Below are 57671 nucleotides of genomic sequence, written 5' to 3'. Positions count from 1 at the left end.
CGGGCCATCAGCTCGTGGCCGGGGGCGAGTTCGCGGGCCCGTTCCAGGACGAGGCGGGCGGTGGTGGGGCCGTCGGTGTTGAGGTCGACGAGGAGGGCGGGGGGCGGTCCGGCGAAGGCGGCGGCGAGTTCCTCGTGGGCGCGGAGCACCTCGCGGGCGTGGGGCAGCAGGCGCATCCCGTCGGCGGTGAGTTCGACGGCCCGGGTGGTGCGGGTGAACAGGGCCACGCCGAGGGCCTGTTCGAGGCGGCGGACGTCGCGGCTGAGGGCCTGCTGGGCCACGTAGAGGCGGGCGGCGGCGCGGGTGAAGTGCAGCTCCTCGGCGACGGCGAGGAAGCCGCGCAGCAGCCGGGGGTCCACGTCGGGGGAGGTCACCGCAGAAGATTAACAACGGGAGGGCGTGAATGGGCCCCGAACAGGTGTTGGACCGCCGTCGGGGCCGGGCGGCAGGCTCGGGGCATGCCGCAAGAGACCCCGCTCATGACCGTGACGGGCGCCACCCTGGTCCTGGCCTCGCCCGCCCCGGCCCGCGCCGCACGGCCCGTCCCCGTCCCCGCACCCGTCCCCGCACCCGCCCCCGTCCCCGTCCGCCGTTCCCCCGCCGCCCGCCTCCTGGGCCCGTACGCCCGCCTGTTCGCCGTCCCGGGGGCACGCGGGTTCACCGCCGGGAACCTGCTCGCCCGGCTGCCCATGGGCATGTTCGGGATCAGCGCGGTGATGATGATCGCCGGCCAGCGCGGCTCGTACGCCCTCGCCGGCGCCGTCACCGCGACCGGGATGGCCGCCACCGCCGTCGTCGCCCCGTGGACGGCCCGCCTCGTCGACCGGTACGGGCAGGCCCGGGCCGCCGTACCGGCCACGGTGATCGCCGTCCTCGGCTCGCTCTGCCTCGTCCTGTGCGTCCGTACGCAGGCCCCGGCCTGGACCCTGTTCGCCTCCTACGCGGCCACCGCCACCACCCCCAACATCGGCGGCCTGTCCCGGGCCCGCTGGACCCACCTGCTGCCCCGGTCCGCGCACCACACCGCGATGTCCTTCGAACAGGCCGCCGACGAGCTGTGCTTCATGCTCGGCCCGGTCCTCGCCGCCTTCCTGTGCACCGCCGTCTTCCCGGAGGCCGGCACCCTCACGGGGGCGGCGCTGCTGCTGACCGGCATGCTGGTGTTCACCGCCCACCGCGCCACCGAGCCCCCGCCCGGCGGGGCGCCCCGGACCACGGGGGGCCGTTCCCCGCTGCGTGCGCTGGCGCCGCTGCTCGGCCTGTTCCTCGCCACGGGCCTGGTCTTCGGCTCGATGGAGGTCACCTCGGTGGCCCACCTCTCCGCCCTGGGCCTGGGCGGCGCGTCCGGCCCGGTCCTCGCGCTCCAGGCGGCGGGGTCCTGCGTGGCCGGCCTGCTGTACGGGGCCCGTTGCCCGAGGAGCCTGCGGACCTGCCTGCTCGCGCTGGCCGGGGCGATGGCCCTGCCGTGGGCGGCGGCCGCCACGGGCTCCCTCGCGCCGCTGGCCGCGGCCCTGCTGCTGGCGGGCATGGCGACGGCGCCGGTGATGGTCACCGCGATGGGGCTGGTCCAGTCCCGCACCCCCGAGGGCCGTCTCAACGAGGGGATGACACTGGCCGTCACCGCCATCCTCGCGGGGATCGCGGGAGGTTCGGCGACGGCGGGCCTGGCCGTGGACCGGCTCGGCACGGGGACGGCCTATCTCCTGCCGGCGGCCGCGGCCCTGGCCGCACTGATTGTCGGATCTGCGACTCCACGGCCCGCCCGTTGATCGGGATTTCATCCGGCTGCCGGGTGACGTCACCGCGTGGGTCGCACCCTTCCAGGCCGCAATCCGCCATAACTGGGGAGGCTTTCCCCCAAACCCTTCCCTTCGCGGAGGAACTCCCCTTGCCTGCTTCGCGCTCCGTCTCGTCGGCCCTGATCGTCGCAGCCGTCACCGCGTCCTGTCTGATGCCGGCCGTGCCCGCCCTGGCGGACTCCTCGCACGTCCGTTTCTCCCAGCCGTACGTCCCCTCCATCGCCCCCGGGAAGACGGGCCGCGTCGTCATCGCGGCCCTGAACGGGGCGGACCCGGCGCACAGCGGCACCTTCCGGATCACCGCCCCGGAGCGGACCACCTTCCCGGAGGCCCGGTTCTACTGGAACGGCCAGCGGGCCGGCGGCTCGTGCAACCGCTCCAAGGACGCGCGCCTGCTGACCTGCAACGCCGGGACCCGCGCCGGCTTCGCCTTCCCGGCCAACACGCAGACCCGGCTGGCGGTTTCCCTGAAGGTGGACGCGAACGCCCCCGAGGGCACCACGCTGGACGGCGGCGAGTGGTCGGACGGCAAGGACGCGCCGGCCCTCTTCGCCGTGGCCACCCCGGTCCGGGGCCCGAAGGGCGACGACGGCCCGCCCGGGGAACACGGACACGACGGCCACGACGGCAAGCCCGGCCACCACGGCAGGCCCGGCCGTCCGGGCCCCAAGGGCGACAAGGGAGACAAGGGCGACACCGGCGAGCGGGGCCCCAAGGGCGACCGCGGTGACACCGGCGACCGGGGCCCGAAGGGCGACCGGGGCGACACCGGCCCGCAGGGCCCCAAGGGCGACACCGGCCCGGCCGGAGGCCCGCAGGGCCCCAAGGGCGACAAGGGGGACACGGGCGAGCGCGGCCCCAAGGGCGACCGGGGCGACACCGGCGAGCGCGGCCCCAAGGGTCACACCGGCGAGCGCGGCCCGAAGGGCGACAAGGGCGACCGCGGCCCGGCCGGCCCCCAGGGCCCCGAGGGCCCGCGCGGTCCCAAGGGCGACCAGGGACCGAAGGGCGACACCGGCCCGGCGGGCGGCCCGCAGGGACCGAAGGGCGACAAGGGCGACAAGGGCGACCGCGGCCCGCAGGGTCCCGAGGGCCCGCGCGGCCCGAAGGGCTACCCGGGCGAGCAGGGCCCGAAGGGCGACCGCGGCCCCAAGGGTGACAAGGGAGACAAGGGCAAGCCCGGCGACTGCAAGTGCGGCAGCCACCACGGCGGCAAGGACGACCACGGCAAGGGCCACGGCAAGGGCGACCACCACGGCAAGGGCGACAAGGGCGACCACGGCAAGGGCGGCCCGAAGGCCCGCATCGTCACCTCAGGCCAGGGCCTCGGCATCCGCTCCGGCCCCGGCACGGGCTACGCCAAGACCGGCAAGGTCGCGAACGACTCCGTCGTAGCGCTCCAGTGCAAGGTCGACGGCGAACAGGTCGGCGACAACGCGATCTGGTACAAGCTCGCCGACGGCCGCGGCTGGATCGCCGCACGCTACGCCCTGAACCTCAACAAGGTCCCGTACTGCTCGTGACCCCGCTACCCCCGCCGTCACCGCCGCCCGCACCAGCGGCGGGGACGGCGGGCCGCACCCGACGAAGGCCCCGCGGCCGGCAGACCGCGGGGCCTTCGCCCGTACCGCACCTCACGCGGGCTTGACCCACTCCTCGCGCAGCATCCCGAAGAGCACGCGGTCGTAGCGCTCCCCCGCCACCAGCACGGCCGCCCGCAGGCGCCCCTCCTCGCGGAAGCCGAGCCGCGAGAAGGCCCGTACGGCACGCTCGTTGCCGCTCCAGGTGTCCAGCTCCAGCCGGTGCAGCCCGTACGCGCCGAACAGGTGGTCCACCATCAGCCGTACCGCTTCGCTGCCGTGGCCACGGCCCCAGAACTCCCGTTCACCGATGGTGATGCCCAGGGTGGCCACTCCGGCGTAGGGGTCGAGGTCGCGGTAGTCGGCCATGCCGATGACCCGCCCGCTCTCCAGGTCCTCGACCGTGAACACGGCCGCCTCCCTCGGCACCAGCCGCAGCTTCCCCTCGAACGCGATCGCGATCGCCTCCGCCGTGACCGGCCCGAAGAGGGGATCGCCGGCCGCGGCCAGCCGCACCACCTCCGGGTCGTTGCGCCACCGCAGATGGTGTTCGGCGTCTTCGGCGCGCAGCGCGCGCAGTCTCACCAGATTTCCTTCGAACATCGCGCCACCCTAAACGATCACAGTGCCGTACGAGTACGAGTTTCCGGTACCAGTCTCGTACCATGGACCGGTACAGGTCCGAGAGGAGACGACGATGTCCATAAGCGCCAGCGAAGCCCGGGCGGGCCTTTTCCCGCTGATCGAGCGGGTCAACACCGACCACACACCCGTGCGCATCACCTCGCGCAACGGCGATGCCGTCCTGATGTCCGCCGACGACTACGACTCCTGGCAGGAGACCGTCTACCTGCTGCGCTCGCCCGCCAACGCGCAGCGGCTGATGGAGGCCGTCGCCCGCGACCGGGAGGGCGCGGCCACCGTCGCCAAGAGCATGGACGAGTTGCGGGAGTTGACCGGGGGCGAGGAGTGAGGAGCGTCCACTTCGACCCGGCAGCCTGGGAGGACTTCCTGTTCTGGCTCGCCTCCGACCGGAAAACGGCCCGCAGGATCACCCGGCTCATCGGCGAGGTCCAGCGTGATCCGTTCGCCGGGATCGGCAAACCGGAGCCGCTGAAGGGAGACCTGTCCGGCTACTGGTCCCGCCGCATCGACGACGAGCACCGCCTCGTGTACCGGGCGGACGAGAAGGAAGTGAAGATCCTCAAGGCCCGGTACCACTACTGAACCGGCGCCGCGGGCACGCCCCGGAACATGACGAAGGCCCCGCAACCAGACGGCTGCGGGGCCTTCGCCCACATGGGATGAGTGGAGATGGCGGGAATCGAACCCGCGTCCAACGGTGCAGAAGCAGGGCTTCTCCGAGCGCAGTCCGCTGCGCTTTTCTCGGCCCCGGAGATCACACGGACAAGTCTCCGACGGGCTCAGTCACTGTTTGGTTTCCCTCCAACCCCCGTGACCGGGGCTAGAGGTTTAGATCCCTTGTTGACGCCAGGATCCGGACCGGGACCACTTCCGGGCTGACGCTCCTCACAGAGGCTTCAGCTCACTGTTATTAGGCAGCGAGGGTGAAGCGGGAGTTATCGCTCTTGGAGTTGGCGATTATTTTTTGCGACATGTGGTTAGCGAGATCATTGCCGCTTCCTCGGCTCGCTTCCCCTGCATCGACATCCGCTGTCGAAACCGATCATCCCCATGTTCTGTTTACAAGCTGCGCCGACCCCGGAGGGGCGGTGCTGACGCCATGGTACGCGAAGTGGACCACCGCGTGCCAGGAGATTAAACCGTGCCCCGCTGCTTGCGGCGGATCGCGGAGATCGTCCGCTGGGTCTCGCGGGTGTCCTGCTTCTCGCGCAGGGTCTGGCGCTTGTCGTACTCCTTCTTGCCCTTCGCCAGCGCGATCTCGACCTTCGCGCGGCCGTCCTTGAAGTACAGGGACAGCGGCACGACCGTGTGGCCCGACTCGTCCGCCTTGCGCTCCAGCTTGTCGATCTCCTCGCGGTGCATGAGGAGCTTGCGCTTGCGGCGGGCACTGTGGTTGGTCCAGGTGCCCTGGCTGTACTCGGGGACGTGGACGTTGTACATCCACACCTCGCCGCTCTCGACCGACACGAAGCCGTCGACCAGGGAGGCCCGGCCCTGGCGCAGGGACTTGACCTCGGTACCCGTGAGCACGATGCCGCACTCGTAGGTGTCGATGATCGCGTAGTCGTGCCGCGCCTTCTTGTTCTGGGCGATCAGCTTGCGCCCTTTTTCCTTAGCCATAGTGCGGTCATTTTCGCACTACGACCCCACCCCGAGGCCACCCAATACCGTCCGCGCCCGCTCCTCGGCCCCGTCGCCGGCGGCCAGGTCCGGGGTGATGCCCCCGCCGTCGAGGCTGCGGCCCGCCGGGGTGCGGTACGTGCCCACCGTCAGCTCCGCCACCGCGCCGCCCGGCAGCGGGGTGGGCATCTGCACGGAGCCCTTGCCGAAGGTGCGGGTGCCCACCGTCACCGCACGGCCGCGGTCCTGGAGGGCGCCGGTGACCAGTTCGGCCGCGCTCATCGTGCCGCCGTCCACGAGGGCCACCAGGGGGCGGCCGGTGTCCCCGCCGGGGGCCGCGTACAGGGCGCGCTCGGCGCCGCGTACGTCGTAGGTCGCCACGAGCCCGCCGTCCAGGAAGGCGGAGGCCGCCGTGACGGCCTCGGTGACCAGGCCGCCCGGGTTGCCGCGCAGGTCCAGCATCACCCCGGCGCCCGGCGGGGCCTGCCGCACGGCCTCCTTGACGCGCTCCCCGGAACCCCGGGTGAAGGAGGCCACCTTGATCACGGTGGTGCCGTCCGCGAGGCGGCGTACGGTCACCGGGTCGGCGCGCAGCCGCTCGCGCCGGACGGTCTCGCGGAGCGGGACGCCGTCCCGGCTGAGGCCGAGCACCACCGGGGTGCCTGCCTCGCCGCGCAGCCGGGCCACCACGTCGGCGACGGGCAGGCCGCTGACCTCGTGCCCGTCGACGCTCAGCAGCCGGTCGCCGGCGCGCAGGCCGGCCCGGGCGGCGGGGCTGTCGGGCTGGACCCGCTCGACCTCGATGCGGCCGTCGCCGCGGCGCCCGGTCCAGAGCCCGACGCCGGTCCAGTGGCCGTCGAGGTCCTCGGCGAAGGCGGCGTACTCGCCCTGGTCGTAGACGGTGCCCCAGCGGTCGCCGCTGCGGCTGACCACCTCCTGGGCGGCCTTCTTGCCGGACTTCCCCTCGGCGACGGCCTCGGCGGCGGCCCGCTCGACGGCCTCCCGGTCGGCGGTCCCGGGCGCGGGGCCCGGCTCCGGCTCCCCGGCGCTCGTGAGGGCGGCGACGGGCCCGCCCTCGGGCCCGCCCCAGCACCCGGTGGCCGCCGCGGTGCCCACGGATACGGCGAACAGCAGCGTTAAGAAGGCCCCGCGACGCAGGTCACGGGGCCGGAGACAGAGAGCGGGCAGACCCGGCATGCGGCCGAGTCTAGGACAAGCCCCGCTGCCGCAAGCGGCGTTGGCCGCAGACGGCAGGAGGCGATCGTCATACCTTGAGGTACTTGCGGAGCGCCACGAACGCCGCCAGGGAGGGCATCAGGAGGCCGATGACCAGGACCAGCGGGAGTTTGGTGAGGACCGCGTCCCAGCCGATGAAGTTGATCAGCTGGAGTTTGTCGCGGAGGCCGATGCCGTGGTCGATCACGAAGTACTGGCCGGCGCCGAGCATCCCGCAGGCGAAGGCGGCGCCGATGAGGCCGGCGACGGCCGCCTCCATGATGAACGGCACCTGGATGTAGAAGCCGGAGGCGCCGACCAGGCGCATGATGCCGGTCTCCCGCCGACGGCTGAACGCCGAGACGCGCACGGTGTTGACGATCAGCAGCAGCGCCACGATCAGCATGATCATCATGATGCCGAGGGCGGCCCAGTTGAGGGTGCCCAGCAGGGCGAAGAGGTTGTCGAGCTCGGTGGACTGGTCGGCCACCGACTGGACCCCGTCGCGGCCCGCGAAGGCGGAGGTGATGACCTCGTACTTCTCCGGGTTCTTCAGCTTGACCCGGAAGGAGTCCGGCATCTGGTCGGGGGTGACGACCGAGGCCAGGGCGGTGTGCCCGAAGCGTTCCTTGTAGTGCTTGTACGCCTCGTCCGAGGACTCGTACATGACCGTCTGGACGAGGTCCATCTTCTTGAGCTCGCGCTCGATGCCCTGCTTCTGCTCGGGCGTGACGGCCCCCTTGGAGCAGGGCTTGCCGTTGCCGGCTGCGGGTGCGGCGGCGGCGCCCGGCGCTCCGGCCGCCGCCGGGGCGTTGCCGGCGGCCGCGTCGAGGGCGTCGTTCTTGGTGCAGAGGTAGACGGTGACGTTGACCTTGTCGTACCAGTACCCCTTCATGGCGCTGACCTGGTCCCGCATGAGCAGGGAGCCCCCGAAGAGGGCCAGCGACAGGGCCACGGAGATGATGACCGCGAAGGTCATGGTGAGATTGCGGCGGAGGCCGACGCCGATCTCCGACATGACGAACTGGGCGCGCATGGCGTCTCAGAGACCTTTCAGTGCTGGTAGCCGTAGACGCCGCGCGACTGGTCGCGTACGAGTCGGCCCTGTTCGAGTTCGATGACGCGCTTGCGCATCTGGTCCACGATCTGCTGATCGTGCGTGGCCATGATGACGGTGGTGCCGGTCCGGTTGATCCGGTCCAGCAGCTTCATGATCCCGACGGAGGTCTGCGGGTCGAGGTTGCCCGTGGGCTCGTCGGCGATCAGCAGGGCGGGGCGGTTGACGAAGGCGCGGGCGATGGCCACGCGCTGCTGCTCACCGCCGGAGAGCTCGCCCGGCATCCGCCCCTCCTTGCCGCCGAGGCCGACCAGCTCCAGCACCTGCGGGACGGCCTTGCGGATCTCGCCGCGCGGTTTGCCGATGACCTCCTGGGCGAAGGCGACGTTCTCGGCCACCGTCTTGTTGGGCAGGAGCCGGAAGTCCTGGAAGACGGTCCCCAGCTGGCGCCGCATGTGCGGGACCTTCCAGTTGGAGAGCTTGGCGAGGTCCTTGCCCAGGACGTGCACCTGCCCGTGGCTCGCCCGTTCCTCGCGCAGGACCAGCCGCAGGAAGGTGGACTTGCCGGAGCCGGAGGAGCCGACCAGGAAGACGAACTCGCCCTTGGCGATGTCGAGGGAGACATCTCTGAGTGCGGGCCGGGTTTGCTTCGGGTAGGACTTGGAGACGTTGTCGAATCGGATCACGGGTGCACCACGGTCGCCGGGAGTAGGTGTGCGTGACCATACGCGAACGGGCGCGGGGTGGGGACCCGGCATTCGGAGTTGCCCGATTTATCCCCGGCTCCCGGGGGAGCCGGACCGCTCTTGTCCGGACGGGCCGCGCCGAATGCCGAAGGAGCTGGCACAGTGGGAGAGGGGAACGGACTCGGTCCCCTTGCCGTTAAGCGTCATGAGGGGACGAGAGGAGGAGCGCATGACATATGACCGGCTCGTGTGCGCGAACTGCGCCGCGCCCGTCAGCCAGGGCCGCTGCCCGGTGTGCCGGGCGAACCGGGAGCGCCTCCAGCAGGAGGGCCCCTTCGCAGGGCTGAATCCGATGGCGCTCATCGCGCTCATGGTGGTGCTGGTGGCCGCCCTGGCACTGGTGGCCCGGACCGCGTAGGCCGCGCCGCGTCCCGATCAGAGGCCAAGAGAAGGGCCCGGACACCGTGGGTGTCCGGGCCCTTCCTCGCTGTGTGCGACGCCGTGTGCCGCGCCGCGTGGGGCGCTCAGGCGCTCTGCTGCTCCTGCTGCTTGCGCCAGCGGATCCCGGCCTCCAGGAAGCCATCGATCTCACCGTCGAGGACCGCCTGCGGGTTGCCGACCTCGAACTCCGTGCGCAGGTCCTTGACCATCTGGTACGGGTGCAGGACGTAGGAGCGCATCTGGTTGCCCCAGGAGCTGCCGCCGTCCTTGAGGGCGTCCATCCTGGCCTGCTCCTCCTGGCGGCGCCGCTCCAGCAGCTTGGCCTGGAGGACGTTCATGGCGCTGGCCTTGTTCTGGATCTGCGAGCGCTCGTTCTGGCAGGAGACCACGATGCCGGTCGGGATGTGCGTGATGCGCACGGCCGAGTCGGTCGTGTTGACGCCCTGGCCGCCGGGGCCGGAGGCGCGGTACACGTCCACGCGCAGCTCGGACTCGTCGATCTCGACGTGGTCGCTGGTCTCGACGACCGGGAGCACCTCCACGCCCGCGAAGGAGGTCTGGCGGCGGCCCTGGTTGTCGAAGGGCGAGATGCGCACGAGGCGGTGGGTGCCCTGCTCGACGGAGAGGGTGCCGTAGGCGTACGGGGCCTTGACGACGAAGGTGGTCGACTTGATGCCGGCCTCTTCCGCGTACGAGGTCTCGTAGATCTCCGTCGGGTAGCCGTGGCGCTCGGCCCAGCGCAGGTACATGCGCTGGAGGCGCTCGGCGAAGTCGGAGGCGTCGACGCCGCCGGCCTCGGCACGGATGTTGACCAGGGCCTCGCGCTCGGCGTACTCGCCGGAGAGCAGGGTCCGGACCTCCATCTCGTCCAGCGCCTTGCGGACGGAGACCAGCTCGGCCTCGGCCTCGGCGAGGGTGTCCGCGTCGTCCATCTCCTGGGCGAGGTCGAACAGCACCCCGAGGTCGTCGATGCGGCCGCGCAGGGTCTCGGTCTTGCGGACCTCCGCCTGGAGGTGCGAAAGCTTGCTCGTGATCTTCTGGGCGGCGTCCGGGTCGTCCCACAGGGACGGCGCGGCGGCCTGCTCCTCGAGCACGGCGATTTCTGCCCTCAGCTTGTCGAGGTCCAGGACGGCCTCGATCGACCCCATGGTCGAGGAGAGGGACTTCAGCTCTTCGGAAACATCGACGACTGCCACGGGTCCAGCGTAGCCGGTCCTCGGACGGCCATCTCCGGCCAGGCCGGATCAACGGGTTCGGAGGAGGGCGGGTACGGGCGTACGCTCACCGTATGACCGTTCTACTCGTGAAGCGCCGACATGTGGACCACATGCGTGTCACCACCACGAGCTGTCTGCCGCCGGACCTCGCACAAGCCTGATCAACCCCGATCCGACTTCGGTCCTGTAGGCGGTCACGTCCGCCCGGCACCATCCCTGCCGGCGGCCCGTTCCACGCTGCCCGTCGCCCCGCCATCTCTGGGGCACAGGACCCCGTGACATCCGAAACGGAGCCGTCATGCCGTCCGCGCACCCCTCCTCCTCGTCCTCCTCGCCCGCGTCGTCCTCCCCGTCCACGTCGTCCTCCCCGTCCCTCGCGGTGATCGACCTCTCCCGGGCCGACGACCCCGCCGAGCGGGACGACTTCCTCAAGCAGCTGCACGCCGCCGCCCGCGACACCGGCTTCCTGTACCTCACCGGGCACGGGATAACCGAGGCCGAGACCGCCCGCATCCTGGAGCTGACCAGGGCCTTCTTCGCGCTCCCGGAGGCCGACCGGCTGTCCGTGAGCAATCTGAACTCCCCGCACTTCCGCGGCTACACCCGCATCGGGCACGAGCTGACCGGCGGGGCCTCGGACTGGCGGGACCAGCTGGACGTGGGCGCGGAGCGGCCCGCTCCGCAGGTGGGGCCGGGCGACCCGGCGTATCTGTGGCTGGAGGGCCCGAACCAGTGGCCGGCGTCGCTGCCGGAGCTGCGGGAGGCGGTGCTGGGGTGGCAGGAGCGGCTGGCGGCGGTGGCGCACCGGCTGCTGCGGGAGCTGCTGACGGCGATCGGCGCCCCGCCGGACTTCTTCGACGCGGCCTTCGCGGACCGGCCCCACCTGCACACGAAGCTGATCCGCTACCCCGGGTCGGCGCCGTCGGGCGCGGACCAGGGGGTCGGCGCGCACAAGGACTACGGCTTCCTGACGTTGCTGCTCCAGGACGGGGTGGGCGGGCTCCAGGTCGTCCGGGACGGCGGGTTCGTGGACATCCCGCCGATGCCGGGGGCGTTCGTGGTGAACCTGGGTGAGCTGCTGGAGATCGCCACGGAGGGGTACCTGGTGGCCACCGACCACCGGGTGGTCAGCCCGCCGGGGGCGGTGGAGCGGTTCTCGGTGCCGTTCTTCTACAACCCCCGGCTGGACGCGGTGATCGACACCGTGCCCGGGGAGTACCTGCGGTCCGCGCCGGGGGTCGCGCACGACGCGTCGAACCCGCTGCACGCGGAGTACGGCCGCAACGAGCTGAAGGGCTGGGTCCGCGCCCACCCCGCCGTGGCCCGGCGCTGGCACCCGTCGCTGGTCTGACCCCGCCCCGCCCTTCTCCGTTTCCGCCTCGAACGCCGGCGGGGCCGTCTGCGGCCCGCGCGGCGTTCGAGCACACCGGCACCGCCCCCGTCAGGGGTGGACCGGAGACGAGTGCTTCGTGTCGCGCGGCCGCGGGGCCTCGTCCTCCCCCGAGGTGGCCAGCCAGCTGCCGACCCCCACCGCGGCGGCCAGCGCCAGCGCCGAGGCCGAGAGCACCAGCCGCCGCTTGCGCACCGCCTCCGCCCGGTGCCGGGCGGCGCCCGGCCGGTGGCCGCCGGCCGGGCGCGGGACGCGCGCGGTGCCCAGCGCCCCGCCCGCGAGCTCGTCCGGCGTCGGTACCCGCATGGACGTGTGCGTGTCGCGGTTGGAGTCCGTCGCGGACCCCGGGACCAGCGGCACCACCCCCCGCCGCCGCACCGGGTCCACGGCCGCCGACTCGTCCGGGGCGGCCGGGTCCTCCTGGTCCTGCGCCTCCGCGTCGTCCGGCTCGTCCACGTCCAGCGGCGGCATCCCGGCCAGCAGCGGCAGCAGCTCCCGCAGTCGTACCGACAGCTCCGAGGCCCGCAGCCGCGACGCCGGCGCCTTCGCCAGGCACTGGACGATCAGCTGCCACAGCTCTTCGGGGATCCCCGGCAGCGGGACCACGGTCTCGGTCACGTGCCGGCGCAGCACCGCCCCGGGGTGTCCCCCGCCGAAGGGGGTGAACCCGGCCAGCAGCTCGTAGAGCACCGTGGCCAGGGCGTATATGTCGACGGCCGCCCTCGGGGGCAGGCCCTCCACTATCTCGGGGGCCAGGTAGTCGGGCGTCCCGATGATCCGCGTCGCGGGCGCCGCCGTCCGCGCCCCGGGCGGCGCGGGGGCGCGGCGGGGGTGGTCGATGAGCTTGGCCACGCCGAAGTCGGTCAGCAGCGCGGGGTGCGCGCCGCCGGGGCCGAGGGGGCCCTGCATGTCGAGCAGGACGTTCTCGGGCTTCACGTCCCGGTGCACGACGCCCGCCGCGTGCGCGGCGGCGAGCGCGTCCGCGACGTCCGCGACGATGGCCACGGCCGCCTCGGGGGCGAGCCGTCGTTCGCGGTCGAGGCGGGTGCGCAGGTCCGTGCCCCGGACGAGGTCCATGACGAGGGCGAGGTCGTTGCCGTCCACGACCAGGTCGCGGACGGTGACGATGTGCGGGTGTTCCAGGCCGAGCAGCGCGCTGCGCTCCTGGACGAAGCGTCCGACCAGCTCCTGGTCGGAGGCGAGGTCCTCGCGCAGCAGCTTGACGGCGACGGGCCCGTCCGGCCCCTCGCCCAGCCACACCGTGCCCGCGCTGCCGCGCCCCAGGATCTGGTGCGCTGTGTACCGGCTGCCGATCTTCCGTGCCACGACTGCTCCCTCAGCGGCTGGCGTAACGTGCCAAAGCTACGCGGCCGAACGGGGGCCCGGCGCTCCGGATCGCGGTGACCTTCACTTCTGCGGGCGAAATCACGCCCTGGATGTCGACAAATCAACGAAGTCGGCGCTACGGAGGGCCGAAAAGGCTCTCCGTAGCGCCGACTTCGGGTGCCGGCAGGGCTGCCGGGGGGGCTGCCGGGGGGCTGCCGGGGCGTCAGGAACCGGCGCCGCCGCTCTTCGTCTTGTCGCCGATCGAGCCGACGAAGTCGGCGATGTCGCTGCCCCAGCTCCACACCTGGTCCCACCAGCCCTTGCCGGTGCCGATCCACTCCTGGAGCGGGGTCAGTTCCCAGATCAGCCAGCCGCCCACGAAGAGCAGCAGGATCAGCACGAGGCAGCCCTTGAGGCAGCCGAGGCCGGGGATGCGGACCGGGTTGGCGCTGCGGCGGCGCGGCTCGCGCGGCGGACGGGGCTCGCGCGGGGGCTGCTGCCGGGGCGGTCGCTGCTGCGGCTGCGGCTGCACGGGCGGCTGCGGCTGCGGCCGGTAGGGCTGCTGCTGCGGGGGCGGCGGGGGCTGGTACGCCTGCGGCTGCTGGTACGGCTGGGGCTGCGGGGCGTACTGGGGCGGCTGCTGGTACTGCTGCGGCGGCGGGGCCGGGCGGTACTGCGGCTGCTGGTGCTGCTGCTGCGGCTGGTGCTGCGGGGGCGGCGGGGCCTGGCGCTGGGGGCGCCGGCGCAGGGGGTCCTCGCTCGGGTCGAGGTAGTGCATCTGCGTCTGCTCGTTGCGGTCCCGCGCGGCCGCCATCTGCGACTGCCACGGGTGCGGGGCGTCGGGCCGCTGCACCGGGGGCATGACGGAGGTCGGGTCGGGGGCGCCGCCCTGCCCGCCGGCGACGGGCGGCAGCACGGTGGTGGCGTCGGCCCCGTCGACCGGGGGCAGCACGCTGGTCATCGCGTTCGGGTCGTAGTCCCCGGCCGCGCCCAGGGGCGTCTCCCGGGTCGGCTCGGTGCTCCCGGGGAACTGCGGGGCGGCGGCCGGGACCGGCGCCGGGGAGGGGTCGGGGGCGAGCAGCGCGCCGACGCCGAGCGCGGCCTCGACCTCGTCGGGCGAGGAGTGCACGCGGATGCCGGCGGCGACCACGCGCAGGCCGCGCGCCAGGCTCTCGGCGCTCGGGCGCTCGTCGGGCTCCTTGCGCAGGCAGCGCTCGATGACGATCCACAGCGCCTCGGGCACGGACGAGGGCCGCTGCGGGTCCTCGCTGAGGTGGCGGTGGAGCACTTCGAGCGCGGTGCCGCCGGCGAAGGGCGGGCGGCCGGTGAGCAGCTCGTACAGCAGGATGCCGGCGCCGTAGATGTCGACGGCGGAGGTCTGCGGGCGGCCCTCGGCGGACTCGGGGGCGACGTAGGCGGGGGTGCCGACGAACTCGTGGGTGCGGGTGAGGCCCGGGGAGTCGGCGAGGCGGGCGATGCCGAAGTCGGTGAGCATCGGCTTCATCTGCCCGTGGCTCTCGTCGAGCAGGACGTTGGCCGGCTTCAGGTCGCGGTGGACGACGCCGTCGGCGTGGCTGGCGGCGAGGGCGTCGGCGATCTGGGCGGTCAGCAGGGCCGCGGCGACGGGACTGAAGGGCCCGTTCTGCCGGATGTACTTGTGCAGGTCCGGGCCGTCGATCAGATCCATGACGAGGGCGAGGAGGTCGCCCTCGACCACGAGGTCGCGGGTGCGGACGATGTTGGGGTGCGTCAGGCGCAGCAGGACGGAGCGCTCGCGCAGGAAGCGCATGACGATGTCCGCGTCCTGGGCCAGCTCCTCCTTGAGGACCTTGATGGCCACGGTCTCGCCGGGCTGGCCGGCGACGGCGGCCTCCGCGCCGGCGGTCTCCCTCTGGCGGGCACGCCAGACGGTGCCCGTGGCGCCGCGTCCGAGCGGCTCCTCGAGCAGGTACTTGCTGCCGACTGGCCGCACGTCTCGCGCTCCCTGCTGTCGTCCTGCTGTCGATTTCCGGCTGATTCCGCCGAGTGGGTTTCCGGAGGGGATCCGGAGGGTTTTCCGGCCCAACTCTAGGGGGTGTCTCCGTGGAGGACGCGGGCCGAGGGAGGTTGGTTGCCGCATATTTGTACGAAGAGTGAGTTTTGAGGCGTATGCCGGAGGCCCTTTTCCCCGAAATTGCCGCGACATTCGCCCGACCGGGTGGCCGGATCCGTACGGTGAACGGAGGGCGCCTCCGGCAATCAAGATCGTTTACCACCGGGTGCCGGGCGTGTCGCGGGCGACAGGTGCGAGGATGCACCCGTACGGAACGGCCGGGACGGGAGCCCTGCCTTCCGGCTGACCTGAACGGACGAACCGTCCGTGCCGGGCGGGGGGTTGACCGGGCAGACATGTCCCGCCGCTCCCCCGCCGGGCGCCCCGCACCGCGCACTGCGCTCCGCGCAGAAGGGACCGCTGACGGCGATGCAGATCCGGCTGACCGTCCTCGGGTCGCGCGGCGGCCACCAGGCCGCCGCCGCGCCCGCCGGCTGTGACGTGCTCGTCACCGCGCCCGTCGGGACCGCGCTGGCCGCCGTGGCCTCCGGGCTCGCGGCGACCGTCGGCGGACCCGACACCGGTGGCACGGTGGTGCTGTACGCCGGGTCGCGGCGGCTCGACCTCCAGCGCACGGTGCTGGGCGAGCCCCCGCTGGTCGACGGCGCGGTGCTGACCCTGCACGTCCCGGCCCCGGACGCGGACGCGCCCGGCGACGACGGGCTCGGCGCCCCGCAGCTGCACGTGGTGTCGGGGCCCGACGCGGGCGGGGTGCACCTGCTGCACCCGGGGTCGGTGCGGATCGGGCGCTCGGCGGACGCGGACGTCCCGCTGGACGACCCGGACGTGTCGCGGCTGCACTGCACGGTGACCGTGATGCCGGACGGGCGGGTGGCGGTGGCCGACCTCGGCTCGACGAACGGCACGACGCTGGACGGCGTGGACGTCGGCGTCCGGGCCGTCCCGCTGGCGCCGGGGGCGCTACTGCGGATCGGCGAATCGACGCTCCGCCTGGCCCGGGGGCTCGGCGGGCGCCTGCCCACCACCCCGGACCTGGAGGGCCACCTCGCCCTCCCGGCGACCGGGGCGGGCGCCGCCGGCGGCGGTACGGGTCCGGGCGGGGCGGCCTCCCCCGGGGATACCGGCCGGCCGGCCGGTGGCTCCGGCGGGGCGCGGTCCTTCTCCCACCCCGCCCCTTCCCCCGGTCCCGACCTGCGGCTCCCCCTCGCGGGGGGCTCCGCCCCCGACCCCGTCACGGGGCTCCGCCCCGGTACCCAGGACCCCTACGGCGCCCCCGGCGAGGCACCGCACCCCGGCGCCCCGGGCACGCCCGCACACGGCACGCCCGCACCCGGCACGGCGGCACACCCCGCCCCCGGGGCGCCGGGCCACCCGGTGACGCCCGGCGGGACCCCCGGCGCCTCCGGCGCCACACCCGCACCCGCACCCGGCACGGGAGCACACCCCGCGCCCGCGCCCGACGAGGTCCCCCGCCGTCGCCTCGGCGGGATCGGGGCCTGGGCGCGGAAGTGGGTGCGCGGGGAGGAGGACGAGGTGGCCGCGGGCGAGGTCGTCGAGGTGGCGGAGCCGCCCGTCGTCGCGCCCGATGCCGACGATCCCGCCGTACTGCTGCTCGCCGCGCTCGGGCCCACCGGGCGGCTGTGGTCCCGGGACGCCGGGCACCCCGGGTACCTGGAGGTGGGGCTCGGCGCCGGGAGCCGGGTGGGGCTGCGCGCGAGCGGGTCGCTCGGGGTCGCCGGGCCCCGGGCCCGGCTGATGGGCGTCGCCCGGTCCGTCGTCGCACAGCTCGCCGGCCTGCACTCCCCCGCCCGCCTGGAGATCGTGCTGCTGGCCGCCGACCGCGTCCGGCCCCTCCAGGAGCGCCGCCGCGACTGGGCCTGGCTCGGCTGGCTGCCCCACGTACGCCCCGCGCACGGCCAGGACTGCCGGCTGCTCCTCGCGTACGACCGCGACCAGGCGGCCGCCCGCGTCGCCGAGCTCACCCGCCGGCTGGACGACGGCCCGCTCGGCAGCGGCTGGGCGAGCGCCGGCCCCGAGGCCGTGCGCCGTGCCGCGGACGCCTACGACGGCCCCCGCACCCTCGTGGTCCTCGACGGCGACCCCGACACGGCCGCCCTGCGCGACCTGACCGGCCGGCTGGCCTCCAGCGGCCCCGCCGCCGGCATCCACGTCCTGGCGCTCGCCGAGGCCCCGGCGGCCACCCCCGCCTCCCCGGTGGCCCAGACGTACGAGAGCGCCTGCGCGAGCACCCCCGCCTTCCGGGACTGCGGCGCCGTCGCCCTGCTCAGCGGGGACGTCGCCACCGCCGTACGGACCTTCGCCGTCAGCGGCGGCAGGCCCGTCCCGCCCGGCGCCACCGCCGTCGCGGACGGGGTCTCCGCCGCCTGGGCGGAGCGGTTCGCCCGCGCCCTGGCCCCGCTGCGCGCGGACGCGCCCCCGGCGGACCGGCACGGCGCCCACCGCCCCGCCGCCAGCCTGCCCGCCGCCGCCCGGCTCCTCGACGAGCTGGGGCTGGCCCGCGCCACCCCGGCCTCCCTGATGGCCCGCTGGGCCACCGCCGCCGACCAGGGCCGGGCCGTCGGCGGCCTGGCCGACGTCGTCCTCGGGGCGGGCCGGCGCGGGCCGGTCGGCGCGGAGCTGGTCCACGAGGGCCCGCACCTGCTCGTCGAGGGCCCCGCGGGCAGTGGCCGCACCGAGCTGCTGCGCTCCCTCGCGGCCTCCCTGGCGGCCGGGTCCCGCCCCGACCACCTGGGCCTGCTGCTCCTCGACGGGGCCGGCGGGGAGCGCGGCGAGGGCCTGCTGCCCTGTACGGAGCTCCCGCACGTGTCGGCCCACCTCGTGGCCTCGGACCCGCTGCGGATGCGGGAGTTCGCGCAGGCCCTGGCCACCGAACTCAAGCGCCGGCACGAGCTGCTGGACGGCGTCCCGTTCGCCGACTGGCACGGCCGGCGCGGCCTGTCGGACCGGATGGTCTCGCCCCGCGACCCCGGCCCGGGCGAGCACCGCGGCGACCTCGACCCCCAGCGCACCGGCACCCTGCGGCTGCGGGCCTCCGCGCCGCGCACCGACCCGGCCGCCGGGCCGAGCCCGCTGCCCCGGCTGGTGCTGCTGGTGGACGACTTCGACGCGCTCGTCGCGCCGGCGCTGGGCAGCCCGGGCCGGCCCGCCGCGGGTTCCCTCGTCCGGATCCTGGAGGGCGTGGCCCGTGAGGGCGCCCGGCTCGGGGTGCACCTCGTCACCGCCACCGCCCGCCCGGAGCGCACCGCGGAGACCGAGCCGGCCCGGCGGGCGGCGCTGCGGGTGGAGCTGGACGCCCCGGACCGGCCGGGCCCCGGCCGCGGCCGGCTGCTGTACGCCGACGGGCGGGCCGTCCCGTTCCAGGCGGGCCGGGTCACCGGTCGTATCCCGCGCACCGCGACCCTGAGGCCCACCGTGGTCCCGGTGGAGTGGGAGCGGATGGGCGATCCGCCGGCCCGCCGCCCGGTGCGCGAGCTCGGCAACGGCCCGACCGACCTCGCCCTCCTGGCCAGCGCCCTCGACCGGGCCTCACACCTGGTCTCGGCCACACCGGTGCTCTTCCCCGCGGCACCCTGACGCCGCGCCGCTCCCCCGCGACGCGGTATTGCGGGGGTGCGCGGCGCGGCGTAGACCTGGTGGCACGGAGCACACCACGGTCACTCGGCATCGGGGGCGCCAGCATGCGCGGACGGTACGGACGGCAGGGATCGAGCCAGACGAGAGCGCGGACGGGAGCGCGGACGAGAGCGCGGACGAGGACCCGGGCCTGGGCGGCCCTCATCGCGGCGGGCGCGCTCGCGCTGACCGCCTGCGGCGGTGACGGCGACGCCACCCGGGGCGGCCCGTCCACGGGTCCGGAGCAGAAGGGCCCCACGGTCCAGTTACCGAAGCTCCCCGGCGAGAAGCTGGAGGTCTCGGCGGTCTGGACGGGCCCCGAGCAGGCCAACTTCGCCAAGGTGCTGAAGGAGTTCGAGAAGCGGACGGGCGCGACGGTGGCCTTCGTCCCGGCCCAGGACCCCATCGTCACCTTCCTCGGAACGAAGATCGCGGGCGGTCAGCCGCCGGACGTGGCGCTGCTCCCGCAGGTCGGGGCGCTGGTGGCGGCGGTACGGAACAAGTGGGCGCAGCCGGCGGGCCCGGAGGCCACGGCGCAGCTGGAGGCGAACTACTCGCCGGGCTGGCGGCAGCTGGGGGCGGTCGAGGGGACCCAGTACGGCGTCTACTACAAGGCGGCCAACAAGTCGCTGGTCTGGTACAACGCGAAGGCCTTCGAGGCGGCGGGGGTCAAGCCGCCGAAGACCTGGAAGGAGCTCATCGCCGCGGCGGACACCCTCTCGGCCTCCGGTACCCCGGCGGTGTCGGTGGCGGGCGCGGACGGCTGGACGCTGACGGACTGGTTCGAGAACGTCTACCTCTCGCAGGCGGGTCCGGAGAAGTACGACCGGCTGGCGAAGCACGAGATCAAGTGGACGGACGACAGCGTGAAGGAGGCGCTGACCACCCTGGGCGAGCTGTTCGGCCGCAAGGACTTCCTGGCGGGCGGCACCAGTGGGGCGCTGGCCACGGAGTTCCCGAAGTCGGTGACGCAGACGTTCACCGGGGGCGAGCGGCCGGCGGCGGCGATGGTCTTCGAGGGCGACTTCGTGGGGGTGAACATCGCACAGACGGAGGCGAAGGTCGGCGAGGACGCCCTGGTCTTCCCCTTCCCGGCGGTCGGCGCGAAGGCGCCGGTGGTGTCGGGCGGTGACGTGGCGGTGGCGCTGAAGCCGTCGAAGGGGGCGCAGGCCCTGCTGACGTTCCTGGCGTCGGCGGACGCGGCGCGGATCCAGGCCGGGCAGGGCGGTTTCGTCTCCCCGAACAAGGCGGTGGACCTCGCCGCGTATCCGAACGACATCCAGCGGGGCATCGCGAAGGCGCTGATCGCGGCGGGGGACGACTTCCGCTTCGACATGTCGGACCAGGCGCCGGCGGCGTTCGGGGCGACTCCGGGGACGGGTGAGTGGAAGGCGCTCCAGGACTTCCTGGCGAACCCGTCGGACGTGGCGGGGACGCAGGCGAGGCTGGAGGCGGACGCGGCCAAGGCGTTCGGGAACTAGCGGTGACCTCGACGAGAGGGGCGGGCCGGGGCACCCCGGCCCGCCGGGCGGCCGCGCGGCGGCGGCTGGTCGCGGCGGCGTTCCTGCTGCCGGCGCTGGTCCTGCTGGGGGCGCTGGTGGTGCAGCCCATCGGGTTCTCCCTCTACCGCAGCCTCTTCGACCGTTCCGGGGACGCGTTCGTCGGCGCCGCCAACTACGAGGCGATCGTGCGCGATCCGGCGATCCGCACGGCCCTGCGCAACACGGCGGTGTGGGTGGCGGTGGCCCCGGCCGTGGCGACCGCCCTGGGCCTGGTCTTCGCGGTGCTGACGGAACGGGTGCGCTGGGGGACGGCGTTCAAGCTGCTGGTCTTCATGCCGATGGCGATCTCGATGCTGGCGGCGGGGATCATCTTCCGGCTGGTGTACGACCACGATCCGCAGCGGGGCGTGGCCAACGCGGTGGCGGTGGGGGTGCACGACACCTTCGCCGCGTCCTCGGCGTTCCCGAAGGCCCGCCCGGGCCGGGACTCCCCGCTGGAGCCGGCCGGGGGCGGTGCCTTCGTGACGCGCGAGCCCGTACGGGCCGGGGTGCCGGTGCTGCTGCCGCTGGTCGGGGTGGCGCCGGAGGCCCTGCCGGAGGGGGCGCGTACGGCGGTGGGCGCGCGGGCGGTGCCGGGGAAGGTGACGGGCACGGTCTGGCAGGACTTCACGCGGGGCGGGGCCGGCGCGGTGAACGTGGTCGACCCGACGGAGACGGGCCTGTCGGGGATGCGGATCGAGGCGGTGCGGGGCGGCCGGACGGTGGCGACGGCCACGGCCGGGGCGGACGGCACGTTCACCCTGCCGGCGTCGGCGGACGGCGCGCTGCTGCGGCTGCCGGCGTCGAACTTCCGGGAGGCGTACGCGGGGGTGGAGTGGCTGGGGCCGGTGCTGGTGACCCCGGCGGTGATCGGGGCCTACGTGTGGATGTGGGCCGGGTTCGCGATGGTGCTGATCGGGGCGGGGCTGGCGGCCGTGCCGAGGGAGTTGCTGGAGGCGGCCCGGGTGGACGGGGCGGGCGAGTGGCAGGTGTTCCGGCGGATCACGGTGCCGCTGCTGGCTCCGGTGCTGGTGGTGGTGCTGGTGACCCTCGTCATCAACGTGATGAAGGTCTTCGACCTGGTCTTCGTGATCGCGCCGGGGGCGGTGCAGGACGACGCGAACGTGCTCGCGCTCCAGCTGTACCGGACGTCCTTCGGTACGGACGCCGACCAGGGGCTGGGCAGTGCCATCGCGGTCCTGCTGCTGGTGCTGGTGGTGCCGGTGATGCTGCTGAATATCCGCCGGATGCGGAAGGAGGCCAGGCGATGAGCGTCGTGCGGCGTATCGCGGGCGGCGTGCTGCTGCGCGTCTTCCTGGTGCTGGCCGCGGTGTTCTGGCTGGTGCCCACCCTCGGCCTGCTGGTCTCCTCCTTCCTGTCCCCGGGCGAGCTGAACCGGGGCGGCTGGTGGCGGGCGCTCACCGCGCCCTCGCGCCTGACGGCGTCCAACTACGCGCATCTGCTGGCGAACGACACGATCACCGGCTCCCTGCTGAGCACGGTCGCGATCGCCGTCCCGGCGACCCTGCTGGTCCTGACGCTGGGCGCGCTCGCCGGATACGCCTTCGCCTGGCTGGAGTTCCCGGGCCGGGACTGGCTGTTCCTGGTCGTGGTGGGGCTGCTGGTGGTGCCGGTACAGGTGGCGCTGATCCCGGTCTCCGAACTGTTCGGTGCCGTCGGCCTGTTCGAGACGACGGCCGGGGTGGTGCTGTTCCACACCGCGTTCGGGCTGCCCTTCGCGGTGTTCCTGCTGCGGAACTTCTTCGCGGAGATCCCGCGCGAGCTGCTGGAGGCGGCGCGGCTGGACGGGGCCGGCGAACTGCGCCTGTTCGCACGGGTGGTGCTGCCGCTGGGCGGTCCGGCGATCGCCTCGCTCGGCATCTTCCAGTTCCTGTGGGTGTGGAACGACATGCTGGTCGCGCTGGTCTTCGCCGACTCGGCGCACCCGCCGGTGACGGTGGCGCTCCAGCAGCAGGTGCGGCAGTTCGGGAACAACATCGACGTGCTGGCGCCCGGCGCGTTCCTGTCGATGGTCGTGCCGTTGCTCGTCTTCTTCGCCTTCCAGCGGCAGTTCGTCACGGGGGTGATGGCCGGAGCGGTCAAATAGCCCGGAAACCCCTCGTGATCATGGCATTGACGTGGTGTGTTGACGCTGGGTAACCCGAATGCCGCAGGGTGCGTAACCCGATCGCCGCGCGCGCGTTGCCGGGAAATATGCCCGCGCCGACCCCTGGATGTGCCGTGCCCCGGTTCAGCGTCATCGTGCCCGCGTACAAGGTTCAGGCGTACCTCCAGGAGAGCCTGGACTCGGTCCTGTCGCAGTCGTACCCGGATCTTGAGCTGATCGCGGTCGACGACGCCTCCCCGGACGCCTGCGGTTCGATCATCGACGAGTACGCGGCCCGGGACCCCCGGGTCACCGCCGTGCACCTGGCGCACAACCTCGGCCTGGGCCCGGCCCGCAACGCGGGCCTGGCCCGGGCCACCGGCGACTACCTGGTCTTCCTGGACGGGGACGACACCCTCGCCCCGGGCGCCCTCCAGGCGATCACCGACCGGCTCAAGGCCACCGGCTCCCCCGACGTCCTCGTCTACGACTACGCCCGCTCCTTCTGGACCGGCGAGCTGGTTCGCAACCGCCTCGCGCACCGGCTCTCCGAGGAGGGCCCGGCCAGCTTCCGGCTCGCCGACCGCCCGGCCCTGCTCGGCATGCTGATGGTGGTGTGGAACAAGGCGTACCGCCGCGAGTACGTGGAGCGCGAGGGCCTCGAATTCCCGCCCGGCCTCTACGAGGACACCCCCTGGACCTATCCGGCGCTGCTGGCCGCCGAGTCCGTGGCCGTCCTGGACCGGGTCTGCGTGCACTACCGCCAGCGCCGGACCGGCTCGATCCTCACCACCACCAGCCGCCGCCACCTCGACGTCTTCGACCAGTACGACCGGGTCTTCGGCTACCTCGCGGGCCGCCCCGAACTGGAGCGCTGGCGCCCGGCCGTGCACCGGCGGATGGCCGAGCACTTCTGCGCCCTGTACGCCGACCCCCGCCGCCTCCCGCGCTCCGGCCGCGCCGAGTTCTTCGCCCGCGCCTCCGGCCTGCTGCGCCGCTACCGCACCCCGGGCGGCGCCGGGGCGCTGCCGCTGTCGCTGAGCCGCACCGACCGGCTGCGGCACACCCTGATGCGGCTGGGGGCCCGGCGCACCTACCGGCTGGCCTCGGCGGCCCGGGCGGCGGCGCTGGCCACCGCGCGGGCGGGTTCGGCCCTGTGGCGGGGGCTGCGCGAGAGCGCCCTGCGCCTGCACTACCGGATCCAGCGGCTGCTGCCGCTGCGGCCCGAGCTCGCGGTGTTCTCCGCGTACTGGCACGGCGGGTACGCCTGCAACCCGGCCGCCGTCGAGGCCAAGCTGCGCGAACTGGCCCCGCGCATGCGCACGGCGTGGATCTGCGATCCCCGGCACGCGGCGACCCTGCCGCCCGAGACGACCCCGCTGAAGCCGGGCTCGGCCGCGTACTGGACGGCCCTGGCCCGGGCGACGTACCTGACGACGAACGTCAACTTCGACCGGGCCCTGGTCAAGCGGCCGGGCCAGGTCCTGCTCCAGACCCAGCACGGCACCCCCCTCAAGCGGGTCGGCCTCGATCTCCAGGACCGTCCGGCGGCCACCCCCACCACGGACTTCGAGGGCCTGCTGCGCGGCGCCGACCAGTGGGACTTCCTGCTGTCCTCGAACCGGCACTCCACCCTGGTGTGGGAGAGGGCCGTCCCCGCCTCCTACACCACCCTCGAATACGGCTACCCGCGCAACGACCCCTTCCACCGGGCCACCCAGGCCGAGGTGGTGGCCCTGCGCGAGCGCCTCGGCATCGCCCCGGGCACCACCGTGATCCTGTACGCCCCCACCCACCGCGACTACCGGCGCAGCCGGCCCGAGCACCTGGACTTCGAGCGGGTCCTGCGGGACCTGGGCCCGCGCTTCACGATCCTGGCCCGCACCCACCTGACATACGCGGGCACCGAACCGTCCCGGGAGGCGCACCCGAGGCTGCTGGACGTCTCCGGCCACCCCTCGGTGGAGGAGCTCTGCCTGGCCTCGGACGCGCTGGTCACCGACTACTCCTCCCTGATGTTCGACTACGCGTCCCTGGACCGGCCGATCGTGATCCACGCGGACGACTGGGAGGCGTACGAGGCCGCCCGGGGCACCTACTTCGACCTGCGGACCTGCCCGCCCGGGGCGATCGCCCGGACCGAGGACGAACTGGTGGACATCTTCAGCACCGGGCACTGGCAGGGCTCCCGCTCGGCGCAGCTGCGCGCCGCGTTCCGCGCGCGCTTCTGCACGTACGACGACGGGTTCGCGGCCGAACGCGTGGTGCGCCGCGTGTTCCTGGGGCAGCAGACGCCGCTGCCGGCGGTGATCCCGCCGGAGGACCGCCACCCCGCGCCGCCGGCCCCGTCCCCGGCGGCGGCCCCGGCCCGCACGCCGCTGACGGCGGGCCTGTGGCCGTAGAGCGGGGCGTCAGCGCAGGGTGAGCGGGGTCTCGGACAGGACGTGGGTCAGCTTCTCGGGGTTGCGGACGTAGTAGAGGCCGGTGACGAGGCCATCCTCGATCCGCATCGCCATGATCCCGTCGAGCTCGCCGTCCAGGTACGCGATGAGTGCCGGGCTGCCGTTGACCACGGTCGGGGCGAGGGAGAGCGGGAGCTTGTTCTTGCCGATCCCCCCGAACAGGAAGCGGGTGACCTTCTCGGCGCCGCCGACCGGGCGCAGCGCGGCCTGCTTGAGGCCGCCGCCGTCGCCGATCAGGACCACGTCGGGGGCGAGGACGTCGAGGAGGGCCTGCGGGTCGCCGGTCTCGACGGCGCGCAGGAAGGACTCGACGGCCGCCGAGGCCGCGCTGCGGGGAACGGCCTGGCGCGGGCGGCGGGCGTCGACGTGCTTGCGGGCGCGGTGGGCGATCTGGCGTACGGCGGCGGGGGTCTTGTCGACGGCGGCGGCGATCTCCTCGTAGCCGAAGTCGAAGGCCTCGCGCAGGACGAAGACGGCGCGCTCGGTGGGTGAGAGGGTTTCGAGGACGAGCATCATCGCCATCGAGACGCTCTCGGCGAGTTCGGCGTCCTCGGCCACGTCGGGGCTGGTGAGCAGCGGCTCGGGCAGCCACTGGCCGACGTAGGACTCCTTGCGGCGCTGGAGGCTGCGCAGCCGGTTGAGGGCCTGGCGGGTGGTGATCCGGACCAGGTAGGCGCGCTGTTCGCGGACCTGGGTGAGGTCGACGGCGACCCAGCGCAGCCAGGTCTCCTGGAGGACGTCCTCGGCGTCGGCGGCGGAGCCGAGCATCTCGTAGGCGACGGTGAAGAGCAGGTTGCGGTGGGCGACGAAGGCCTCGGTCGCGGGGTCGGTGGTCTCGGTGCTCATGTCTGGGTCTCCTTCACAGCCGGCCGGCCGGTGTCCTCGGTCGTGTGCCCACCGGAAGATCATCTTGTACGGGGGGTCGTGCCGCCAGTGCCGTGTCCGGCCGGACCGGCCGTGAAGCACCGTGTTCAGGCGGCCTGTTCAACGGTCGCCGGCGCTTCGGCGCGCCCGGCGGCCAGGAGCTTTTGGCGGGTGGCCCCCGAGATCCGGTGCATCTTGTACCCGCCGGGTTCGTGCGCCTCTTCCGACAGGTGCTTGAGGATGCCCTTGCAGACGAACTCCTTCAGCTTGGCGCCGAGGCGTCCGTCGACGTGGAACCACACGGCGTCATCGGCCTTGCTCGCGAACTGGAAGATGCCCTCGCGCCGGCCCAGGCTGATGCACTGCCCCGCGAAGGCCTGGCTGAGGTTCCCGGGCCGCTCGCCCGCGATCCGGCTCAGGACGGTGTCCGCGGCCCGCGCGCCCAGGGGGATCGCGGCCTGGCAGCTCATCCGCGCCGGCAGGTTCGAGGGAGCCGCCGAGTCCCCGGCCGCCACGATGCGTTCGTCGTCCACGCTGGTCAGGGTCTCGTCCGTGAGCAGGCGGCCCAGGGCGTCGGTGCGCAGCCCGCTGCGCACGGCCAGGTCCGGCACGCCGAAGCCCACGCTCCAGACGGTGACCGTGCTGGGCAGCTCGCGGCCGTCGGCCAGGCGCACGGCGCCGGCGGTCACCTCCGCCACCCGGGTGCCGGGGCCTTCCAGCACGCTCACCCCGAGCGCCGCCAGCCGCCGGGTCACCGCGCGCCGGCCGTGGGGGTGGAGGTAGGGGCCGAGGGCCCCGCCGCACACCAGGGTGACGGCCCGGCCCTCCTCGGCCAGCTCGGCGGCCGTCTCGATGCCGGTCGGGCCGCCGCCGACCACGACCACCGGGGCCTGCGCGGGCGCGGCCTCCAGGACCGGGCGCAGCCGCCGCGCCTCCTCGAAGGTGGCCAGCGGGTAGGCGTACTCGGCGGCCCCGGGCACGCTCGGGTCGGCGCTGCCGCTGCCGACGGCGTAGACCAGGTAGTCGTAGCCGGCGGTGGCGCCCGAGGCCAGCTCCACGGCCCGCCCGGCCGCGTCGATGCGGGTCACGCTGTCGACGACCAGCCGGACGCCCTGGGCCAGCACCTCGCGGTACTCCACCACCGCCGGGTCGGTGCCGCCCGCCAGCTGGTGGAGGCGGACGCGGTGGACGAAGTCCGGGCGGGGGTTGACCAGGGTGACGGTCACGTCGCCGCGCAGGGTCAGGCGGTTGGCCGCCATGACGCCCGCGTAGCCGCCGCCGATGACGAGGACTTCGGTGCTCTTGCCGCTCATGGTCTCTCCTCCGGTTCCAGGGGGTTCGACCACAGGACACCGGGGGCCCGCGCACTGTGACGCGATGTGGCCCGGATCACATCCGGGGGGTCAGCCGGCTTTCAGTCCGGCCACCACCGAGCGGGCGAGTTCGTCGAGGTAGGACCCCGGTACGGAGTCCCCCACGACGACCTGCCGCCAGTACAGGGGGCCGACCGCCAGGTCCAGGGCCCGCTCGGGGGAGGCCTGCTTCTCCAGCTCGCCGCGCGCGACGGCCTCCGCGACGATCCCCTCGGCGAGGCGGCGCTGGCCGCCGAGCAGGGCCCCGCGCACCGCGTCGGCCAACTCGGGGTTCCGCGCGGACTCCACCAGCAGGTCGGGGATGACAGCCGAGGCCACCGGGTGGCGCAGGACGTGCGTCATGACCTCCAGCAGGGCCCGTACGTCCCCGTAGAGGGAGCCGGTGGCGGGGACGGGCAGGCCGTCGGCGGCGAAGACGCCGATCAGGTCGAGGACCAGGTGGAGCTTGGACTTCCAGCGCCGGTAGACGGCCGTCTTGCCGACGCCGGCCCGCCGGGCGATGCCCTCGATGGACATCCGGGCGAAGCCCGCCTCCGCCAGCTCCGCGAGCACCGCCGCGCGGATCGCCTCCGTGACGTCCTCGCGCAGGACGGCCGCGCCGGCGGGGGCGCGGCGGGCCGGGGCGGGGGCGGGGGTGGAGGCCGGGGCGGCGGCAGGCTCGTTGGTCATGGACAGAGCATAGCCGCGCACGACGCCACAAACCCGTCACGACGATACGGTTGCGTTCCGACCCTGAGCGCCCTAACCTCGCCGTAGCGACGATACGGACCCGTCCCGTCGTACGCTGCCTCCCCGGACTCCGTCCGAGGACCCCCACAGGCGCCCCCGGCGACGCCCCGACCCGGCGAAAGCGAAGCCCGTGACCCGAGCGACCACCGCGCCCCCCGCCACCCCGGCCCCCGTCACCCCGGCGGAACTGGCGGCGGCCCACGGCCTGACCCTCAGCGGCGCCCGCCCCTCCCTGCCCAGCTACGTCGCGCAGCTGTGGGCCCGGCGCCACTTCGTGATCGCGTACGCCACCGCCCGCATGCAGGCCACGTACAGCACGGCCAAGCTCGGCCAGGTCTGGCACCTGATGACCCCGCTGCTGAACGCCGCCGTCTACTACTTCATCTTCGGCATCGTCATGCACGCCAGCCACGGCGTACCCGACTACCTGCCGTTCCTGATCACGGGCGTCTTCGTCTGGGACTTCATCGGCAGCTCCATCAACACCGGCACCCGCGCCGTCCACAGCAACCTCGGCCTGGTCCGCGCCCTGCACTTCCCCCGCGCGAGCCTCCCCCTGTCCTCGGTGGTCCAGCTCTTCCAGCAGCTGCTCGTCACCATGGGCGCCCTGGTCATCCTGCTGCTGGCCTTCGGCCAGATGCCCTCCCCGACCTGGCTGCTCGCCGCCCCGGCCCTCTTCCTGATGGCCGTCTTCTGCGCCGGCTGCGCCATGGTCATGGCCCGCATCGGCAGCAAAAACCCCGACGTCAGCCAGCTGATGCCGTTCGTCCTGCGCACCTGGATGTACTCCTCGGGCGTCATGTGGTCCATCGACGCCATGCTGCGCTCGGACCACCTGCCGCACTGGGTCACGATGATGCTCAAGCTCAACCCCGCGGCCGTCTACATCGACCTGATGCGCTTCGCGCTGATCGACAGCTTCAGGGCCTCGCAGCTCCCCCACCACGTCTGGCTGATCGCCGCGGGCTGGGCCCTGCTCGCCGGCGTCGGCGGATTCGTCTACTTCTGGAAGGCAGAGGAGGAGTACGGCCGTGGCTGACACCCTCACCCGCACCACCGGCACCGCCGCCCCCACCGACACCCGCGTCCCCACCGTCATCGCCGACGGGGTCCACGTCGTCTACAAGGTGCACGCCGGCGGCCGCAAGGGCGGCGCCACCGCCGCCCTCAGCCGGATCTTCTCCCGCAAGCCCGCCCCCGGCGTCCGCGAGGTCCACGCCGTCCGCGGCGTCAGCTTCACCGCCTACAAGGGCGAGGCCATCGGCCTCATCGGCACCAACGGCTCGGGCAAGTCCACCCTCCTCAAGGCCATCGCCGGCCTCCAGCCGGTGGCCCGCGGCGCCGTCTACTCGCACGGCCAGCCCTCCCTCCTCGGAGTGAACGCCGCCCTGATGAACGACCTCACCGGCGAACGGAACGTGGTCCTCGGCGGCCTCGCGATGGGCATGACCCGACAGCAGATCCGCGAGCGCTACCAGGACATCGTCGACTTCTCCGGCATCAACGAGAAGGGCGACTTCATCTCCCTGCCCATGCGGACCTACTCCTCCGGCATGGGCGCCCGGCTGCGGTTCTCCATCGCCGCCGCCAAGGACCACGACGTCCTGATGATCGACGAGGCCCTCGCCACCGGCGACGCCGCCTTCCAGCGCCGCAGCCAGACCCGCATCGAGGAACTCCGCGCCCGCGCCGGCACCGTCTTTCTCGTCAGCCACTCCATCGGCACCGTCCGCGAGACCTGCGACCGCGCGATCTGGCTGGAGTCGGGCGTCATCCGCATGGACGGCCCCTCCCGGGAGGTCTGCGACGCCTACGAGGCCTTCACCCGCGGCTGACACACCCCGCACCCACCGAACGGGCCGGGCCCGGAACCCCCTCAGGGGTTCCGGGCCCGGCCCGCGTCCGTCAGCCGCTACCCGCTCAGCCGTGCACCCGCAGCAGCGAACGCATCGTGCGCATCGCCACCGACAGGTTCGCCAGGTCGAAGTCGTCCGAACCCCGGATCTCCTCCAGGGTCGTCCGCGCCCGGGCGAGCAGCGCCGCGTTCTTCTCCTCCCACGCCTTGTAGCGCTCCTCGGGAGTCGCGTCCGCGTCGCCCACCGACAGCACGTCGGCGGTCAGCGCCGCGTGCGCCGCGAACAGGTCCTCGCGGATCGACGCACGGGCCATCGACTGCCAGCGGTCCGAACGCGGCAGCTCGATGATCCGGTCCATCAGCTGCGTGATGTCCAGCCGGTCCGCGAGGTCGTAGTACACCTCGGCGACGGCCAGCGGGTCCACGCCCGTCCGGTCGGCGGTCGCGACGATGTCCAGCGTCGGGAAGGCCGAGGAGAACCCGGCCACCTTCGCCGCGAGCTCCGAGGGCACGCCCTCGGAGGTCAGCTCGTCCATCACCGACTGGTACCACTCCAGGTCCGCGCCGCGCACCAGCTTCGGCAGCTCGGCCCAGACCTGCGCCACCCGCGCGCCGAACAGCTCGACCGTCTCGGTGATCTGCAGCGGCTGCGGCCGGTTGTTCAGCAGCCAGCGCGTACCGCGCTCCACCAGACGCCGCGAGTGCAGCCGCACCCGGGTCTGGACGTCGGCCGCGACCTTGTTGTCCAGCGCCTCGACCTCGTCCCACACCTGGGCCAGGCCGAAGATCTCACGGGCCGACAACTGCGCCCGGACGATCTCCTCCAGCGAAGCCCCGGTCTCCTCCCGCAGACGGTGCAGGAAGGTCGAACCACCGGTGTTGACGGTGTCGTTGACCAGCAGCGTCGTGATGATCTCCCGGCGCAGCGCGTGCCCGTCGACCTGCTCCGGGAACTTCGCCACCAGCGCGCCCGGGAAGTAGGCGTGCAGCAGACGGCGCAGGTACGGGTCGTCGGGGAGCTGCGTGTGGATGAGCTCGTCAGCCACCGTGATCTTGGTGTAGGCGAAGAGGACGGCCAGCTCCGGCTGGGTCAGACCGCGGCCGGTGTTCAGCAGCTCGCGGATCTGCCGGTCGTTGGGCAGGAACTCCAGCTGACGGTCCAGCTGGCCGTCACGGCCCAGCCGGCGCATGAAGCGCTGCTGCGCGTGCAGCAGGCTCGACGCCTGGGCGGAACCGTTGGCCAGGGCCACGTTCTGCGCGTAGTTGTTGCGCAGAACCAGGCGGCCGACCTCGTCCGTCATCTCGGCGAGCAGCTTGTTGCGCTGCTTGACCGTCATGTCGCCCTCGGTGACCAGCGCGTTGAGCAGGATCTTGATGTTCACCTCGTGGTCCGAGGTGTCCACGCCCGCGCTGTTGTCGATGGCGTCGGTGTTGACCTTGCCACCCTCGCCGCCGGCGCCGCTGCGGGCGAACTCGATCCGGCCCAGCTGCGTCAGACCCAGGTTGCCGCCCTCACCGATGACCTTGGCGCGGACGTCGGCGCCGTTGACGCGGATGGCGTCGTTGGCCTTGTCGCCGACGTCGGCGTGCGTCTCGGCCGTCGCCTTGACGTACGTACCGATGCCGCCGTTCCACAGCAGGTCCACCGGGGACTTCAGGATCGCCTGCATCAGGTCGGCCGGGGTCATCTTGGTGACGCCCGCCTCGATACCGAGGGCCGCCCGCATCTGCGCGTTGACCGGGATGGCCTTCGCGGTACGCGGGTGGATGCCGCCGCCCGCCGACAGCAGCGCGGTGTCGTAGTCCGCCCACGAGGAACGCGGCAGCTCGAACAGGCGCCGGCGCTCCGCGTACGAGGTGGCCGCGTCCGGGGTCGGGTCGATGAAGATGTGCCGGTGGTCGAAGGCGGCGACCAGGCGGATGTGCTCCGAGAGCAGCATGCCGTTGCCGAAGACGTCACCGGACATGTCGCCGACGCCGACGACCGTGAAGTCCTCGGTCTGGGTGTCGTGGCCCAGCTCGCGGAAGTGCCGCTTGACGGACTCCCAGGCACCGCGGGCCGTGATGCCCATGCCCTTGTGGTCGTAGCCGGCGCTGCCGCCCGAGGCGAACGCGTCGCCCAGCCAGAACCCGTACGACTCGGCGACCCCGTTGGCGATGTCGGAGAACGTCGCCGTGCCCTTGTCGGCCGCGACCACCAGGTAGGTGTCGTCGCCGTCGTGGCGGACCACGCCCTTGGGCGGGACGACCTCGCCCGCGACCATGTTGTCGGTGATGTCGAGCAGCGCCGAGATGAAGATCTTGTAGGACGCGATGCCCTCGGCGAGCCATGCGTCACGGTCCACCGACGGGTCCGGCAGGTTCTTCGCGACGAAGCCGCCCTTGGCGCCGACCGGCACGATGACGGTGTTCTTGACCATCTGCGCCTTGACCAGGCCGAGGATCTCCGTACGGAAGTCCTCGCGCCGGTCGGACCAGCGCAGACCGCCTCGGGCGACCTTGCCGAAGCGCAGGTGGACGCCCTCGACGCGCGGGGAGTACACCCAGATCTCGAACGCCGGGCGCGGGGCCGGCAGGTCCGGGATGGCCTGCGGGTCGAACTTCATCGACACGTAGGAGTGCTGCTCGCCCGCGTCGTTCAGCTGGAAGAAGTTCGTCCGCAGCGTGGCCTTGATCAGTGTCAGGAACGCCCGCAGGATGCGGTCCTCGTCGAGCGAGGCGACCTGGTCCAGGGCCCCGTCCAGCTCCTCCAGCATGGCGTCGACGAGCTCGGTGCCGGCGGCCTGGCGGCCCGGCGACATCCGCGCCTCGAAGAGGGAGACCAGCAGCCGGGTGGTGTGGACGTTGTTGCGGAGGGTGTCCTCCATGTAGTCCTGGCTGAAGGTGGAGCCGGCCTGGCGCATGTACTTGGCGTACGCGCGCAGGACCACGGCCTGCCGCCAGGTGAGCCCGGCGCCCAGGACGAGGGTGTTGAAGTTGTCGTTCTCCGCCTCGCCGGTCCACACGGCCGCGAAGGCCTCCTGGAACCGCTCACGGGCGTCGTCGCCCAGGTAGGAGTCGCCGTTGCCGGTGGACAGCGGCATCCGCAGGCCGAAGTCGTAGATCCAGGCGCTCACCCGGTCGCTGCGGCGCAGCTCGTACGGGCGCTCGTCGGTGACCTCGACGCCCAGGCGCTGGAGGACCGGCAGCACGGCGGACAGGGAGACCTGCTCGCCCTCGCGGTAGATCTTGAAGCGGCGCTCGCCCGGGCCCGCGCCGACGGGCTCGTACAGCGAGAGCGCGAACTCGCGGTCGCTGGCGGACAGCCGCTCCAGGTGGCACAGGTCGGACACGGCCATGCGCGGCGTGTGGTCGGCCTTGTAGCCCTCGGGGAAGGAGCCGCTGTACTTGCGCAGCAGCTCGGCGGCGCGCTCCTCGCCCAGCTCGGCGGTCAGCGCCTCGCCGAAGCCGTCGGCCCAGGAGCGGGCGGCCTCCACCAGGCGGGTCTCGACGCGCTCGACGTCGGCGTCGGTCAGCGCGGGCAGCTGGGTGCCCTGCGGGACGCGGACGACGAAGTGGATGCGGGAGAGGATCGACTCGGTGTTCCAGGCGGTGAAGTCGACGCTGGTGCCGCCGAGCTCCTCCTTCAGGATGTCCATCAGGCGCAGCCGGACGCCGGTGGTGAACCGGTCGCGCGGCAGGTAGACGAGCGCCGAGTAGTAGCGGCCGTACTCGTCCTGGCGCAGGTAGAGCCGCAGCCGGCGGCGTTCCTGGAGGTACAGGACGGAGGTGGCGATCTCGCGGAGCTTGTCGACCGGGGTCTGGAACAGCTCGTCGCGCGGGTAGGTCTCCAGGATCTGGAGCAGGTCGCGGCCGTCGTGGCTGGACGGCGAGAAGCCGGCGCCCTCCAGGACCTCGGCGACCTTGCGGCGGATCACCGGGACGCGGCGCACGGACTCGGTGTACGCGGCGGAGGAGAACAGACCGAGGAAGCGGCGCTCGCCGACGACGTTGCCCTCGGCGTCGAACTTCTTGACGCCGACGTAGTCGAGGTACGAGGGGCGGTGCACGGTGGCTCGGCTGTTGGCCTTCGTCAGCACCAGCAGCTCGTGCTCGCGGGCCTTGGCGCGGGCGTCGGCCGGCAGCCGGTTGAAGGACGGCGAGACGGGGTGCGCGTCCTCCTGGCCGTGGTGGACCGGGTCGGAACGCAGGATGCCCAGGCCGGTGCCGGGGACGGCCGCGAGGGCGTCGCCGTCGACCAGGTTGTACTCGCGGAAGCCGATGAAGGTGAAGTGGTCGTCGGCCAGCCAGCGCAGCAGCTCGCGGGCCTCCTCCAGCTCGTACTCGCGCAGGTCCGGCGCGGTCGGCTCGTTCGGCAGCTCGTCGGCGATGCGCAGCGCGGCGTCGCGCATCTTCTCCCAGTCCTCGACGGACTCACGGACGTCGGACAGGACGCGCAGCAGGTCACCGGTGATCTGCTTGAGGTCGGCCTTGTCGGTCTCGCGGTCGATCTCGACGTGGATCCAGGACTCGACGAGGGAGTCGTGGGGGCGGGCGGTCTTGGGACCGTGGGCGTCGCAGTCGGGACCGAGGATCTCGATCAGCTTGCCGGTGACGTCACGGCGCACGACGACCTGCGGGTGGATCACGACGTGGATGCCGCGGCCCTGGCGGGACAGCTCGTTGGTGACCGAGTCCACCAGGAACGGCATGTCGTCGGTGACGACCTCGACGACCGAGTGGCTGGAGGTCCAGCCGTTCTCCTCGACCGTGGGAGTGTGCACGCGCACGTTCGCGGTGCCCTGCGGCCTGTTCTCGGCCAGCCGGTAGTGGGAGAGCGCCGCGCCGAACACGTCGACCGGGTCGCGGTCCGCGAGGTCCTCGGGGGCCGTGTGCAGGTAGTAGCGCTGGAGGTACGCGAGCGTCGCGCCCTGCCCGGGGTGCTCCCCCTGCTCGGACCCAGTCGGAAGTAGCCCCCCGGCCGGGCTGTTCTCAGCTACCCGTGCCGCCCGCGCGAGCAGCTCGGCCTTTGCTTCGTCCAGCTTGGTCTGCATGTCCTCTGGCTCCTGTCGCGCGCCATTGCGTGACGTAGGGGAAGGAAGGAATGACAAAGCGCCGGACGGAGAGCCCATCCGGATCCGGTCGCGACGCCATGTCGTCGGGAGAGCCGCCCGGGAACGCTTCGACCGTGATCGACAGGTCCCGGCGGCCAGGATCAGCGAAGGCCCGGGCACGAACGTGCGCCGGGCGCGGGCCGGGGGCGTCAGTGCCCCCGAGGACTATCGCGCTGATCACGGGTACTAGGCTATCTCGCCCCACCCCCAGGTCGTCATTCACTGCATCTGTACAAATCCCGGGGCAAAACCTGGACACTCTGGCCAGCGACGTGGCCGCCGCGACGTGCGGGGGTGACTATCCGGCCAGCTCACGGGCGGTGGCGACGGCCTCGGCGAGGCTGTCGACCACGGGCACGCCCGCCGACTCCAGACTGGCCCGGCTGTGCGAACCGCCCGTGTACAGCACGGCGCGCGCGCCCACGTGGGCGGCGGCCAGCGCATCGTCCACGGCGTCGCCGACGAGGACCGTACGGGAAGCCGTCACGCCGGCCGCCTCCATGGCCGCCATATGGCGTACGAGGTGCCCCGCCTTGGAGGTGTGCGAGGGCCCGGTACGGCCGTCCACACGAAGGAAGTGCACGTCGATGCGGTGTTCGCGGACCAGGGGCACGAGCTTCTCGTGGGGTGCCAGCGACAGCAGGGACTGGGTGAACCCGTCCTCCTGCCAGCCCCGCAGCAGCTCCCGCGCCCCCTCGGCGAGGCCGGAATCAGCGGCGGCCGCCCAGTAGTGGCGGTGGAAGGCCTCGTCCATGACCACCCACTCCTCATCGGTGGGCAGCCGACCCATCAGCCGCTCGTAGAACTTCGGCACGGGCACCACGTACAGGTCGCGGTACCTCTCCAGGGTGATCGGCGGAAAACCGAGCTCCGCGAAGGAGGCGTTGGTCGCGACGATGACCGCGTCGATGTCGTGCAGCAGGGTCCCGTTCCAGTCCCACACGATGTGGGCCCCACCCGCGCTCACCCGGATCTCCGCACTCATCCCAGCAGCCCCGGGATCTCCTGCACGCCGAACCACAGCAGTTCGTGGTCCTCGGCCCCGTCGACGGTGAACCGCGCGTCGTCGTCCCCGGCGTCGGCGGCCGCGAGGGCCCCGGCGGCGGCGGTGACGTCCTGCTCGGCGTCCTCGGCGTCCACGTGCACGGCGGCGGCCCGGGTGAGCCGCACGGCGGCGCCGAGCGTCACCTGCCCGAGGGTGGCCTCGTCCACGCCCGGGGACGCGACGGCGGCCTTGTCCTCCACGTCGACGGCGACGACGACCCGCTTGCGCGGGGCGGCGGCGTCCTCGGCCAGCATCCGCAGCGAGGCGGCGGCGGCGCGGCCCAGGGCCGCGTACTCCAGCTCCTCGATGTCGTCGGAGACGTACCACTCCCGCAGCCCGGGGGTCACTGCGTACCCGCGGAGCGGGGCGGGCCCCAGCTCACCGGCCTTGTGCGCCTCGGCGAGCCCGGGGAGTGTCAGGGGGACGTACACGCGCATGGCCGGCTGCTTTCGGTAGTCGGAAAACCCCCTCAGGATACGACCGCGCCGGGCGGACTCCCCCAGAGCCGGGGTCCCCGGATCTCCACGGCGGCACACCGCCAGCGCAGATCGGCCCCCTGCTCCAGCCGGAAGGCCATCGCGGACACCCGCTCCCCTGCCGCGACCCGCGCGAAGGCCTCGATCACCCCGGGCCCGGGGTGGAACCGCCCGCAGTGCCGCAGCACGGGCCGCATCCGGTCGCGCAGCGGCCCGCTGGGCGCGAGCGCCACCAACTGGTCGTACGCCTCCCCGACGGTCAGCCCGAGCAGCGAATGCACGGGCCGCTGCCCACTGACGACGGCGAGGATCCGCTGGGCGAACCAGTCATGCGGCCCGCCCCGCCGCGGCACCCCACCCACCCGGACCTGCGCGGGCACCCCACCACCCCGCACCCCCCGCCCCTGCGCCGGCACCACCCCGGCCCGCGCCGGCACCACCCCGGCCCCTGCCCCGGGCCCGGCCCCGCCCCCGGGCCGCCGCTGGTCCCGCCGCCCGGCGGGCCGGCCCCGCCCGGCCCCACCGGCGGCCCTGCCGCGACTGCCCTCTCCCCCGACGATCCCGCGCGCGGTGGTGTCCATGCCGTTCCCCCGATCAGACCGAGCCCGGCGGTACCAGGCGGTAACTTGATGCGGGTTTTCTACGACCCCCGAACACGCTCCGCAACCACCGGCCGGCCCCCCACCACCCCCGCCCGAGGTTCACCTATCCGAGGCGCCACCCCCGTCCCCCAAGCCCCGAAAAACCCCCCACAAGCCCCCTGAGTAGACGCCCAGCCCCCACCCCACCCGCCCCCGATAGGGGACGCCCCCCTCACCCACCCGGCCCCCACACCACCCCACCACCCCCCTCACTCTCCGCACACGAAACCCGGGGCAGGGGGCCGGGAGGGCGGGACTTGGGCTGGGCGGTCTCAGGGAGGGTTGGGGGTTTCCCGTCAGTCTCATCGTCCTTCCGCGTCGGGCCGCCCTGTCAAGGGCGCTCCCTTCGGTCGCGTCGCTTCGCGATGTCGCTGCGCTCCACCCTTGACAGACCGTCCCGCCACGAAAAGCCGAAGACTGCCGGGAACCCCCCAAAGGAACGGGACGGACCGGAGATGGACATACGGCGGCATCAGCGACCAGCAGGGCGGTCGGGACACGGCAGACCGGGCATCCGGGCCGCTGTCGGGGGCAATCGGCGCCACCTCACGCATCAGATCGCTACGCGCTCCTCATCGCTTAGCGTCCGGCGGCCGTCTGGGGCCGCTACCTGCACGAACGGCCGATGAGATGGGCATCGGGGCCGCTGGTCGCGTCAGATCGCTACGCGCTGCCCATTCCTCGGCGGCCATCGGCCGTCTTGGGCTGGTACCGGCACCACAGGCCAACCCGCAGAGCATCCCGGCCCAGGACGGCGGCAAGCCGCCGAGAAAAGAGAAGCGCGTAGCGATCTGCGGCGCCGATCCGCTCCGCATGGGGTCCTGATCGGCATTTCGTGCGGGTAGCGGCCCCAGACGGCCGGCGGACGCCGAAATGGGAGGAGCGCGTAGCGATCTGATGCGTGGGCTGGCATCGATTGCACCTCATGGGGGCCGGATGTGTGGTCTGCCGGCCCCCGGCCTGCCCGGCTGATCCCTGACACGGCCGCATGCCCCATGAACGTCCGTCCCGTTCCTTTGGGGGTTTCCCGGCAGTCTTCGTTTTTCCGTGGCGGGACTGTCTGTCAAGGGTGGCCGAAGGCCATCGCGCAGCGACGCGACGAAGGAGCGCCCTTGACAGGCCGGCCCGCCACGGAAGGACGATGAGACTGACGGGAAAGCCCCAACCCTTCCCTGAGACCGCCCAGGTCAGACCCCCACAACCCCCCGTCCCGGCCGGCCGATCAGCACCGCCCTGCCGGCCCCCGCCCCCCACCCACCGCCCCGCACCCCGGGAGGCGGGTGGGCAGCCACCGCCCCGCCCCCGGCCCCTCGCGGGGGAAAAAGCCCGCCCCCACCGCACCCCGTACAACCCCAACCGGCCCGCCCCCGACACCCTGAAGGTGTCCGGGACGGGCCGGTCCGGGCCGATCCGGTGCGTGTACGCGCGCGGGTTACTTCTTCCGGCGCCGGCCGCCCGACGCCTTCTGCGCCTTGCGCCGCTCCGCGCGCGTCAGGCCGTCGCCGTCGCCGCCGCCGTTGGCGTCGTCGAAGTCGCCCTCGACCACGCCGCCCTCGCCGTCCACCGTCGGGGCGGAGAAGTGCAGGCGGTCCGGGCGCTGCGGGGCGTCCAGGCCCTTGGCGCGGATCTCCGGGCGCGCCGACGGCACCGGCTCCTTCGTCAGCGACGGCGCCGCCGAGGCCTGCACCGGGACCTCCTCGACCTGCTGCTCGACCTGGACCTCCAGGTTGAACAGGTAGCCGACGGACTCCTCCTTGATGCCCTCCATCATGGCGTTGAACATGTCGAAGCCCTCGCGCTGGTACTCGACCAGCGGGTCCTTCTGGGCCATCGCGCGCAGGCCGATGCCCTCCTGGAGGTAGTCCATCTCGTAGAGGTGCTCGCGCCACTTGCGGTCCAGCACCGACAGCACCACGCGCCGCTCCAGCTCGCGCATGACGTCGGCGCCCAGCGCCGCCTCGCGGGCCCCGTACTGCTCGTGGATGTCGTCCTTCACGGACTCCGCGATGAACTCGGCGGTGATGCCCGCGCGGTCGCCGGCGGCCTCCTCCAGCTCCTCGACCGTCACCTTGATCGGGTAGAGCTGCTTGAAGGCGCCCCACAGCCGGTCCAGGTCCCACTCCTCGGCGAAGCCCTCGACCGTCTCGGCGGCGATGTACGCGTCGATGGTGTCGTCCATGAAGAAGCGCACCTGCTCGTGCAGGTCCTCGCCCTCCAGGACGCGGCGGCGCTCGCCGTAGATGACCTCGCGCTGGCTGTTGAGGACCTCGTCGTACTTCAGGACGTTCTTACGGGTCTCGAAGTTCTGGGTCTCGACCTGCGACTGGGCCGACGCGATCGCCCGCGTCACCATCTTGTTCTCGATCGGGACGTCGTCCGGCACGTTGGCCATGGCCATGACGCGCTCGACCATCTGGGCCTTGAACAGGCGCATCAGGTCGTCGCCCAGCGACAGGTAGAAGCGGGACTCGCCGGGGTCGCCCTGGCGGCCGGAGCGGCCGCGCAGCTGGTTGTCGATACGGCGCGACTCGTGCCGCTCGGTGCCCAGCACGTACAGCCCGCCGAGCTCCTTGACCTCCTCGAACTCCGCCTTCACGGCCGCCTCGGCCCTGGCGAGCGCGTCGGGCAGGGCGTGCGCCCACTCCTCGATGTGCTCCTCCGGGTCGAGGCCGCGCTGGCGCAGCTCCGCCTCGGCGAGGTCGTCCGGGTTGCCGCCGAGCTTGATGTCGGTACCGCGGCCGGCCATGTTCGTGGCGACGGTGACGGCGCCGCGGCGGCCGGCCTGCGCGACGATGACGGCCTCGCGCTCGTGCTGCTTGGCGTTGAGCACCTCGTGCGGGATGCCGCGCTTGGAGAGCTGCTGGGAGAGGTACTCGGACTTCTCGACCGACGTCGTACCGACGAGGATCGGCTGGCCCTTCTCGTGCTTCTCCGCGATGTCGTCGACGACGGCGGCGAACTTGGCGACCTCGGTGCGGTAGATGAGGTCGGGCTGGTCCTTGCGCTGCATGGCGCGGTTCGTCGGGATCGGGACGACGCCGAGCTTGTAGATCTGGTGGAACTCGGCGGCCTCGGTCATGGCCGTACCGGTCATACCGGACAGCTTGGTGTAGAGGCGGAAGAAGTTCTGGAGGGTGATCGTGGCGAGGGTCTGGTTCTCGTCCTTGATGTCCACCCCTTCCTTCGCCTCGATCGCCTGGTGCATGCCCTCGTTGTAGCGGCGGCCGGCGAGGATACGGCCGGTGTGCTCGTCGACGATCATGACCTCGCCGTCGATGACGACGTAGTCCTTGTCCTTCTTGAACAGTTCCTTCGCCTTGATGGCGTTGTTCAGGTAGCCGACGAGCGGGGTGTTCACCGACTCGTAGAGGTTGTCGATGCCGAGCCAGTCCTCGACCTTGGCGACACCGGCCTCGTGGATGCCGACGGTGCGCTTCTTCTCGTCGACCTCGTAGTCGCCGGTCTCCTCGATGCCCTTGAGCGGGTTGCCGGCCTCGCCCTTGGTCAGGCGCGTGACCAGCTTGGCGAAGTCCGCGTACCACTTCGTGGCCTGGTCGGCCGGGCCGGAGATGATCAGCGGGGTACGGGCCTCGTCGACGAGGATGGAGTCGACCTCGTCGACCACGGCGAAGTTGTGGCCGCGCTGGACGAGCTCGTCCTGCGACCAGGCCATGTTGTCGCGCAGGTAGTCGAAGCCGAACTCGTTGTTCGTGCCGTACGTGATGTCGCAGGCGTACTGCTCGCGGCGCTGGGCGGGCGACATGTTCGCCAGGATGCAGCCGACCTCCAGGCCGAGGAACTTGTGCACCCGGCCCATCAGCTCGGAGTCGCGCTCGGCGAGGTAGTCGTTGACCGTGATCAGGTGGACGCCCAGACCCGACAGGGCGTTCAGGTAGGCGGGGAGGGTACCGACGAGGGTCTTGCCCTCACCGGTCTTCATCTCGGCGACGTACCCGAGGTGCAGCGCGGCGCCGCCCATGATCTGGACGTCGTAGTGCCGCTGGCCCAGGACGCGCTTCGCGGCCTCGCGGACCGTCGCGAAGGCCTCGGGGAGCAGGTCGTCGAGGCTCTCGCCGTCCTGGTAGCGCTGCTTGTACTCGTCCGTGAGGGCCCGCAACTCGGCGTCGGAGAGGTTGACGAAGTCCTCTTCGATGGAGTTGACCTGGTCCGCGATGCGGTGCAGTTTGCGCAGGATCTTGCCTTCGCCTGCACGCATGAGCTTGGTGAGGACGGACACTGAGGCTGGTCTCCTTGCCGGTCGGGCCTGGGCACTTTACGTAGCCGGGCACGGCAGGTGGGCCCCACCGCAACGGCCATCGTAAGCGAGGACGTGGTCGCGTCGGGAGGTCCGCCGTGTCCGCAGGGCACGGGCGCCCGGAATGAGAACGTACGGGGGAGCCCTTGGGTGCCGGTGCGGGCGAAAACCCCTCGCCCGGGTTACCCGGCGCCGCCACAATCCGTTCATGGAACCGCTCGCCCTCCCCCTGTCCACCGCCCGGCTGTCGCTGCGTCCCTTCGCCCCCTCCGACGCGCAGGAGGTGCACGCCGCCTGCCAGGACCCCGAGATCCAGCGCTGGACCCTCGTCCCCTCCCCCTACGAGCGGGAGCACGCCGAGGCCTGGGTGAACGAGGTCTGCCCCGCCTCCTGGCGCGAGGACCGCGAGTACGCCTTCGCGGTGCGCCTCGGCGAGGACGGCCCGCTGGTCGCCTCCGTCGGCGTGCACGTGCGCGGCCCGGGCGCGTACGAGATCGGCTACTGGACCGCGAAGGAGCACCGCGGCCGCGGCTACATGGCCGAGGCCGTCGGCGGGGTCGCCCGCTGGCTGTTCACCGAGGTCGGCGCCGGACGGCTGGAGTGGCGCGCCGCCGTCGGCAACGCCGCCTCGCGGGCGGTCGCGGAGAAGGCCGGTTTCCGCGTCGAGGGAGTCCTGCGGGCCGCGCTCGACCTGCGCGGCACCCTGCGCGACTGCTGGGTCGGCGGGCTGCTCCCCTCGGACCTCGGGCTGCCCTCCCGGCTGCCGTACCTGCCGGTCCGGTGAGACCTCCTCGCAAACCCCCTCGCCCCTGACCTGCGCCTCCGTCCAGAATCCGGGGTATGGACCCGATCACCCTCACCACCGGGCGCCTGGTGCTGCGCCCGCACCTGCCCTCCGACGTCGACGAGACGTACGCCGCCTGCCAGGACCCGGCCATCGCCCGCTGGATCCCCGTGGCCGTCCCGTACGGGCGTTCCGACGCCGAGGAGTACGTGACGCGCGCCGCGCCCGAGCGCTGGCGGGAGGGCACCGAGTTCAACCTCGTCGCCCGGCTCGGGGCGAACGGCCCGCTGGTGGCCACTCTGGGGCTGGTCCCCGCCGGGAACCACGCGCACGAGGTCGGCTTCTGGGCCGTCGACGGCCACCGCGGCAAGGGCTACGCGACCGAGGCCCTGCTCGCCGTGGCCCGTTGGGCCTTCACCGAGCTGGGCTGCGTCCGGCTGGTGTGGCGGGCCGGGCTGGGCAACACCGCCTCCCGGGCCGTCGCGGAGAAGGCCGGTTTCACGTTCGAGGGCGTCCAGCGGGCGGGCATGGAACACCGCGGGCTCCTGCGGGACTGCTGGGTCGCCTCCCTGCTCCCGGCCGACCTGGGCCTGCCCTCGCCGCTGCCCGCCGAGTCCCTGCCCTACGGGTCCGAGCCGGACGGATCCGAGCCGGACACGGCCGCACCGGACGAGTCCGCGCCGGACGGAGCCGCACCGGACGGGGCCCCGTTGTCAGTGGCGGGGCCTAGGGTGCGGTCATGACGACCGCGACCGTGCCCCAGCCGACCGTCACCCTCTCCGCCGACGAGGCCCGCCGGATCGCCCTGCGCGCGCAGGGCTTCCTCGGCGCGCCCGACCGCAAGGCGGGTGTGCGCGGGGTGCTGCGGCACCTGGGCGCCGTGCAGCTGGACACCATCTCGGTCCTGGCCCGGTCGCACGAGCTGATCCCCTACGCCCGGCTCGGCGCGGTCGGCCGGGACACCGTGGAACAGGCGTACTGGTCGGACAGTCACGCCTTCGAGTACTGGTCGCACGCGGCGTGCATCCTGCCCATCGAGGAGTGGCCGCACTTCGCGTTCCGCCGCCGGGCCCGGCGGGCCCGCGGTCACCGCTGGCACGTCCTCCGGGACAAGGAGCGCTCGACCGCGTCCGTCCTGGACCGCCTGCGCGCGGAGGGCCCGCTGACCTCCTCCGAACTGGGCGGTGCCAAGAACGGCGGGGAGTGGTTCGAGTGGTCCGAGACCAAGATCGCGGTGGAGTGGCTGCTCGACACCGGTGAGGTGGTCTGCACCGAGCGGCGGGGCTGGAAGCGGGTCTACGACCTGGCCGAGCGGGCCGTCCCCGACGTCCTGTTCCACGACGACCTCGACGACCGCGAGTGCCTGCGCCGCCTGGTCGCGCTGGCCGGCCGGTCCCTGGGGGTGGGCACCCGGGCCGACATCGCCGACTACCACCGCCTCAAGGGCGAGCAGTTCGACGCGGTGGTCGCCGATTCCGGGCTGGTCCCGGTGTCGGTGGAGGGCTGGGGCAAGCCGGCCTGGGCGCACCCGCAGGCGCTGGCGTCCGAGCCGCGCGGCCGGCACCGCACCACGCTGCTGTCCCCGTTCGACTCCCTCGTCTGGGACCGCCCCCGCACCGAGCGGATCTTCGGCTTCACGCACCGGCTGGAGGCGTACGTCCCCAAGCCGAAGCGGATACACGGGTACTTCGCGATGCCGCTGCTGGCCGGCGGCCGGCTCCAGGGCCGCGTCGACCCCGGCCGCGAGGGGCGCACCCTGGTGGCCCGGCAGCTCTCCCTCACCACCCCGAAGGCGGCCGGCCCGATGGCGCTCGCGCTGCGCGAGGCCGCGGAGTGGGTCGGCTGTGACGCGGTCCGCGTGGAGCGGGCGCGGGACGCGGCCGAGGCGGCCGCGGTGACGGCCGAACTGGCCCGGCTCACCTGACCCGGGCCCCCGCCGCGCGGGCAGGGAGCCGGCGGCGGGGCCGCGGGAGCGGGGGCCGCGTGGCTAACGGATCTCCAGGATCTTCTCGCGCATCGCGTACACCACGGCTTCCATCCGCGAGTGCAGCTGGAGCTTCTCCAGGATGTTGCGGACGTGGTTCTTCACGGTGTTCTCGGAGATGAACAGCTGCTTGGCGATGTCCCGGTTGTTCATCCCCGTCGCCACCAGCTTGAGGACCTCCAGCTCCCGGTCGGTCAGCCGGGGCGCCGGCACCAGCCGGCGCTCGTCGGTGCGCTGGATCATCGACTTGAACTCGGTCAGCAGCTTCGACGCCATCGAAGGGCTGATCTGCGACTGCCCGTCCGCGACCGCGCGGATCGCGGTGGCGACCTCGTCCGTGGAGATCTCCTTGAGCAGGTAGCCCGTCGCACCCGCCTTGATCGCGTCGTAGAGGTCGGCCTCCTCGTCGCTGATCGTCAGCATGATGATCTTCGCGGAGGGGGCCACCTCCTTGATCGAGGTGCAGGCCTCGATCCCGCCGCGCCGCGGCATCCGCACGTCCATCAGCACGATGTCCGGAAGCAGGTCGGCGGCCTTGTCCACGGCCTCCGCGCCGTCCCCGGCCTCACCGACGACCTGGATGTCCTCCTCCTGCGCGAGGACGATCTCCAGCCCGCGCCGGAAGAGGGCGTGGTCGTCGACCACGAGGACCCTGATGGGTTCCCCGGCGGGCTCCCCGGCCCCCGCCGGTTCCCCCGCCCGCACCGCACGGCAGTCGGCTCCGTCGTCACCGCGCACCGGCCCGAAGCCGTCCGTCATCGTTCCTCCCCCTGCATGTACCGAGCTGCTGGGCCAATCCGGCGGGGGCGGCCGCCGGTTGACTGCCCGCCATGATTCCATGCCCGCACCGCCCGACGGGGGTCTGGCGGAATCCCTTTGGCTCATACGAGTCATACAGGTGCCCCTGCGGAAACACCGGGCTTCCGCAGGGGCAACGGATCGATGATCAGCCTCCGAGCGCCCCGCCGGCACCGCCGACGGCCGACTCCTCCGAGCTGGACGCCCCGTCGGGGTCCACGTGGATCACGCCGTAGTCGTAGGCGTGGCGCCGGTAGACGACGCTCGGCATCTTGGTCTCGGAGTCGACGAACAGATAGAAGTCGTGGCCGACCAGCTCCATTTCGTAGAGCGCCTGGTCGAGCGACATGGGCCGGGCCGAGTGGGTCTTCTCGCGGACGATCAGGGGGCCTTCGCCCTGCACTTCGAGGGATCCGATCCGGGTGGTCGGAATTCCGTCCTCGATCTCCTCACCGACCGGCTGCCCGTTGCCGTTGAGCGTCGCGACGCCCGGCACGCTGTCGGCGACCTCGGCCGCCGAGAGCCGTCCGGAGCCGCGGCGGGTGAAACGCTTGTCGTGCTGCTTGCGCAGCCGGGCCTCCAGCTTGTCCTGAGCCAGGTCGAGGGCCGCGTACGGGTCGCCTGCGGCGGCCTCGGCCCGGATCACCGGGCCCCGCGAACGCAGGGTGATCTCCACGCGGTCGGAACGGTCGGCCTGGCGCGGGTTGTGCTCCTTGGACACCTCGACGTCCAAGCTGATCACCTTGGCGTCGAGCTTCTGGATCCGCTCGGGATTCAGCTTCTCGGCCACGTGCTTGCGGAACCGCTCGGGCACCTCGGTCTTGCGGCCCTTGACGACGATGTCCACGCAGAACTCCGTTCCCGGAGACCCTCACCGCGAGCGGCGAAGCGTCTCCCTTTCGCACCAGGCTCCGGTGAACACCGGAGCCTCGGACTTGGCGACTTTCACCTCCTCCTCCCCCATCGGCAAGATCTACATCCCACCGACTTCGGAGTCGAGAGACACCCTCTGACACGAAGATTCCAAAACGGGCGGACTGGCGCTCCGATACCAGGGGCCCAAGGATCGCCAGTTCCTTACAACCGAACATATCTCTCAATGCCCGTTGTCGGCACCCGCTACCGGAACCTTCCTCCGTCCAGGGGGTTGGTCCCTCTTACTACCTGCAACGATGCGCATTCCCCAGCAGTTCCAAATCTATTCACAAGGTTTTTGCTCTGTACGAGTTGTCCACCGGCGCTCTAGCATCAGGCCCGGGTGAACGAATCCGCCGGCGCCGCCACCACGGCCGCCGCGTCCGCCCACAGCCCCGCCGCGCGCAGTGCCCGGGCCGCCTCCGCGAGGGTGGCCCCGGTCGTCACCACGTCGTCCACCACCACGATCCGCGCCCCGGCCACCAGGCGCGTCCCGCCCGGGCGCACCTCCAGGGCCCCGGCCAGGTTCTCCCGCCGCTGCCGGGCCCCCAGCCCCGCCTGGTCCGCGACCTGCCGCCGCAGCCGCAGCACGGCCGCCACGCGTGCGGGCTCACCGGCCGCGCGCAGCCGCCGGGACGCGGCCAGCGCGACCCTGCGCGCCGGATCGTGCCCGCGCGCCCGCAGCGTCCGCCGCGCCGACGGTACGGGGACCAGCGCCAGCTCCCCCGCCCCGGCCCCGCCCGCGCGGGCCGCCGCCACCGCCGCCGCGAGGGCACCGCCCAGCGGGCCGGCCAGCGGCAGGGCTCCCCGTTCCTTGTGGGCCAGCACGACCGCCCGCGCCGCCCCCTCGTACCGGGCCGCCGCGAACACCGGCGGCAGCCCCGCCGGACCCGCCCACCGCGCCGCCGGAGCCACCGGTCCCGCGCCCGCTCCGCCCAGCGCCGCACGACAGGCCCCGCACAGCAGCGAGCGCGCCGCCCCGCAGCCCGCGCAGCAGGAGGGCAGGACCAGCCCGGCCGTCTCCCGCCACCATCCCCGCACGGCTCCACCCTGCCCGCAGCCCGGGCAGGGCGCGACCCCTGTGGAAAACCCCGGGCTCAGCCCGGGTACACCGGTGCCCGGCCGCCCGCGGCCGCCGTACGCCACTGCGCGCCCGGCGGCAGCCACACGATGCCGTCCTCCGTGGAGGAGGCCACCACCGGCTTCGACTCGTCCTCGGAGGCGGCGATCGCGCTCAGCCCGGTCGCCCCGGGCAGGCTCGCCGCGACCATCGACCCGTCGGCCAGCATGTAGCGGGCCTGGTCGACGCCGCCGCTCTCGCGCCCCACCACCAGCAGCCGGCCGCGCGGCGCCCAGCTCATCGCCGTCACCTCCGCCATCTGCGGCGCGGCCGGACGCAGCTCGCGCACCGACACCTGCGAGGCGTCCCCCTTGCCCTCGGGCCGCTCGATCCGCCCGGTGTAGAGGTTCTTGCGCCCGCCGTCCCGCTCGACGAGCAGCGCGATGCGCACCCCGTCGGCGGAGGCCTTCAGCCCGCTGATCTTCGCCCCGTCCAGGCCGGAGACGTCCACCCTCTGCGGGGTCCCGGTCCCGCCGGGCACCCGCCACAGGCCCTGGCTCTGCGGGTCGAGGTCGGCGATCCACAGGTCGCCCCGGGCGTCCCAGCTGGGCGCGGTGAGCTTGCCCGTCTTGCTGGTCAGCAGCGGCTGCGGCATCGGCCCGGTGGTCGTCAGCGTGACGACGTACAGCCCGTGCCCGTCGTCGGAGACGACCGCGGCCCGCTTCTCGTCGTAGGTGACGGCGGCCGAGCCCACCTTGAACCCGGCGGCGGTGGCCAGCGGCCCGGGGGCCGGCTCGGGCTTGTCCTGCTGCTGCTCGTCCGCGCCCGCGTTGAGGACCATCCGTACGAGCCGGCCGTCCTTGTCCACGTAGTACTGGTGCTGCGGCGGCAGCGGCCGGTTGGCGAGGCTCGCCGCGTTCGAGGCGGTCACCCAGCACAGCGAGGACTTGCCGTCCGAGCGCAGCACTTCGACCCGGTCCAGCCGGGAGGCCGTCAGGTCCCGGACCGTGTACAGGAGTTGCGTGGCCATCTTCTGGCACTGCGGCTGCGCGGCGTTCTCGGCGACCTGGTTGAGCGGGACGCGCAGGGTGTTCTGGCCGTCGTAGGCGAGGGACTTGGTGCCCTCGCGCAGTTCGGTGCCGGTCGGGAAGGCGGTGGAGGCGACGGGCCCGAGCCACTTGGAGGGACCGGCCAGCAGCGACTGCACGGTCAGGGTGGTGGGGTCCATCCGCGTGTCGGGATCGCTGCGCTGGCGCACGTACACCGGGTCGGCGACGAGCGTGCCGCCCGCGAAGTAGTACTTGTTGACGGGCTTGTAGATGCGCTGGAAGTCGGACTCGCTGAGCACGAGGCTGCTGGGCGGGGTGGCGATCCGCCACTGCCCCTTGAACTGGACCAGCTGGAGGTACTCCTCGTAGCGGCTGCCGCCGGTCTCCGGCTGGTAGGCGCTGCGCTCGTCGACGGTGGCGAGCTTCTTGCCGGTGACCTTCCAGCGGGGCCCGTCGGGGTCCTTCTCGCCCTGGACGGGGACGCGGTCGAGGCCGGCGGAGAGCACGGTGACGGCCGAGGACGGCTTCCAGGTCTTGGCGGCGTCGTCGGTGAGGTACTTGCGGGCGGTGACCAGCTGCGGGTCGTCGCTGGTCATGGCCTCCAGGAAGCCGTCGACGATCTCCGCCGGGCTGGCCTTGTCGGCCGGGGGCACGCCGAAGACCCGGACCTGCGAGTCCACCCCCTGGGAGGCCTCCACCCGGCGGATCTCCCCGCGGTCGGGCATGGAGGCGCAGCCGGCGAGGAGCAGCCCGGCGGCCCCCAGGGCCAGGAGCGCGCGGGCGCCCCTCAGCGGGGCCGGCCGTGCCCGCCCGCGGCGCTCAGCGTCCTCCACCGGTTCCATCCTCCTGTGCTGGGCCCTGGTCGGCGGGCCGGGCCACGACGCGGGCGCCGTTGCCGGGCAGCGCCGTCGGGTCGGCGGGCACCGGCAGGGCGGTGGTGACCGCCGGCCGGGGCGGTATCGGGTCGCGGTCCGCGCGCTCGGCGCGCCCGTCGGGGTGCGTGCCGGGCCCGCCGGCGCCGCCCGCGCGGCCGGCGGCCCTGGCCCGGTTGGACCGGGAGTCCTCGGGCTCCAGCGGGATCGGCGATCCGCGCAGCGGCTCGTCGGCGGTACGGGGCAGGGTCAGGCGGAACTGGGAGCCGCCGCCGGGCTCGCCCCAGGCCTGGAGCCAGCCCCCGTGCAGCCGGGCGTCCTCGACGGCGATGGACAGGCCCAGGCCCGTACCGCCGGTGGTGCGCGCCCGGGCGGGATCGGCCCGCCAGAAGCGGTTGAAGACGCGGGTGGCCTCGCCGGGCTTGAGCCCGACGCCGTAGTCGCGGACGGCGACGGCGACGGCCCCGCCCGCCGAGGCGAGGCGGACGACGACGTCGCGGCCCTCACCGTGCTCGACGGCGTTGACCACGAGGTTGCGCAGCACCCGCTCGACGCGCCGGGCGTCGGCCTCGGCTATTACGGGCTGGGTGTCGCCCAGGACCCGGATCCGGGTGCCCTTGTGCTCGGCGAGCGGTTCGGCGCCGTCGATGACGCGGCGCACGACGTCCCGCAGGTCGATGGGCTCGGCCTGGAGGTCGGCGGCGCCGGCGTCGAAGCGGCTGATCTCCAGCAGGTCGGCGAGGAGGGACTCGAACCGGTCGAGCTGTCCGGCGAGGAGCTCGGCCGAGCGCGCCGTGACCGGGTCGAAGTCGACGCGGGCGTCGTGGATGACGTCGGCGGCCATGCGGACGGTCGTCAGCGGGGTGCGCAGCTCGTGCGAGACGTCGGAGACGAACCGGCGCTGCATCCGGGACAGCTCCTCCAGCTGCTGGATCTTGTTCTGGAGGTTCTGGGCCATCTTGTTGAAGGCCTCGCCCAGACGGGCGATGTCGTCCTCGCCGGTGACCTTCATCCGCTCCTGGAGCCGTCCGGCGGAGAGCCGCTCGGCGATCCCCGCGGCCATCCGGACGGGGGTGACGATCTGGCGCACGACGAGCCAGGCGATGGCGCTGAGCAGCACGACGACGAAGAGCCCGGCGGTGGCGATGGTGCTCTTGACCAGGTTGAGGGACTCCTCCTCCTGCGTGAGCGGGAAGAGGTAGTACAGGTCGTACGGGTCGCCGTTGATGTCGGTGAGCCGCTTGCCGACGACGAGCGCGGGCTCGGGGTGCTTGCCGGTCCCGGCGGTGTACCGGATCTGCGAGAACGTCTTGAAAGTGCCGGTGTTGTGGTTGACGGCCTTGCGCAGCTCCAGCGGGACGCTCGCGGTCGGGTCGACGTTCCCGGAGGCGCGGGCGCCCTTGACGCCCTGGCTCGTGGGGGCCTGCTCGCCGGTCCCGGCGCCGAGCGCGGCCACCTCGAAGGCGGTCTGGCCGCCACTGGCGAGCTGCTTGACGAGCGAGTTCATCCAGGTGCTGGCGTCGCGGCCGACCTTGTTGTCGGTGGCGTCGGCCCCGTCCGAGGCGGAGGGGGTGTTGGCCTTCTCCTGTGCGACCGCGAACCCTCCCGCGGCCTGGCTCTGCGCGGCCTCCTCCTTGGCGTCCAGGAGGCCCTTGCTGACCTGGGCGATGACGACGAAGCCGAGCGCGAGGACCACGGCCAGCGACATCAGGAGGGTCGCGGCGACGACCCGGAGCTGGATGTTGCGCCGCCATATGCGGACAGCCGGAAGCAGCGGCCGGCGCACGAGGCGTACGCACAGCCGCAGCAAGGGGCCGCCGGGCGCTCCGTCAGCCATCTGACGGAACTGCCGGCCGCCCCGCAGGGCTCCCCGGCGGGAGCCGCTCCGGGCCTTGCCGGACTGCACGTCAGCTGGGTCCGGCCTTGTAGCCGACACCGCGCACCGTCACGACGATCTCGGGGCGCTCGGGGTCCTTCTCGACCTTGGAGCGCAGTCGCTGCACGTGCACGTTCACCAGGCGGGTGTCCGCCGCGTGCCGGTAGCCCCAGACCTGCTCCAGCAGCACCTCGCGGGTGAACACCTGCCAGGGCTTGCGCGCGAGGGCGACCAGCAGGTCGAACTCGAGCGGGGTCAGGGCGATGGAGGCGCCGTCGCGCTTGACCGAGTGCCCGGCCACGTCGATGACCAGGTCACCGATGACCAGCTGCTCGGGCGCGGGCTCCTCCGAACGGCGCAGGCGCGCCCGGATGCGGGCGACCAGCTCCTTCGGCTTGAACGGCTTGACGATGTAGTCGTCGGCACCGGACTCCAGGCCCACCACCACGTCCACCGTGTCGCTCTTGGCGGTGAGCATGACGATCGGCACGCCCGATTCGGCACGGATCAGCCTGCACACCTCTATGCCGTCCCGTCCGGGCAGCATGAGGTCGAGCAGCACCAGGTCCGGCTTGGCCTCTCGGAAGGCAGCCAATGCCTTGTCACCGTCCGCTACGAACGACGGCTCAAAACCTTCTCCACGCAGCACAATGCCGAGCATCTCGGCCAGCGCGGTGTCGTCGTCGACGACGAGGACGCGTCCCTTCATGGTTGACATCATCCCATTAGCTAATCGTTACCTGGCGGTGAGCTGTCCCACAGCCAAAAGGGCTGGAAATCGCCCCTCGGACCTGCGTGGTGATCAGGACGACCAGTCTGCCCCGGATCCGCGCGACAATTGAAGGGACGAGCGGACCGGGATCCGGGGGACGGCCCGTCGTTCCCGGACCTCCCCATGGCACGATGACAGCCGACCAGCGCGCCCGCCACGGCAGGTGCACGTGAAGGAGCGACGATGAACGACTCTCCGGGCTGGGCCGCGCCCGGATCCCCGTCCGACGGCCAGGGCCCCGACGCCGCTCAGCAGCCGCCCGCGGACGGCTCCGCCCCGTCCAAGTGGTCCACCGAGCAGCCGCCCCCCGGGCAGTGGAGCAGCCCCACCGCCGGCCAGACCCCGCCGCAGCAGCGGCCGGGCGCCAGCTGGGGCGCGTACCCGAACCCGCCCGGACAGCAGCCCGCCGCCCCGTACGCCTACGGCAACCCCGGCGGCGGCTGGGGCGGCCCGCCGCCCGCCGCGAAGCCCGGGATCATCCCCCTGCGGCCGCTCGGCCTCGGCGAGATACTGGACGGCGCCGTCGGCACCCTGACCGGCCACTGGCGCTCCGTGCTCTCCATCAGCCTCGTCGTCGCCGCCCTGTCCCAGATCGCGCTGCTCGTCGTCCAGCGCCTCACCATGGACAGCCTCCCGCTGCCCTCCACCGAGCCCGCCACCCCGCGCGAGGCCATCCGCGCCCTGGGCGACACCGGCCTCCTCTACGGCTTCCAGTACTACGTGGAGGTCCTCGGGCTCATCCTCGTCACCTCCCTGCTGGCCCCCGTCTTCAGCCGAGCCGTCCTCGGCCGGCCCTCCACCCTCGGCGACACCCTCAAGGCCGTCCGCCCGCTGGCCCCGCGCATGCTCGCCCTCACCGGCCTGCTCCTCCTCGGCGCACTCGCCGCCGGCCTGCTCCCGACCCTGCCCGGCTTCCTCCTCGGCAGCCCCGCCCTGGCCGCCCTCGGCCTGCCCGTCGGCATCGTGCTGCTGGCCTGGTTCTACGTGACCTTCGCGCTGGCCCCGCCCGCGCTCATGCTGGAACGCGGCACGCCCGCCGCCGCCCTCAAGCGCTCCGCCAAACTGGTCAAGGGCTCCTGGTGGCGCATCTTCGGCATCAGCATGCTGACCTGGGTCATGCGGTTCATCCTCTCGGGGATCATCGTCCTGCCGTTCGCCGCCGCGGCCATGATCTTCGGCGGCGGCCTGACCGCCGTCCTCGACGGCTCCGCCGGCCTCAGCTGGCCCTTCCTGATCATCACCGGCATCGGCGCCGTCGCCGGCGCCACCGTCACCATCCCGATGCAGACGGGCGTCACCACCCTCCTCTACATCGACCAGCGCATCCGCCGCGAGGCCCTCGACCTGGAGCTCGCCCGCGCCGCCGGCGTCGAGGGCTACGGCACCACCGGAACCACCACCCCCACCGGAGGCTGACGCGCCGCATGAGCACGGGGGGACTCATCACCATCGCCGGCGGCGACACACCGCCGCTGACCACCGGACGCGAGGCCGCCCGCGAGGCGGCCGAACGCGAGCTGGCCAAGCCCATCTACCACCAGGACGAGCCGGGGCTCCTCCAGCGCGCCCTGGACCGCTTCTGGGAGTGGCTGGGCGAGTTCTTCGACCGCGCCTCCGGGGCCACCCCGGGCGGCACCGTCGGCCTGATCGCCATCGCCCTGTTCGTCGTCCTGGCCGCCGCCGCCCTGTGGTGGCGCCTGGGCACCCCCCACCGCACCGCCCGCAGCGCCGACGCCCTCTTCGACGACGGCCCCCGCAGCGCCGCCGACCACCGCGCCGCCGCCGAAGCCCACGCCGCCGCCGGCCGCTGGAACGAAGCCGTCCGCGAACGCATGCGGGCCGTCGTCCGCTCCCTGGAGGAACGCACCCTCCTGGACCCCCGCCCCGGCCGCACCGCTGACGAGGCCGCCGCCGAAGCCGCACGCCCCCTCCCCGCCCACGCCGACGAGCTCCGCGCCGCCGCCCGCGCCTTCGACGACGTCACCTACGGCGGCCGCACCGCCGACCCCGACACCTACGCCCGCCTGCGCACCCTCGACCTCACCCTGGAGCGCACCAGGCCGATCCTGACGGACCCCACCCCATGACCGGCCACCCGAACCCCGCCGACACCACCGCCCCCGGCCCCGCCGCAGGCGCCCCCGTGCCACGGCCCCCCGCCCCCGGCACGGCACCCGCCGCGCCCGCCGACGCCCCCGCCCGCCGCCGGGGCGAACGGGCCGCCACCTCCACCGCGCTCACCCCCCGCCGGCTCTGGCGCCGGGTCCGCGGGCTGCTCCTCGGCCTCGCCGTGCTCCTCGCCGCCGCCGTCGCCCTCGCCGGGCTCCAGGCCGGCGACCCCCACGGCCGCCTCGACCCCCGCTCCCCCGACCGCGACGGCAGCCGCGCCCTCGCCCAGCTCCTCAAGGAACGCGGCGTCACCACCCGCGTCGTCACCAACGCCGACGAGGCCGCCGCCGCGGCCGGCCCCCGCACCACCCTCCTCGTCACCGACCCCGACCTCCTCGGCGCACCCCAGCGCCGCGCCGTCCGCTCCGCCATCGACCTCTCCGGCGGCCGCACCGTCCTCATCGCCCCCACCGGCCCCGCCCTCGACGAACTGGCCCCCGCCGTCCGCACCAGCAGCTTCGCCCACCAGCGCGACCTCGACCCCGGCTGCACCCTGCCGGCCGCCACCGCCGCCGGCCGCGCCGCCACCGGCGACGGCCTCCGCTACACCACCCGCCTCCCAGGCGCGACCGGCTGCTACCCCAGCGACGGCCACCCCACCGTCCTCGTCCTGCCCGGCACCACCAAGGGCGGCGACACCGTCCTCCTCGGCTCCGAACGCATCCTGCTCAACCGGCGCCTCACCGAAGAGGGCAACGCCTCCCTCGCCCTCCAGCTCCTCGGCTCCCGCCCCGAACTCGTCTGGTACCTGCCCACCCTCGCCGACATGCCCGCCGACGGCCCCGCCGAGCAGAAGAGCCTCCTCGACCTCGTCCCCTCCGGCTGGTACTGGGCCCTGCTCCAGCTCTTCGCGGCCGCCGCGGCCGCCGCCCTCTGGCGCGCCCGCCGCCTCGGCCCCCTCGTCACCGAGGACCTGCCCGTCACCATCCGCGCCTCCGAGACCACCGAGGGCCGCGCCCGCCTCTACCGCAAGGCCGCCGCCCGCGACCGCGCCGCCACCGTGCTGCGCGCCGCCGCCCGCGAACGCCTCGCCGCACTGGTCGGCGTACCGCCCGCACGGGCCCACGACCCGGCCGCCCTGGCCGCCGCCGTCTCCGCCCGCCTGCCCCAGCCGCCCGACGCCGGACGCGACGTCACCACCCTCCTCTTCGGCCCCACCCCCGCCGACGACGCGGCACTCGTCGCGCTCGCCGACCACCTCGACGCCCTCGAAAGAGAGGTCCGCACCTCATGACGGCCACCACGGACAGCGCCCGCTCCTCCCTGGAAGCGCTCCGCACCGAGATCGGAAAGGCCGTGGTCGGCCAGGACTCCGCCGTCACCGGTCTCGTCGTCGCACTCCTGTGCCGCGGCCACGTCCTCCTCGAAGGCGTCCCCGGCGTCGCCAAGACCCTCCTCGTCCGCGCCCTCGCGGCCTCCCTCGAACTCGACACCAAGCGCGTCCAGTTCACCCCCGACCTGATGCCCAGTGACGTGACGGGCTCTCTGGTCTACGACGCCCGCACCGCCGCCTTCTCCTTCCAGGACGGCCCCGTCTTCACCAACCTCCTCCTCGCCGACGAGATCAACCGCACGCCCCCCAAGACCCAGTCCTCCCTCCTGGAGGCCATGGAGGAGCGCCAGGTCACCGTCGACGGCACCCCCCGCAAGCTCCCCGAGCCGTTCCTCGTCGCCGCGACCATGAACCCCGTCGAGTACGAGGGCACGTACCCGCTCCCCGAAGCCCAGCTGGACCGCTTCCTCCTCAAGCTCAACGTGCCCCTCCCCTCCCGCGAGGACGAGATCGGCGTCCTGACCCGGCACGCCGCCGGCTTCAACCCCCGCGACCTCCAGGCCGCCGGCATCCGCCCGGTCGCCGGCGCGAAGGAACTCGAAGCCGCCCGCGAGGCCATCACCCACGTCACCGTCTCCCCCGAGATCACCGGCTACGTCGTCGACATCTGCCGCGCCACCCGCGAATCGCCGTCCCTCACCCTCGGCGTCTCCCCGCGCGGCGCCACCGCCCTGCTGGCCACCTCCCGCGCCTGGGCCTGGCTCACCGGCCGCGACTACGTCACCCCCGACGACGTCAAGGCCCTCGCCCTGCCGACCCTGCGCCACCGCGTCCAACTCCGCCCGGAAGCCGAGATGGAGGGTGTCACCGCCGACTCCGTCATCTCGGCGATCCTCACCCACGTCCCCGTCCCGCGCTGATGGCCCTCACCGGACGCGCCGCCCTCCTGGCGGCCCTCGGCAGCCTGCCCGTCGGCCTCCTCGAGCCGAGCTGGACGGGCCTCCTCGCCGTCAACGGCACCATCGGCCTGGCCTGCGCCGTCGACTACGCCCTCGCCGCGCCCGTCCGCACCCTGCGGCTCACCCGCTCGGGCGACACCTCGGTCCGCCTCGGCGAAACCGCCGACGTGCACCTGACCGTCACCAACCCCGGCAGCCGCCCGCTCCGCGCCCGCGTCCGCGACGCCTGGCCGCCCAGCAGCTGGACCCCGGGCACGGAAGCCGCCGCCTCCCGCCACGACCTCACCGTCCCCGCCGGGGAACGCCGCCGCCTCACCACCCGCCTGCGCCCCACCCGGCGCGGCGACCGCCGCGCGGCCCTCGTCACCATCCGCTCGTACGGGCCCCTGCGCCTCCTCGCCCGCCAGGGCTCCCACACCGTCCCCTGGACGGTCCGCGTCCTGCCGCCCTTCACCAGCCGCAAACACCTCCCGTCCCGCCTCGCCCGCCTGCGCGAACTCGACGGCCGCACCAGCGTCCTGACGCGCGGTGAGGGAACCGAGTTCGACAGCCTCCGCGACTACGTCCCCGGCGACGACACCCGCTCCATCGACTGGCGCGCCACCGCCCGCCGGCCCAAGGTCGCGGTCCGCACCTGGCGACCCGAACGCGACCGGCACATCCTCATCTGCCTGGACACCGGCCGCACCTCGGCCGGCCGCGTCGGCGACGCCCCCCGGCTGGACTCCGCCATGGACGCGGCCCTGCTGCTGGCCGCCCTCGCCACCCGGGCGGGCGACCGCGTGGACCTCCTCGCCCACGACCGCCGCACCCGCGCCCTGGTCCAGGGCCGCGCGGCCGCAGACGTCCTGCCGGCCTTCGTGAACACCATGGCCGGACTCGAACCGGAGCTGGTCGAGACCGACTCCCGCTCCCTGGTCTCCACCATCCTCCGCAGCGCCCCGCGCCGCTCCCTGGTGGTCCTGCTGACGAGCCTGGACGCGGCCCCGGTGGAAGAGGGCCTGCTCCCGGTCCTCCCCCGCCTCACCCAGCGCCACACGGTGATCCTGGCATCGGTGGCCGACCCCCACATCGCGTCGATGGCCGCCGCCCGCGGCTCCGTGGACGCGGTCTACGAGGCCGCCGCCGCGACCCAGACCCAGACCCAGCGCCGCCGCACCGCGGACCAGCTCTCCCGCCACGGGGTCCACGTGGTCGACGCCATCCCGGAAACCCTGGCCCCCGCCCTGGCGGACGCCTACCTGGCCCTGAAGGCGGCGGGCCGGCTCTAGAGGTTGACGCGCTTCAGATAGACACGTCGACGATGCGGGATGGTCTGATACCAGACCATCAGCCGCTCGTCCTCGTAGGTACGAAGCCTCATGGGAGCCGGATCCTCGTAGAGACTCCCGGTCTTCGGGTCGATCCCCATCGAGGCAAGATCCACGAGGCCGTCCATCACCCCACTGACCAACACCTGATGCTCGGCAGCCATGTCGCCCAGGACCCAGATCCGGCTCGGGTCACACTCCCACGCCCAGCCTTGCTCGTTCTCAACCGCCTCCCCGCGTGCGGTCACAGACCGAGCTCCTGCTGTGCCTCGGCCAGAATCCGGCTGCTGCTCTCCATGGCGGCCCGGAACACCTTGTCGTCCACCGTAGGATCCCCAGCCAGACGCTGCGCCTCGGCCAACGCTCCAGCTCTGGCCGGCCAGCGCTGGATGGCGACGTGGGTGGCCCACTTGATCAGAAAGAACCTGAGCGGATTGATGGCTCCGGTCTCAGCCGCGCGATCAAACGCCTCGTGACATTCCATGTCGAACTCTGCGAGGCTCCGCATGTCCAGTCGCCGGACGGCATCTCGGAGGGCCTCGCGGGTCATAGCGGGCTGAGGCATGAGGGGGCCGTCAGCCTCGGTGTGCTGTGCTGTCATCGTGTCCTCCAACGGAAACCCTAGAGCACCCGACGCACGCCTGCAGGCCGTAAACGCAGAAAAGCCCCGCACCATGACTGGTGCGGGGCTTTCCCACAATGATTGTTCGGCGGCGTCCTACTCTCCCACAGGGTCCCCCCTGCAGT

The 57671-nt window shown here is 73.2% G+C and carries 46 protein-coding genes and 1 other RNA gene (1 of these 47 running past the window's edge); 21 read left to right on the top strand and 26 right to left on the bottom strand.

Going from position 1 to position 57671, the window contains the following annotated elements; all coding sequences use genetic code 11:
- Positions 1–374: the start of a LysR family transcriptional regulator gene (locus ABT403_RS34595; protein ID WP_344155514.1), read on the bottom strand. 595 nt of this gene lie to the left of the window's left edge; 374 of the gene's 969 nt are visible here — the first part of the coding sequence; it begins with the start codon at positions 372–374; the stop codon falls past the left edge of the window.
- Positions 375–458: 84 nt separating this feature from the next.
- Here ABT403_RS34595 and ABT403_RS34590 point away from each other — a divergent pair, with 84 nt between their 5' ends.
- Both ABT403_RS34590 and ABT403_RS34585 read left to right on the top strand, forming a co-directional pair.
- A complete protein-coding gene (locus ABT403_RS34590) occupies positions 459–1769 on the top strand; it encodes an MFS transporter (RefSeq protein ID WP_344155517.1) in 1311 nt (436 codons plus the stop codon).
- Positions 1770–1888: 119 nt separating this feature from the next.
- Positions 1889–3322 carry an SH3 domain-containing protein gene (locus tag ABT403_RS34585; protein WP_344155521.1) on the top strand — a complete coding sequence of 478 codons (1434 nt, stop codon included), beginning with the start codon at positions 1889–1891 and terminating at the stop codon, positions 3320–3322.
- A gap of 111 nt (positions 3323–3433) precedes the next feature.
- On the opposite strand, the gene ABT403_RS34580 is transcribed toward ABT403_RS34585, so the two are convergent.
- Positions 3434–3982 carry a GNAT family N-acetyltransferase gene (locus ABT403_RS34580; RefSeq protein ID WP_344155524.1) on the bottom strand — a complete coding sequence of 183 codons (549 nt, stop codon included), beginning with the start codon at positions 3980–3982 and terminating at the stop codon, positions 3434–3436.
- Positions 3983–4076: 94 nt separating this feature from the next.
- Here ABT403_RS34580 and ABT403_RS34575 point away from each other — a divergent pair, with 94 nt between their 5' ends.
- Positions 4077–4352: a type II toxin-antitoxin system Phd/YefM family antitoxin gene (locus ABT403_RS34575; protein WP_344155527.1), complete on the top strand. Its 276-nt coding sequence runs from the start codon at positions 4077–4079 to the stop codon at positions 4350–4352.
- Positions 4349–4606 (top strand): Txe/YoeB family addiction module toxin, encoded by a 258-nt coding sequence (locus ABT403_RS34570; RefSeq protein WP_344155530.1) that lies wholly within the window; start codon positions 4349–4351, stop codon positions 4604–4606. Before ABT403_RS34575 ends, ABT403_RS34570 begins: the two co-directional genes overlap by 4 nt.
- A 79-nt stretch (positions 4607–4685) precedes the next feature.
- Here ABT403_RS34570 and ssrA read toward each other — a convergent pair.
- From ssrA to ftsE, 5 genes are all read right to left on the bottom strand, one after another.
- Positions 4686–5074: a transfer-messenger RNA gene (gene ssrA, locus ABT403_RS34565) on the bottom strand.
- An 84-nt stretch (positions 5075–5158) separates the two neighbouring features.
- A complete protein-coding gene (gene smpB / locus ABT403_RS34560) occupies positions 5159–5644 on the bottom strand; it encodes an SsrA-binding protein SmpB (RefSeq protein ID WP_079427410.1) in 486 nt (161 codons plus the stop codon).
- Between the two features lie 18 nt (positions 5645–5662).
- The gene (locus tag ABT403_RS34555; RefSeq protein ID WP_344155538.1) at positions 5663–6841 is read right to left on the bottom strand and encodes a S41 family peptidase; all 1179 of its coding nucleotides are present in this window, start codon (positions 6839–6841) and stop codon (positions 5663–5665) included.
- A gap of 67 nt (positions 6842–6908) precedes the next feature.
- The gene (ftsX, locus tag ABT403_RS34550; RefSeq protein ID WP_344155541.1) at positions 6909–7895 is read right to left on the bottom strand and encodes a permease-like cell division protein FtsX; all 987 of its coding nucleotides are present in this window, start codon (positions 7893–7895) and stop codon (positions 6909–6911) included.
- Between the two features lie 17 nt (positions 7896–7912).
- The gene (gene ftsE / locus ABT403_RS34545; RefSeq protein WP_042810247.1) at positions 7913–8602 is read right to left on the bottom strand and encodes a cell division ATP-binding protein FtsE; all 690 of its coding nucleotides are present in this window, start codon (positions 8600–8602) and stop codon (positions 7913–7915) included.
- A gap of 229 nt (positions 8603–8831) precedes the next feature.
- Between ftsE and ABT403_RS34540 the strand changes: the two genes are divergently transcribed.
- Positions 8832–9020, top strand: coding sequence for a hypothetical protein (locus ABT403_RS34540; protein WP_344155544.1), 189 nt, complete (start codon positions 8832–8834; stop codon positions 9018–9020).
- Positions 9021–9126: 106 nt separating this feature from the next.
- Here ABT403_RS34540 and prfB read toward each other — a convergent pair whose 3' ends face one another.
- Positions 9127–10239, bottom strand: a complete 1113-nt coding sequence (gene prfB / locus ABT403_RS34535) for a peptide chain release factor 2 (protein WP_344155547.1) — start codon at positions 10237–10239, stop codon at positions 9127–9129.
- 319 nt (positions 10240–10558) lie between these two features.
- Here prfB and ABT403_RS34530 point away from each other — a divergent pair, with 319 nt between their 5' ends.
- Complete coding sequence (locus ABT403_RS34530; RefSeq protein WP_344155550.1) at positions 10559–11611, top strand: isopenicillin N synthase family dioxygenase; 1053 nt, start codon at positions 10559–10561, stop codon at positions 11609–11611.
- A gap of 90 nt (positions 11612–11701) precedes the next feature.
- Here ABT403_RS34530 and ABT403_RS34525 read toward each other — a convergent pair whose 3' ends face one another.
- Both ABT403_RS34525 and ABT403_RS34520 read right to left on the bottom strand, forming a co-directional pair.
- A complete protein-coding gene (locus ABT403_RS34525; RefSeq protein ID WP_344155553.1) occupies positions 11702–12976 on the bottom strand; it encodes a serine/threonine-protein kinase in 1275 nt (424 codons plus the stop codon).
- Positions 12977–13199: 223 nt separating this feature from the next.
- Positions 13200–14948 (bottom strand): serine/threonine-protein kinase, encoded by a 1749-nt coding sequence (locus ABT403_RS34520; protein WP_344155556.1) that lies wholly within the window; start codon positions 14946–14948, stop codon positions 13200–13202.
- A 489-nt stretch (positions 14949–15437) separates the two neighbouring features.
- Between ABT403_RS34520 and ABT403_RS34515 the strand changes: the two genes are divergently transcribed.
- The 5 genes from ABT403_RS34515 to ABT403_RS34495 all read left to right on the top strand — a co-directional run bounded on the left by ABT403_RS34515 (position 15438) and on the right by ABT403_RS34495 (position 24712).
- Positions 15438–18623, top strand: a complete 3186-nt coding sequence (locus ABT403_RS34515) for an FtsK/SpoIIIE domain-containing protein (protein WP_344155651.1) — start codon at positions 15438–15440, stop codon at positions 18621–18623.
- A 104-nt stretch (positions 18624–18727) separates the two neighbouring features.
- Positions 18728–20143 (top strand): ABC transporter substrate-binding protein, encoded by a 1416-nt coding sequence (locus ABT403_RS34510; RefSeq protein WP_344155559.1) that lies wholly within the window; start codon positions 18728–18730, stop codon positions 20141–20143.
- 2 nt (positions 20144–20145) lie between these two features.
- Positions 20146–21474: a carbohydrate ABC transporter permease gene (locus ABT403_RS34505; RefSeq protein ID WP_344155562.1), complete on the top strand. Its 1329-nt coding sequence runs from the start codon at positions 20146–20148 to the stop codon at positions 21472–21474.
- Positions 21471–22310 (top strand): carbohydrate ABC transporter permease, encoded by an 840-nt coding sequence (locus tag ABT403_RS34500; RefSeq protein ID WP_344155565.1) that lies wholly within the window; start codon positions 21471–21473, stop codon positions 22308–22310. The genes ABT403_RS34505 and ABT403_RS34500 overlap by 4 nt, the downstream gene beginning before the upstream one ends.
- A 134-nt stretch (positions 22311–22444) precedes the next feature.
- On the top strand, positions 22445–24712 hold the full coding sequence (locus ABT403_RS34495; protein WP_344155568.1) for a bifunctional glycosyltransferase/CDP-glycerol:glycerophosphate glycerophosphotransferase: 2268 nt from the start codon (positions 22445–22447) through the stop codon (positions 24710–24712).
- A 9-nt stretch (positions 24713–24721) separates the two neighbouring features.
- Here ABT403_RS34495 and ABT403_RS34490 read toward each other — a convergent pair whose 3' ends face one another.
- From ABT403_RS34490 to ABT403_RS34480, 3 genes are all read right to left on the bottom strand, one after another.
- The gene (locus ABT403_RS34490; RefSeq protein WP_344155571.1) at positions 24722–25618 is read right to left on the bottom strand and encodes an RNA polymerase sigma-70 factor; all 897 of its coding nucleotides are present in this window, start codon (positions 25616–25618) and stop codon (positions 24722–24724) included.
- Between the two features lie 125 nt (positions 25619–25743).
- Positions 25744–26949 (bottom strand): NAD(P)/FAD-dependent oxidoreductase, encoded by a 1206-nt coding sequence (locus tag ABT403_RS34485; RefSeq protein ID WP_344155574.1) that lies wholly within the window; start codon positions 26947–26949, stop codon positions 25744–25746.
- A gap of 90 nt (positions 26950–27039) precedes the next feature.
- Entirely contained in the window at positions 27040–27678 is a 639-nt protein-coding gene (locus ABT403_RS34480; RefSeq protein WP_344155577.1) for a TetR/AcrR family transcriptional regulator, read from the bottom strand.
- A 190-nt stretch (positions 27679–27868) separates the two neighbouring features.
- Between ABT403_RS34480 and ABT403_RS34475 the strand changes: the two genes are divergently transcribed.
- Positions 27869–28777, top strand: coding sequence for an ABC transporter permease (locus ABT403_RS34475; protein WP_344155580.1), 909 nt, complete (start codon positions 27869–27871; stop codon positions 28775–28777).
- The gene (locus ABT403_RS34470; RefSeq protein ID WP_344155583.1) at positions 28770–29573 is read left to right on the top strand and encodes an ABC transporter ATP-binding protein; all 804 of its coding nucleotides are present in this window, start codon (positions 28770–28772) and stop codon (positions 29571–29573) included. The genes ABT403_RS34475 and ABT403_RS34470 overlap by 8 nt, the downstream gene beginning before the upstream one ends.
- A gap of 85 nt (positions 29574–29658) precedes the next feature.
- On the opposite strand, the gene ABT403_RS34465 is transcribed toward ABT403_RS34470, so the two are convergent.
- The 5 genes from ABT403_RS34465 to secA form a co-directional block, all read right to left on the bottom strand.
- Positions 29659–34626 (bottom strand): NAD-glutamate dehydrogenase, encoded by a 4968-nt coding sequence (locus ABT403_RS34465; RefSeq protein WP_344155586.1) that lies wholly within the window; start codon positions 34624–34626, stop codon positions 29659–29661.
- A 358-nt stretch (positions 34627–34984) separates the two neighbouring features.
- Positions 34985–35653 carry an HAD family hydrolase gene (locus tag ABT403_RS34460; RefSeq protein WP_344155589.1) on the bottom strand — a complete coding sequence of 223 codons (669 nt, stop codon included), beginning with the start codon at positions 35651–35653 and terminating at the stop codon, positions 34985–34987.
- 14 nt (positions 35654–35667) lie between these two features.
- On the bottom strand, positions 35668–36168 hold the full coding sequence (locus ABT403_RS34455; RefSeq protein ID WP_344155592.1) for a DUF6912 family protein: 501 nt from the start codon (positions 36166–36168) through the stop codon (positions 35668–35670).
- 32 nt (positions 36169–36200) lie between these two features.
- Positions 36201–36788, bottom strand: coding sequence for an Rv3235 family protein (locus ABT403_RS34450; RefSeq protein WP_425580147.1), 588 nt, complete (start codon positions 36786–36788; stop codon positions 36201–36203).
- 1492 nt (positions 36789–38280) lie between these two features.
- Positions 38281–41085, bottom strand: coding sequence for a preprotein translocase subunit SecA (secA, locus tag ABT403_RS34445; protein WP_344155598.1), 2805 nt, complete (start codon positions 41083–41085; stop codon positions 38281–38283).
- 226 nt (positions 41086–41311) lie between these two features.
- Here secA and ABT403_RS34440 point away from each other — a divergent pair, with 226 nt between their 5' ends.
- From ABT403_RS34440 to ABT403_RS34430, 3 genes are read left to right on the top strand one after another with little or no spacing between them, the layout of a single operon-like run.
- Positions 41312–41887 (top strand): GNAT family N-acetyltransferase, encoded by a 576-nt coding sequence (locus ABT403_RS34440; RefSeq protein ID WP_344155601.1) that lies wholly within the window; start codon positions 41312–41314, stop codon positions 41885–41887.
- 56 nt (positions 41888–41943) lie between these two features.
- On the top strand, positions 41944–42630 hold the full coding sequence (locus ABT403_RS34435; RefSeq protein ID WP_344155604.1) for a GNAT family N-acetyltransferase: 687 nt from the start codon (positions 41944–41946) through the stop codon (positions 42628–42630).
- Positions 42627–43811: a winged helix-turn-helix domain-containing protein gene (locus ABT403_RS34430; RefSeq protein ID WP_344155607.1), complete on the top strand. Its 1185-nt coding sequence runs from the start codon at positions 42627–42629 to the stop codon at positions 43809–43811. The genes ABT403_RS34435 and ABT403_RS34430 overlap by 4 nt, the downstream gene beginning before the upstream one ends.
- A 63-nt stretch (positions 43812–43874) precedes the next feature.
- Here the strand turns inward: ABT403_RS34430 and ABT403_RS34425 are convergent, their stop codons facing one another.
- The 6 genes from ABT403_RS34425 to mtrA all read right to left on the bottom strand — a co-directional run bounded on the left by ABT403_RS34425 (position 43875) and on the right by mtrA (position 51162).
- Positions 43875–44630, bottom strand: coding sequence for a response regulator (locus tag ABT403_RS34425; protein WP_344155610.1), 756 nt, complete (start codon positions 44628–44630; stop codon positions 43875–43877).
- Between the two features lie 187 nt (positions 44631–44817).
- Complete coding sequence (gene hpf, locus ABT403_RS34420) at positions 44818–45516, bottom strand: ribosome hibernation-promoting factor, HPF/YfiA family (RefSeq protein ID WP_344155613.1); 699 nt, start codon at positions 45514–45516, stop codon at positions 44818–44820.
- 401 nt (positions 45517–45917) lie between these two features.
- Positions 45918–46625 (bottom strand): ComF family protein, encoded by a 708-nt coding sequence (locus tag ABT403_RS34415; protein ID WP_344155616.1) that lies wholly within the window; start codon positions 46623–46625, stop codon positions 45918–45920.
- Between the two features lie 56 nt (positions 46626–46681).
- On the bottom strand, positions 46682–48535 hold the full coding sequence (locus ABT403_RS34410; protein WP_344155619.1) for an LpqB family beta-propeller domain-containing protein: 1854 nt from the start codon (positions 48533–48535) through the stop codon (positions 46682–46684).
- On the bottom strand, positions 48513–50402 hold the full coding sequence (gene mtrB, locus ABT403_RS34405) for an MtrAB system histidine kinase MtrB (protein WP_344155621.1): 1890 nt from the start codon (positions 50400–50402) through the stop codon (positions 48513–48515). The genes ABT403_RS34410 and mtrB overlap by 23 nt, the downstream gene beginning before the upstream one ends.
- A gap of 70 nt (positions 50403–50472) precedes the next feature.
- The gene (gene mtrA / locus ABT403_RS34400) at positions 50473–51162 is read right to left on the bottom strand and encodes a two-component system response regulator MtrA (protein ID WP_007264442.1); all 690 of its coding nucleotides are present in this window, start codon (positions 51160–51162) and stop codon (positions 50473–50475) included.
- 234 nt (positions 51163–51396) lie between these two features.
- On the opposite strand from mtrA, the gene ABT403_RS34395 reads away from it, so the two are divergent.
- The 5 genes from ABT403_RS34395 to ABT403_RS34375 are packed head-to-tail and all read left to right on the top strand — an operon-like array spanning position 51397 to position 56885.
- Positions 51397–52629 carry a hypothetical protein gene (locus ABT403_RS34395; RefSeq protein WP_344155624.1) on the top strand — a complete coding sequence of 411 codons (1233 nt, stop codon included), beginning with the start codon at positions 51397–51399 and terminating at the stop codon, positions 52627–52629.
- Between the two features lie 8 nt (positions 52630–52637).
- On the top strand, positions 52638–53300 hold the full coding sequence (locus tag ABT403_RS34390) for a DUF4129 domain-containing protein (protein WP_344155627.1): 663 nt from the start codon (positions 52638–52640) through the stop codon (positions 53298–53300).
- On the top strand, positions 53297–54616 hold the full coding sequence (locus tag ABT403_RS34385; RefSeq protein WP_344155630.1) for a DUF4350 domain-containing protein: 1320 nt from the start codon (positions 53297–53299) through the stop codon (positions 54614–54616). Before ABT403_RS34390 ends, ABT403_RS34385 begins: the two co-directional genes overlap by 4 nt.
- Complete coding sequence (locus ABT403_RS34380) at positions 54613–55575, top strand: AAA family ATPase (RefSeq protein WP_344155633.1); 963 nt, start codon at positions 54613–54615, stop codon at positions 55573–55575. The genes ABT403_RS34385 and ABT403_RS34380 overlap by 4 nt, the downstream gene beginning before the upstream one ends.
- Positions 55575–56885, top strand: coding sequence for a DUF58 domain-containing protein (locus ABT403_RS34375; protein ID WP_344155636.1), 1311 nt, complete (start codon positions 55575–55577; stop codon positions 56883–56885). The genes ABT403_RS34380 and ABT403_RS34375 overlap by 1 nt, the downstream gene beginning before the upstream one ends.
- Here the strand turns inward: ABT403_RS34375 and ABT403_RS34370 are convergent.
- Together ABT403_RS34370 and ABT403_RS34365 are read right to left on the bottom strand one after the other, a co-directional pair.
- Entirely contained in the window at positions 56882–57172 is a 291-nt protein-coding gene (locus ABT403_RS34370; protein ID WP_344155639.1) for a hypothetical protein, read from the bottom strand. The two genes, ABT403_RS34375 and ABT403_RS34370, sit on opposite strands and share 4 nt — an antisense overlap.
- The gene (locus ABT403_RS34365; protein ID WP_344155642.1) at positions 57169–57525 is read right to left on the bottom strand and encodes a DUF6247 family protein; all 357 of its coding nucleotides are present in this window, start codon (positions 57523–57525) and stop codon (positions 57169–57171) included. Before ABT403_RS34365 ends, ABT403_RS34370 begins: the two co-directional genes overlap by 4 nt.
- Between the last annotated feature and the right edge of the window lie 146 nt (positions 57526–57671).

Origin of the sequence: Streptomyces sp. NPDC000075, from assembly GCF_040301925.1 — a bacterium.
GTDB classification, from domain to species: Bacteria; Actinomycetota; Actinomycetes; order Streptomycetales; family Streptomycetaceae; genus Streptomyces; species Streptomyces polychromogenes.
Note: the sequence above shows the minus strand (reverse complement) of the source record. Positions and strands in the feature narration are given on the sequence as shown.

Bases quoted from the DNA above. Each gene is read 5' to 3' on its own strand.
- ABT403_RS34590 (WP_344155517.1), top strand. From the start codon at position 459: ATGCCGCAAGAGACCCCGCTCATGACCGTGACGGGCGCCACCCTGGTC.
- ABT403_RS34580 (WP_344155524.1), bottom strand. From the start codon at position 3,982: ATGTTCGAAGGAAATCTGGTGAGACTGCGCGCGCTGCGCGCCGAAGAC.
- ABT403_RS34575 (WP_344155527.1), top strand. From the start codon at position 4,077: ATGTCCATAAGCGCCAGCGAAGCCCGGGCGGGCCTTTTCCCGCTGATC.
- smpB (WP_079427410.1), bottom strand. From the start codon at position 5,644: ATGGCTAAGGAAAAAGGGCGCAAGCTGATCGCCCAGAACAAGAAGGCG.
- ABT403_RS34555 (WP_344155538.1), bottom strand. From the start codon at position 6,841: ATGCCGGGTCTGCCCGCTCTCTGTCTCCGGCCCCGTGACCTGCGTCGC.
- ftsX (WP_344155541.1), bottom strand. From the start codon at position 7,895: ATGCGCGCCCAGTTCGTCATGTCGGAGATCGGCGTCGGCCTCCGCCGC.
- ABT403_RS34540 (WP_344155544.1), top strand. From the start codon at position 8,832: ATGACATATGACCGGCTCGTGTGCGCGAACTGCGCCGCGCCCGTCAGC.
- ABT403_RS34530 (WP_344155550.1), top strand. From the start codon at position 10,559: ATGCCGTCCGCGCACCCCTCCTCCTCGTCCTCCTCGCCCGCGTCGTCC.
- ABT403_RS34515 (WP_344155651.1), top strand. From the start codon at position 15,438: ATGCAGATCCGGCTGACCGTCCTCGGGTCGCGCGGCGGCCACCAGGCC.
- ABT403_RS34510 (WP_344155559.1), top strand. From the start codon at position 18,728: ATGCGCGGACGGTACGGACGGCAGGGATCGAGCCAGACGAGAGCGCGG.
- ABT403_RS34500 (WP_344155565.1), top strand. From the start codon at position 21,471: ATGAGCGTCGTGCGGCGTATCGCGGGCGGCGTGCTGCTGCGCGTCTTC.
- ABT403_RS34490 (WP_344155571.1), bottom strand. From the start codon at position 25,618: ATGAGCACCGAGACCACCGACCCCGCGACCGAGGCCTTCGTCGCCCAC.
- ABT403_RS34485 (WP_344155574.1), bottom strand. From the start codon at position 26,949: ATGAGCGGCAAGAGCACCGAAGTCCTCGTCATCGGCGGCGGCTACGCG.
- ABT403_RS34480 (WP_344155577.1), bottom strand. From the start codon at position 27,678: ATGACCAACGAGCCTGCCGCCGCCCCGGCCTCCACCCCCGCCCCCGCC.
- ABT403_RS34465 (WP_344155586.1), bottom strand. From the start codon at position 34,626: ATGCAGACCAAGCTGGACGAAGCAAAGGCCGAGCTGCTCGCGCGGGCG.
- ABT403_RS34455 (WP_344155592.1), bottom strand. From the start codon at position 36,168: ATGCGCGTGTACGTCCCCCTGACACTCCCCGGGCTCGCCGAGGCGCAC.
- ABT403_RS34450 (WP_425580147.1), bottom strand. From the start codon at position 36,788: ATGGACACCACCGCGCGCGGGATCGTCGGGGGAGAGGGCAGTCGCGGC.
- ABT403_RS34440 (WP_344155601.1), top strand. From the start codon at position 41,312: ATGGAACCGCTCGCCCTCCCCCTGTCCACCGCCCGGCTGTCGCTGCGT.
- ABT403_RS34435 (WP_344155604.1), top strand. From the start codon at position 41,944: ATGGACCCGATCACCCTCACCACCGGGCGCCTGGTGCTGCGCCCGCAC.
- ABT403_RS34430 (WP_344155607.1), top strand. From the start codon at position 42,627: ATGACGACCGCGACCGTGCCCCAGCCGACCGTCACCCTCTCCGCCGAC.
- ABT403_RS34425 (WP_344155610.1), bottom strand. From the start codon at position 44,630: ATGACGGACGGCTTCGGGCCGGTGCGCGGTGACGACGGAGCCGACTGC.
- ABT403_RS34410 (WP_344155619.1), bottom strand. From the start codon at position 48,535: ATGGAACCGGTGGAGGACGCTGAGCGCCGCGGGCGGGCACGGCCGGCC.
- mtrB (WP_344155621.1), bottom strand. From the start codon at position 50,402: ATGGCTGACGGAGCGCCCGGCGGCCCCTTGCTGCGGCTGTGCGTACGC.
- mtrA (WP_007264442.1), bottom strand. From the start codon at position 51,162: ATGATGTCAACCATGAAGGGACGCGTCCTCGTCGTCGACGACGACACC.
- ABT403_RS34395 (WP_344155624.1), top strand. From the start codon at position 51,397: ATGAACGACTCTCCGGGCTGGGCCGCGCCCGGATCCCCGTCCGACGGC.
- ABT403_RS34390 (WP_344155627.1), top strand. From the start codon at position 52,638: ATGAGCACGGGGGGACTCATCACCATCGCCGGCGGCGACACACCGCCG.
- ABT403_RS34385 (WP_344155630.1), top strand. From the start codon at position 53,297: ATGACCGGCCACCCGAACCCCGCCGACACCACCGCCCCCGGCCCCGCC.
- ABT403_RS34380 (WP_344155633.1), top strand. From the start codon at position 54,613: ATGACGGCCACCACGGACAGCGCCCGCTCCTCCCTGGAAGCGCTCCGC.
- ABT403_RS34375 (WP_344155636.1), top strand. From the start codon at position 55,575: ATGGCCCTCACCGGACGCGCCGCCCTCCTGGCGGCCCTCGGCAGCCTG.
- ABT403_RS34365 (WP_344155642.1), bottom strand. From the start codon at position 57,525: ATGACAGCACAGCACACCGAGGCTGACGGCCCCCTCATGCCTCAGCCC.